The organism is Rhodococcus sp. IEGM 1408 (assembly GCF_033142235.1).
Lineage (GTDB): Bacteria > Actinomycetota > Actinomycetes > Mycobacteriales > Mycobacteriaceae > Dietzia.
The window spans coordinates 1-56,331 of record NZ_JAWLRW010000013.1 but is presented as its reverse complement, the minus strand read 5'-3'; the positions used below and the strand labels follow the sequence as shown (position 1 = coordinate 56,331).

The window sequence follows — 56,331 nt, the reverse complement described above, 5'->3', positions numbered from 1 at the left end:
GGATCACGGGCGGCGCGGCGTAGATCTTGCAGGAGTTCGACGGCTCTTGCCTCGTCCAGCTCGGCGACGGCTTGTCGGAAGGCACCGCGGGCGGCCCAGTCAGCCTCTGGGAGGCGGGCGACGACGCGGTGCCAGTGCAGAAGTTCGAGGAAGTCGTGCTCGCCGACTTGGTCGGCCGCTTGGCGGATAGCGTCTAGCAGCTCGTCCATGGTGGGCACCGTAGCGGTCGTCTCCGACAGTGGTTTTAGCGGAGGTCGCGGGCGGAGATGAGTCCGGTGATGAAGTCTGCGACTCGCTCGGCTTCGGCGTCGGTGAGGTCGTATTCGTAGCCTGCGACGAGGGTTCGTGCTGGGCCGAGTGGGTCGACTCCGTAGAGGACTCGGGTGGCAGCGGTTAGGGCCGCGCGGTCGAGGATTGCTGCGACCGTGCAGGCCAGGGTGTCGGCAATCGCTTCAAGTCGGTCTCGGGGGATGGTCGGGGGATGTGCAGGCCGGCCACGAGCGGCCGAGACGTTTCCGCGTTCCCAGATGCTCACTTGTCCGCCACTGACATCAATGGCGACGGCGAGTTTGAGTTGGGAGAGCCCTCGCTCGAGGCGGACCGCGCGGATCGCCCGGCCGAGTGAGCGTGCTTCGTCGGGGGTCACTGCCCCTCCCCTGCCGGGGTGATCTCAGCTATTACCGACCAGTGGCGACCATGGTTCGCCACACCCAGGATTCGCGTCCCGTGGCCTTGCCCGGGAGGATCGAGCGCTTGGAAACGGCGGTCGAGGTCGATGTGGGCGTGCAGCTCGCTAGGGCCGGTTCCGATGACGTACATGGTGGTTATGGTGCCCCGCCGGCGTCTCACATCGTTGCGGTTAGTCCGGGGTGCGCGGCGGTTTCGGTGCTACTGGTCGTCCGCGGCCCGGACGATGGACTCTACGACCGCGAACACCGTGGTGCGGTCGATCGCTTCTCGGTCGAGTACGCGAGTTTCTTCCCGCTCGATCCCTCCCAGGTACACGTCGACGGCGTCCGAGACCGTTTCCCAGTCGTTTGGGGAGTCGGTTCTGGCGATGAGCGCGTTTCGCACCTCTATCTCGACCTGTGACTGGGTCCATGTGTCGAATGTGGTCATCGCTGCCTCCTTCCTTCGTTGGGACGGTAGCGGCCGGGTCCGACGTCAGGCCTGGGTTGGGGCCTGGCCTGCGGTGAGTGATTCGCGGCGGTTGGTCTCGCGGCGCATGGCGCGGCCGTGGTCGAGCAGGATCTCGAACAGTGCGTCGGTCGGCGCTTCGGCACTGGCGCGGGTGAGTTCAGCGGCGGTGCGGGCGAAGCGACGGCGGTAGGCGGCGTCGAGGACGTCGGCAGCGAGGGTGCGCAGTCCGACGGCGGGGGTTCCGAGCAGGGTCACCACTTGGAGTGCGTCGGCCAGGAGCTGCCCGTGGTGGCCGGCCATGCGGCCGGCGCTGGTGAGCGCGGCGAGGACTCGCGGGGCGTGGTGGGGCTGGCTTGCGGCGATGAGGTCAGCGATGACCTGGAACAGGTCGCCGTAGCGGGGGCTGAGGAAGTCTGCTGCCTCGAGGTGGCCGGTGATGTGCCGGGTCTCGGCTGTGTCGCTGGTGTGCAGGAGTGCGCAGAGCAGGGCGGCTTCGGGGTCGAGTTCCGGGACGGTGGGGGCGGCGTCGGTGGCGGCGAGGTCGTCGACGTCGACCGGGTCGGCGGTGGCCTGCTGCTCGGCGGTCATGGTGCCCATTGTCTGTCCTGTCGTGGGTGCGCGGGTGGTCGGTCAGGCGAAGAGGTCGAGCTGCTGCGGTTCGCCGTCGATGGTGGTGGCGGGTTCCCAGATGGGTGCGGCTAAGAGCTTCAGGAGCGCTTCGAGGTCGGCGATGTGTGCGAGCTCGGCGTCGGTGTGGCGGCGGAATTGTCCGGCTTCGTAGGTGGCGGACTTTGCCTCGCACCATTTCTTGTCGGTCTCGCGGAAGGCGGCGATGAACTCTTCGGTGACGTACCGGGCGATGTGATGGCGGACCTTGGTCCAGGTGATGAGCAGGTCGGGGGCCGAGTTCCACGGGCGGTTCTTTCCCAGCCATACGGACAGTCCGTTGGCGCGGTACTCGTAGCTGTAGTCGTGGCAGTACCCGGCCGAGGAGCTGGCGGCGATGGCCTTGATCTGGGTGTCGGGTGTGGCGGCGAGGCGCCCGAGGCCGTGGAGCGACTGGGTCTTGGTCAGGTAGTGGAGTTCGGTGTGGTTGAGCATCGGGTGTCCTTTCGGGGTGCCCGTCTGCCTCGCGGCGATGGGCGGTGGTTCGAGGGAGGGTCAGCCGTAGGTGACGTCGCCGAAGATGCCCATTTGGAGTGCCATGTCGGCGTTGGCGGCGTCGATGTCGCCTCGGTCTCCGTTGGTGCGGTTGGCGTCGCGAAAGTCGTTGACCAGGCGGTTGTTGATGCCGCTGTCGGCGAGCAGGTTAGCTCCGCGTGCGATGGTGTTGAGGTTGACGTTGTGCTCGTTGCCGGTCTCGAAGTCGCGGACGGTGGCGGCGTAGCAGTCGCCCCCCGAGCCGAGCGGGTCGAGGTTGTCGCCCTCGGGCACGGTTCCGGTCTGGTCTTCGACGTGGATGGTCTCGGCCCAGTAGCTGACGCCGGTTTCGACGGCGGTGCTGAGTACGTCGACCAGGAACTGGGTGCGCTCGGGGCTGCGGGTGGCCTTGGTGGCGAGGGCCTTGATGCGGTCGGGGCGGTGGCCGGCCCAGTTGTCGTTGTCGGTGACGATTACGGGGGCCTGGCAGTGGCCGAGGGATCGCACGTAGTCGAGGGCGTCAGCGTCGGTGGTGAGGTCGACGGTCCTGTAGTCGAGGCCGGCCTTGTTGAGGGCCCGGATGGTGGCGTCGCACTGTACGCAGTCGGTCTTGGTGTAGACGGTGATGCTCATGGTGTTCCTCCTGGGGTTTCCGGGGGCTTGCTGCCCTCTCGGTATGCCTCAATAGTAGCACTAGTGGCACTAGTGCTGCAAGGTTTTTGCGCTCTTGACCTGGGTTTTCTTTGCGTCGGACGTGCTCCGTTGGGCTTCACGCATGGCTCCCCCTTTCCCTGATACCAGCCCGATTGGTGTGGAGCGGACGGGGTCAAGAGAGGGAACGGCGGCGGAGACAAGAAGGTCGGGGCGAAATAAGGGAGCGCAGCGACCGCGTCCCGGGCTTGTTGGCGTAGCCGGCGCACCCGAAGGGTGCCGACCTTGACCCCGGCAGCGGAACACCAAGACTGGCAGGGGCAGGGAAAGGGGCCCACCCACCTCCGCTCCCCCGCTCAGGTCTCTGGTCCGTAGTCCGGTTCGGGCTGGTTGCCGCTCCCGGTGCCGTGCCAGCCTGGGTCAGCGTCAGTGTCCTGTTCCTGCGACCGGTGCTCGAGGTATGAGGCTGTGAAGTCGTCGGTTGAGACGGTCTCCTTGCCGTCGTCGGCGACGTCCATGATCTGTCCGCGCACCTCGGCGAGGTCAACGGTTCCGCCAGGTTCGGCGACTGGTTGGGTTGAGCGGGGTTGGTCCGGCTGGGGAATTGGGGCGGTCGCTGCCCACGTTTCGAGTGCTTCTATCTCGCGGTGTCGCATCATTTCGCGGACTTCGTCCGCAGTCTCAAAGCCGAGGTCTTCCACCAGAGCCGGGGTGGGGTTGAGCATCAGCGACCATCCATCGGTGCGGCCCTTCATGAGCAGGCGGGCGTCGAGTTCGTCGCGTGCGTGTTTGGCTGCGTCGGAGTTCTCGTAGGCCGCGAGTTGATCGTTAATGCCCTCCAGCTCGGTCTTCATGGTCTGAAGCTTGGCGGCCTCTGGGAACGGCTCGTCCGGGGTGTTGTGCAGCTCGTCGAGACGTCGACGGTCAGTTTGTAGCTCGGAGCGGGCGGCCTCGACCTGGCCTGGGGCTCGTCCGATGGCGTTCTCGATGCGAGTCATGACGCCGTTGGCCATCGCAGCTCGGTTGGTCTTAGCCTCGTCGGCCGCCACGTCTAGGGTCTCGTCCTGGCCGGCGCCCCACCTGCCGAAATGGGCGTCGTCGCGTTGTGGCCAGAGCTGCTCCTGCGTGATGCTGATGCCGGCCATTGGTAGGTCACCGAACCGGAGGATCACCATGTCGTGCTCCATGACCCGGGTGATGTGTAGCGGTACGTCTGCGAATGTGGCGACGTGGGAGGACTCGTTGGGGCCGGCGCCCCGCAGCTGCACATAGGCCTCACGCAGGGTTTCAAGTAGCTGATCAGATGCGTCCTTGCGGACAGTGAACGTGGTTGGGCCGACCGTATAGGCCTTGGTCTCCTGCTCTGCCCAGGCCTGGAGGGTCGGGGCCGCGGTCTCGAGTTGTCGTAGCCGCTTCTCGTCGTTGGGGATCGACCGCGTCAGCGCGGCGATCTCGCTGCGTCGTGAGCGCATTTCCGAGACGTGACTTTCGCGGCGGGCGTCCAGTCCGGCCAGGTCTCGCTCGAGCTCCACCCGCCGGAGGTAGCGGTCATCGCCAGTGGCGATTGCCTTGACCAGGGCGGTGGACTCGGCGAGGTTGTCCGACGACAGGTCCTCGATGCTGCGGATCGAGCGGTCCGCTCGGTATAGCTGGTCGAGGAACGCTGCCTTGCGGTTGAGGGTCTGCCACATGGCCGTGTCATAGGTGGCAGTGGCGACGTAGTTGTAAACGGCGACCTCGGCGGTCTGGTTGCCCTGGCGGATGATCCGGCCCTCACGTTGTTCGAGGTCTGCGGGCCGCCAGGGAACATCGACGTGGTGGAGTGCGACCGCTCGGGTCTGCACGTTCGTCCCGGTGCCCATCTTCTCGGTCGAGCCAATGAGGACGCTGATCTGTCCGTTTCGGCACTGCTGGAAGAGTGCGGCTTTGTCGTCGGGCTTGGGGTAGTCGTGGACGAATGCGATCTGATCGGCGGGCAGCCCTCCGGCGACCAGCTCGCCCTTGATTCCTTCGTAGATGTTCCAGCGCCCATCCTTCTTGGGCACGGAGCGGTCACAGAACACGATCTGCAACCCTCCGCGGGTCTCGGATTCCTCGCCGATGTCGTCGAGGTAGACGTTGTCGCGGGTGGCGGCCCATTCGTGCAGGATGCGCCCGGCCACCTCGCGCGCCCGCCCGCCTTCGGCTGGGGCTGCCAGGTGGGCGCTCCGGGGGTCGAGGGAGACGTTGCGGCCGTCGTTGGCGATCTTCAACGAGTTGTCGAGGTCCATCCGCTTCGGGTCGACGGTGTCGGCCCGGTGTCCCAGGTCCTGGATGAAGTCTTTGACCTCCTGGCTGGGCTCGAAGTCCACGACGATGTTGGTGCCGGAGCGTTTGGCCGGCAGATTGACGGGGACCTGGTCGCGGGTCACGGCGTCGGTGAACTGACTGACCATCCCGACAAGGTCGCCGACGTTGGCGAACTGGCCGACGCGGGTGACTGAGCGGAGCTTGGTGCCCGAGGCGTTGAGTTCGACGGTCTCGGTGGTGTCGGTGAAGTTCTGTCCCCAGGCGTCGATGGACTCGACACCTGCATGGGCGAGCATGTCCGGACGCAGGTAGGTCTGCATTACCCAGAGCTCGGCTAGCGAGTTCGCGACGGGGGTGCCACTGGCAAAGCAAGCCACCCGTTCCACATATGCGTCGGCAGGAATGCCGGCTGAGGAGGCCTCTTGCCGTTTGCGATCGCGCAAGTAGTCGAGCTTCAGCTTGAGGTCCATCGCCTGTTCCGAGCCTGGGTGGCTCAGTTCCTGAACGCCGGAAGTTCGGCCTAGGTTTTTGTAGAGGTGCGCCTCGTCGATAAATAAGTAGTCCGCACCACTTTGTTCGAAGGTGATTCCGTCATCCTTCTTGGCGGAGTTCAGAGCCTTTTCGAAGTTGCCTTCCAGCCTCTTGATCGCCTTCTCGATCTGTTTGATGGTGATGGCGGTGCCGCCGTTGGTGCCTGCCTCCAGCAATGCGGTACGCATTGCGGTGAGCTGGCCGTCGATGAAGGTCGCTCGCGTTTGGCCCGAGGTATTCATCCGGGTGAAAGCGGAGAGCGGGACGATGACCATGTCCCAGTCCTGGGCGGCGGACTGGGCGAGGAGTTTTTGGCGGTCGTCGCGAGTGGTGCGGCCGGCACCGGAGAGCACGTTGGCAGCTGGGTACCACTGGGCTGCTTCGCGGGCGACCTGGTCCACGATGTGGTTGGGAACAACGATCCAGGGCTGACGCACCAGGCCGAGGCGCTTGAGCTCCATGGCGCCCATCAGCATGGTGCCGGTCTTCCCAGCGCCGACGACGTGGTTGAGCAGCACTGTCGGCTCGTTGACGAGCCTTTCCACGGCGTCCCGCTGGTACGGGTAGGGCGAGAATGTCTTGCCCAGGCCAGGAAATGTTCGACCTGAGCCGTCGTAGGCAGGAGCGACGGTGGCGTTGAACCGCCAGTTGTATTCCGTCAGCAACCGCTCGCGCCGCTCGGGATCACCGTGCAGCGCCCAGTCGGCGAATGCCTCTTGCAGTCGCTCTGCGCGCTGCTTGGCCGCTCTGGTAGCTCCAGCGTGGACGTCGCCGCCGTTCGGAACGGCCTCTTTGTATTCCTTGGATCGGTTGACTGCGATGGGCCGCGAGTTCATCAGGGACTCGAGGACCTGCCAGTGGTCGAAGGTGCCGGACCGGTCGCGGCCGAGAGAGACGCCCTGGTTGGAGAGGCGCTGTTCGCGGTCGGTGCCGACGAAGTTATAGCCGGAGCTGGAGTAGCTGCCTTTTTGTGGGACCAGGCCGTAGGCCAGGGCGTCGCCGGCATATCCGGCGTAGTAGGAATTGCCTTCGACCACCCACTCGTTGTTGACGTAGTCGACCGTGACGGCCGACTTGTCGATGCGGAAGGTGTCGGTGATGAACTGCTTGTAGTCGTCCGGGCTGACCCAGGTCACGCCGAGACGAGCGGTGATTCCATCCTCGATGCGGGCCGGGATGACGCCGCGGAGGGCCGTAGCGTTGGCGCGGTAGCGGTCGTCGTTGTTCGCCGCTGTTTCCGCCTCGGCGAGCTTCACTCGGACGTTGCCCGATAGGTAGCGGGTGCGCGGAATCCAGGTGGCGGGGTCTTCGGTCGAGCGGAAGGCCAGCGCCTCGGACTGGAGCTGCGCCTCGACGTTGTCGTTATCGGTCCCTAGGAGCTCCGCGATGCGATCGACGTTGACAGTCGCGCTCTCGTCCATGCACAGGGCCAGGGCGTCGTGGATGGTGTCGGCGTGCTCGATGGGGCGCGCGGGCTCTAGGACATCGGTGGTGAACACTGCCGCCTTGCGGCCGATCATGCGCTGCTCGTCGAACGACTCTAGGGAGAGGATCGACTGGAAGTGCGGGTCGTTGCGGATCGCGCCGACCAGGTGCGGAGCGCGCTTGGTGCGTGAGCTGGTGGGTATCCAGGCTTCGTCGTCCAGGCGCGAGTACACCTCGTCGGGGACGTCGTCTCGGCCCTCTGCGTCGAACGCTCGGCCTTCGTTCGTGATCCAGGAGTCCAGCGCCTCGACCAGACGCTTGTCGTGTAGGTCTTGGGTGACCGCTCTCGGTTCTGCCCAGGTGAAGCGGTTGATGAATCCGTAGCGCGTGACGTAGGCGTCGTAGCGGTCGTTCAGCGCTGCCCGCAGGGCATCTTTGTCCGCCGCGTCACCTCCGTCTCGCTGGATCTCGATCAGGGACAGGAAGGTGTCACGCAACTCCAGGAGGGAGCGCCATTCGGACGTGCGGCTCTGGGGGCATCCGCTGTCGGACCAGCCGGTTCCGTTGAATCGCTCGATCACATTGAGGTCTGCGTTGTGACGGAGCGCATCCACGGGGACCTCGCTCCACTGCTCGACCGGGGTAATCAGTCCCTTCTCGACGGCGAGTGAGGCGTCGTAGGTGACCGCGTTGCGCGAGGCGGTCATGCCGCGGCCGTCGAGGACCGCAGCGTCGATGACCGGGCCGAGGGCTGCGGCAATCTGCTGATCCAACGGGGTGTCGGTGTTGGGCAGAACTCGCTGCTCGTTGTTGCCGTACATACCGTGGCCGGCTGAAAGCGTCCCCAAGACCTGCTCGGGGTGATCGAGGAAGTAGTTGTTGACGCGGATCGGCACGGGCGGGGCTTGGCCGTCCGCTGTTTCCAGCTCGACGGGAACCTCAGAGGTGCCGATGAACTCTCGCGTGGTGGAGCTGGGTTCTTGACCCTCGTCACGGACCCGGAACACGAGCAGGTCGGTGACGACTTCGGTGCCTGCCACCCGGCGGAAGGCGCCGCTCGGCAGGCGTGCACCGCCGATGAGGTCGGCGCGGTCGGCCATTGCGCGGCGGGCGTCGGATTTGGCGGCGTCAGCGGTAAAGCGGCTGGTGAGCAAGGCGACGTAGCCGCCTGGGGCGGTTAGGTCCAGCGATTTGAGGATGAAATGGTTGTGGATCGAATGCTGCGCACGGTTGTGGGCGTCATCCCACAGCTTGATGTCACCAAAGGGCACGTTGCCAATGCTGGCGACGAAGGCGTTGTCCGGGACGGCGGTGTCGGCGAAGGACTCGTTACGGACCTGCGCGGAGGGGTAGAGCGAGGCTGCAACGCGGGCTGAGAGGGTGTCGAGTTCGACGCCGACCATCTGTGCGTCGGCGGGTGCGTGGCCGAGGAAGGTGCCCGATCCGCTGCCGGGTTCGAGCACCAGACCACCTTGGAAGCCAGCGCGGCGCAGCAGGTTCCACGTCTCCGCCACGACGGCAGGATCGGTGTAGTGCGCGTTGAGGATGGTGTGCCTGGCTCGGTTCCACTCGGTGGAACTGAGTAGCGATTCCAGCTCTGCACGCTCCGCTGCGAAATCGTCGCGGCGGGGGTCGAACACCTTCGGCACCGCTCCCCAACCGGACCACTGGGCGATCACGTCCTGTTCGTCAGGCGTGGCGTAGCGGTCCTCTAGCTCGATGACGCGGATCGTCTTGATCGCGGCGATGTTCGCGGCGGCACGGGCCTTCTTGCTCGAGGGCACGATGACCTCGCGGCTAGCCCGGTAGTCGACGGGGTCTGGCCGCAGTTCAGCCAGATCGTCCACTCCTCCCCCACCGCTGGCGCCGACCAGAACGAGATCCGCGGGCTCGGGTGCAGGTTCGCGCACCGCTGCCGGGTCAGGCAGCGGTGCCGCGTGGACGTTGAGCTTGGCTGGATCGACCGGCGCCGATCCGGCGTCGTCAAAGATGAGGTCTAGCTGCTCTGGCTCGTTCTTCTGAACTCGGACTGGACGCTTGCGCGTCGGTCCAGCTCCGTGGCGACGAGGTCCGTGAACTGTGCTTTGAGCGGGTCGTCCGGAGTCTCCGGGATCGGCTGCGAGTCCTCGTAGCGTGCCTGCATCAAAAAGGCCGCCATCACTCGGAAGCCGATCGTCTTCTCCGGCCAGACTTCCTCCGTCTGGGCGTCGATCTCCGGCGTCGGGTCGTCCATCAGATCCGTGTCGGTTCTCCACCGATCGGGGCTGGTCCGCCAGCTCTGGTCCGCGAACGTTTCCTTGTCTTCTTCCATCGCCGCGAGTTCCACCGCCTCGCCCAGCTCCTGGTGCAGGATCAGCTCCTCCGCCTGGGACCGTGCCCGGTTGCCGATCAGCACCGCCTCCAGAAACGGCGGGTGATGCCCCTGGTTGTCCGCCTGGAACTGCGCGATCCCCTGATCCCTGAGTCGTTGGGTCAGGTCCCCGATCAGCCCGTCCAGCCTCTCGGCCTCTACCTCGATCGCCTCCGTTAGTGCGTCCGGGTTGGGGTAACCCTGGTCTCGGCCGAGTTCCTCCCACGCCGCCTGTACGGCTCTGCGGGTCATCTCCGACATTGCTGTCTCCTTGGGTGGCGTCATCATCAAAGTCGAATAGCGAGTGTTGGTCTGACAACGGTGCCTCCACGATCGCGTCCGGTTTGGCCTCTCCATACGATCCCGGCCTGCCGTAACAGTACGACTAACAGTACGTAGTCGCCCTGCGATGCACGCTCCCTGCGCCAGTCTCTTGCTCTTCATCCCACCTCCCCCTCCTGCCAGTTTCCGCGTCGTTGCTCGACCTCTCGATGAACCTCTCCGGCGAGGTCCGCCCAGTCGAGTTCGGGCTCCACCGCATCGCCGATGAGGTGGCCGATCTGGCGCACAACAGTGGCTACGTCCACGTCGCCTTCTACGACAACGGTCGCAACAGCGACGGCAAAGCGCAGACAGTCCTCTCGACGGTGCCGCGCGGCAAGCACGGACAGAAGCTCGCGACACTCCCCCAGTGAGGAACCTGCTCTTCCCTGTTCGGCGAGCTCGTAGCCAAGCGCCCGTCCTGCCAGTGTTGCCATGGTGTGCAGTTGACGCTCGGGCAGTTCCGAAGAAACCGAGAGCAGAACAGCCTCCGGGCGCCTATGTGCTCCGACGACTACTCGCTGCCGCGGATCCTCGGACACCTGCTTGATATATGCAGCGAGATTGGACTTCATCTCGTTGGTGGCCAGGACGTTGGTTGTCATGCACTGAGTTATACGCGCAAAGTAGGCCTGAAACTAGGCCTACTTTCTCCAGTCGCCGAAATGCACTAGCGCCCCCTGTAACACAAGGGGCGCTAGTGCCGCTAGTGACTCTAGTGGTACTAGTGCTATTTCTCGAGCTGGTCCAGCTTCTCGTCGATCGCCTCGCGGATGAGGTCGGCAATGGCGTCGTAGGTGGTCGCATTGCTCTTCCACACATTCTTGAGGCGGGCGTGACGCTCGCTGCCGAGAACCACGGCGACCTGGCCGGAACGGTCCCACCCCTTCGCCTTGCCGACTGCACTCTTCTTGGCCAGCTTCTTTGCCGGCTTCTTGGCCGGCGCCTCCCCCGCCTGCGAGTCGGTCGGGCTGGCCACTTCGGACTCCTGCTCGACGGGTTCCTCCGCGACCACGGGACCCTGCGCGGCCCCGGACAAATCGCTGTACATGGAACGCGGCTCCCTCTTCTTACGTGCGGGGGCGGTCGGTCCCGGCGGCAGTTTGTCAGCCATCGTTCAGTCCTTTCCGGTGATCGTGGTGAGCATGTCGTCGAAGAATCGCGCTACTTCGACGGCGCGAATCTCGGTCAGCTCGTCGAAGCCGTACCCTGCGGCGTTTGCGCGTTGAATGAAGGCCAAAAGAGGTACCGGGCGCCCCAGGACGGGAATCTCCGCGTCGCGGGCGTAGTTCTCAATCTCGACAACGAAGGCCTCTTCGGTCTTGACGCCCGTCCGGTGACCGTTGATCACGATTCCGCCGATCTCGATCTCCCGCCCAATGACCTGACCCAGTTGATCGTTGGCGGTGTCGATGGTGTTGACGATGCGGCCCACCCCGACAAACCCAGCCGACGACGGATCGGTGACGATGATGACCGAATGCACGGCGGCAAACGCGTTGGTCAGCGTCAGTCCGAGTGCAGCCGGACAGTCGATCACCACGAGGTCGTACGCGTCGTCCGGGAGCTGGCTTAGAGCTTTGCGAAGGGTCAGCTCCCGCATCATCGCCCCGGTCAGTGACATCTCGACGGCGACGTAGTCGTCTAGCCCGGAGGGTACGAGGTCGATGTTGGCCCGCCTGGTGGACACGATCGCGCTGGCGATCGGGGTGCTCATCGACGGATCCATGACGTCTGCGATGGTTAGCTCGAACCAGTCGTCGGCGTTTCGGGCAGTGAGTTGCTGAGTGAGGTTACCCTGCGAATCCAGGTCGATGCCCAGTGCTTTCTGGCCACGAGCTGCCGCTGCGTGCAGCAGTGACTGCGCTACCGAGGTCTTGCCCACCCCGCCTTTGAGGTTCGCTACTGCGACGATCTTCATGTTGCCTCCCGCTAGTGACTCTAGTGACTCTAGTGCAACTAGTGGCGCTTGCGCCGCAAGCGCCACTAGTTACTTGAGTGTCGACCTAGGCGCGCCGGGCACTGTCGAGGACGAGCTGGCCGGGGATATGGATCGCGGCCCATTCCGCCATCTCACCGTCCAACTCGAGTCCGAGCTCCCGCATGGCGCTGCGTAGCCCGCCAGTCTCAAACTCGCGGACGTAGATGGGCGGTCCTCAATGCCACAGTCAGAGAACTGGTTGAAGTACTCGATCTTGACCGAGCCCGGTCCGATCGCCACGGGGGTCGCTACCGCTCGCACCTCTTCGTCGCCGTGGATGATGCCCTCCATGACCCACCGGTAGGCGTTGTCGTTCCCCGCGGCCTGGAACAGGCGGGCGATGATCATGACTTCACGGGCGGTCAGGTGGGAAGTCAGTGCGTGCAGAACTTCGGAGTCCGAGAGCAGTGCCGCAACATCCGACAGCGCCACTCCGAGGTCCGCAAGACTCTTGTACGAATCACTCATGGTGTTCCTCCTGGGGTTTCCGGGGGCTTGCTGCCCTCTCGGTATGCCTCAATAGTAGCACTAGTAGCACTAGTAGCACTAGTGGCACTAGTGGTGAAAGGTTTTTGCGCTCTTGACCTGGGTTTTCTTTGCGTCGGACGTGCTCCGTTGGGCTTCACGCATGGCTCCCCCTTTCCCTGATACCAGCCCGATTGGTGTGGAGCGGACGGGGTCAAGAGAGGGAACGGCGGCGGAGACAAGAAGGTCGGGGCGAAATAAGGGAGCGCAGCGACCGCGTCCCGGGCTTGTTGGCGTAGCCGGCGCACCCGAAGGGTGCCGACCTTGACCCCGGCAGCGGAACACCAAGACTGGCAGGGGCAGGGAAAGGGGCCCACCCACCTCAGTCCTGTCGCTGTGCCGCCGATTGTGAGGAGTGGCCGAGGTCGATGCCATGCACGATAAGGGTGACAGCGCCGTCGTCAGCGGTTCGGACGCGGATCTCGTCCTCGGCGTAGGCCAGGATTTCGTCGCCGTTGGAGAATGCCTTCTGGATAGCGGCGGACCATTGGAACAGCTTGCTGTCGACGAACTGTATTTCGTACCGGGTGGGGGAGGGCCTGGACCCGGGTTGCCCGCCGTGTTGAGCGCGGGAGTGATCGTCGATCACGCGGACTGCGGAGAGGGTAGTCGAACCTCGCTTGGTCGCCAGGGGAGTGACGTGCAGATGTGTGATGATGCCGCGAACGATCATGTTCCGACCCTACCGGGGCCGCCAGAGGCGGCGCTAGTGCCACTGGTGGCACTAGCGACGCTAGTGCCACCAGTGGCGCGATTTAGGCTCCTAGCTAGGCCGGTGGTCCGTACTGCGTGATGATCGTCTTGATGTGTTCAGGGCGGCATCCGCACCATTCCAGAGCAGGAGTGATCACCACAGGCAACGCGGTCACCCAGTCCAGTTCAGTCAGCCCGTCGAGGGCGGCCTGGTCCTGGTCAACGTCGATGTAGAGAAAGTCGAGGCTTGCCTGATCGAGCAGTTTCTTGGTTCTCATACAGGGAGGACAGGACGGTCGACCGTAGAGAGTGACGGTCGGTTCGATCATACGAGGCTCCCGCTTCAAGGCATGGCCTCGTTAAAGTAGTTGTCGTGCCTCGTCTTTCGCAGTTCCTCCGCCCAACCCGGTCTCCGGTTGATGCAGCGGTGGATCAGCTAATGGAGCGACTTTCCATCGCTAGCGTTCCAGCGAGCGATGCCGCCATCTTGGCGGCGACTTCGGACGTGTCGGGGGACTCGGTCACGCTCGAGGAGGTATCTCAGCCGCGCGGTCGGTACGGGATGGTGACTCGGACAACTCTGGGGCACGTCATCATGCTCGATCCGGCTCTGCCTGGTGATCTTCGCCTTCATACCCTGTTGCACGAAGTGGGACACATATTGTTGAGGCACCACGATGCTGGCGGCCCTGGCGCACCCGATCGGCTGGCCGCTCTGGTAACGGGACAGCCTGTCTCGGATGGGATCTCGTGCGCCGTTCCCGAGTTTCGCGAGTGGGCGGAGCGCGAGCGCGAGGCTGAGCAATTCGCTTCGACCGTCATTCGGAGACTTCGTCGCGGCCTGACTAGTCGTCATCTGTCCCGGCTCGACGAGGCGTTCGGGTGACGACGCTAGCGGTCCTTGTCGTCCTGGAGCTGCTGTTGCTGACGTACATCGTCACTCGCATCTTGCGAGCCCAGGTGGCGCCTAATCCGACCCTTCGAGCGGCGATTCTGACATCTATCGCTCTGTTTGTCGGGATGCTCTCGGTCACTGAGCCTGTCGAGGTCATTCTGCGAGGCCCCGGCGGTATGACGGTCGGCGCTCCAACGATGCTGAAGCACTTAGCCATCTTGGGGTGCGCGGCCGGCGTCCTGCTTATGGCGATGGCCCAACGGGCGCTATACCGACCTAAGGCCGAGCTCGCCGTTTGGGCCAGTTTCCTAGCGACAGCTGTTCCTATGCTCATTTTGCATGTCATTGCGGGCGGCGGCGGGCTTCTGAACAGCGTTGATTATGTGGAATGGTCTCACTCTCAACCGTTGCTATTGGCGGGCATGTTGATCGCCTACCTCGGCGGCCTCGTGGCGTGCTTCGGCTTCTTTGCCGTCATCTGGCCCCTCCGCCTGGGCACTGCCTCCGGTCGTGGATTGGCGATCATGGCCGTCGGTGCAGTGTTCCTGGCCGGTTGGTGCGTGTTCCGCCTCAATTATCTCTGGGAGGCTGCAACGGCAACGACGCCGCCAACCGACTCGCAGTTCCTGGTCACTCAGGTGCTGTCGGTGATGGGGATGTTGCTCTTGACGGTGGGCCTGCTCTGGTCGACGGCAGAGGCCGACCTTGCAGCGTTGAAATACTGGATGCGTTTTCGCGTGCTCAGTGCCCGGGTCCTCGAAGTTCTTCCCGAGGTGCGGCGCACATCAGATTGGCGGCTGGGTCTGGATACGTGGGTACTCGATCGAGCCGTCGAGGTTTTGGACGGCCTTCACCAGATCGACCGCGTCACGGTGGGACCGACCGGGTTCCCACAGCCTCCGGAGTGTGTCAGTGACGTCGAGATACCTGCCGTCGTAGCCAAACTCGGTCGCACTTACCAAGGAAAGGTCCGTGTATGACTCCGGAGAAGGTGCTCACCGAGGTTTTCGCTCCGTGGGTGGTGTTGGCGGTGGGGTCCACCCACTTGGGCCGCGCGGTGCGATCGCCCGGGTGGGGGATCGCCACCGCGGCCGGCCTTGGACTAGTGCCGCAAGCGGCGATCGCCTGGCGGGTTCGTCGCCAGGGACTCAGTGACCATCACGTCACCCGGCGCGAGGACCGCCCCTTGGTGATCGCCGGGATCGCGGTTTCCGTGAGCACCTTGATGGCAGCTCAGACTCGTCGTTCTGCTCCTCCGGAGCTGCGCCGAATGACTCGTGCTGCGCTGCTCACTCTCGGGGTTGCCGGTGCTGCAACTCTTCGAGTCAAAGTGTCGTTTCACACTGCTGTATTGGCCGGCGTCGTTGCAGTTCTTGCTCGCGAGGTCTCTCCGCGGTACTGGCTAGGGCTGGGACTAGTGCCGCCGGTTGCGTGGGCTCGGGTGCGGATCAGTCATCACACGCCGCTGGAAACGGCTCTGGGCTGCGGGCTCGGCGCGGCCGGGGGCTACTGGGGTGGCGGCCGCTAGTGGGCATCTCCGTTAGTTCGTCGGGGGTCGGTGATCCAGGCGGTGGGGTCGCCGAGATAGAGGCCGCAGGCGGTGTCGAGGGCTTCTGCGGGAGTGCCTGAGGGCCATCCGTTTGGCAGGGCGGCTTGCTGGTAGTCGTCATGGCTGGCGCGGTAGATCGCAAAACCCCACTGGCTGGCTGATCCGGCGTAGCGCAGTCGGCAGAGCTTGACTTCGTCCCCGTCGGTCAAGGTGGCATCGATGTAGGCGAATCCGGCCCGGTAGCGGGTGTGCAGGGCCTGGATCTGGGGCCACCGTTCGGCAGCGCGGGCCAGCAGTTTCTGTCGCAGTGAGGTCTGGGTCGACTCGGGGATCTTGGCCATGATCTCCATCATCGCCGCCGCCGGTTCTCGCCCTCGACTTTCGGCTTGTTCCGGCGTGGCGGCTTGGCGGGCACCGCTGGGTGCGTCAGAAATGAACATGCCCCCCACCAGCGCCGTTATCGTCATCCTCACCGACAAAGAACGCGACGTGCTGACCCGCCGCGCGCAAGCTGCCCGCTGTGCGCACCGCGATGTACTGCGAGCCCGGATCGTCCTGGCGGCCGCCGACGGTGACACCAACGCTGCGATCGCCCGCGAGGTCGGGGTGTGTCAGGACACGGTGCGCCAGTGGCGGCATCGGTTCTGCACCGAGCGCCTGGAGGGTCTCAAAGATCGGCCCCGCTCGGGACGACCGCGAGTGTTCACCCCCGTCGAGGTCGCCCAGGTCAAAGCGTTGGCGTGTACGCGCCCGGCTGACCACGGTCTGCCACTGACCAGATGGTCGGCCGCCGAGTTGAGAGCCCACGCCGTCGCCACAGGGCTGGTGCGCCCCGTGGCGTCGGCGACGATCGGGCGCTGGCTGGCCGCAGATGCGATCAAGCCGTGGCAGCACCGGTCGTGGATTTTTCCCCGCGACCCCGACTTCGCCGTCAAGGCCGCCCGGGTGCTGGACCTGTACCACCGGCGCTGGAACGGCGTTGCTCTCGGCGACGATGAGTACGTCATCAGTGCGGACGAAAAATCACAGCTCCAAGCCCTCAAACGCCGTCACGCCGAGACTCCCGCCAGGCTCGGTCAGCCGCGGCGCGTGGAGTTCGAGTACCGCCGCGGTGGGACGTTGGCCTACTTCGCCGCCTACGACGTCCACCAGGCCCGCGTGATGGGGATGACCGCACCCAAGACAGGGATCGCCCCGTTCACCGAACTGGTCGAGCAGGTGATGACCCAAGAGCCATACGCATCCGCGAAGCGAGTGTTCTGGGTCGTCGACAACGGCTCATCCCACGCAGGTCAGGCCTCGAAAGACCGGATGCGTCATGCGTTTCCCAACGCGGTCCTGGTGCACCTTCCGGTGCACGCCTCGTGGCTCAACCAGGTCGAAATCTACTTCTCGATCCTGCAGCGCAAAGCCATCGCCACCGGCGACTTCGCAGACCTCGACGATCTCGCCGCACGCATCCTCGCGTTCCAGGATCGCTACAACCGAAGCGCCGAGCCGTTCGGCTGGAAGTACACCCGCGATGACCTCAACCGCCACCTCGACCGCCTCAACAACGACGGCACCCTCCGCGCAGCATGACCCCCGACGAACTAACGGAGATGCCCACTAGTCCGCCAGGCCTGCGCGTCGTCGTTCTTCTTCCACTGCTCGACTAATCCGTTCGAGTGCATCTGCGGGCAGGTCAATTGCTCGAGCAGACACCGCGAGGACTTCGCTCTCGCTCACACGCCGGAGCAGAGTGATGTAGTCGTTGGTCCGTCGGTATTCGTCCTCATCTACGAAGTAGTCCTCGGTGACACCGAAGAATGCCGCCAGGTGACGCACGATCCGCTGGGAGGGGTCTGTCCGGACGCCCCGAAGGAGTTCCGAGAGGTACTGCTGGCTGAGGTCGCCGCCAAGATCCTTGACGCCAGCGACGATCTCCATCTGGGTGTATCGACTTCGACCCGGAGGGTGCACGGTGTCCACGAGCTTGTGCAGCTTCTCAGCGAACGTGCTTCGTGTGTCACCTGGCCTTTGCCCCATGAGAGCAATATTACGTGTTCGCTGTTAATGATGACGCGTCACGTGCAGCTTGGCGGAGGGCGAGTGTTCGACGGAACTCCGCCATTGCGCTTCTCACGTGGGTGGTCGAGGCCCGCTGTTGGCCCGCCTGTTCGTCACGCTCTGCTCGCTCTCGCTGCTGGTCACGTTCAAATTGATGGCGTTCTGCCTCGAGCTGACTGGGGGAGGGTTTGGCCAACCGATCGGCGATACGCCCCAATCGGTGTCGGAGAAATGCGGCGGGATTGGCGATGTGCTGTGGCCAATCGCGTGGATTCGTACGGGCGTCAATGTCGAGTACGGCAACGAGATCCCTGGCTGTCCAACGCTGGTAGTCGACCATTTCCGTGATGACATCGACCAGTGAACCCAGGTGGCGACCGTTGTCCAGGCCGTGAGTTCGTGAGATGAGTTCGGCGGTGACGAGTTGGGCCTCTAGAGGCCGGGGGACCCCTTTGTTTCGAGGAGAGCGCCCGGAGGGCGCCTGCGTGCGCGTGAGCGCGCGCTTGGGTGAGTTACTTCTACGGGGAGTTTTACTCCCCGTAGAACCCCTACGGGGTAGTAACGATTTCGTATGCCACCTGCGGATTGAGGTCAGCACCCAGGTGGAGGCCGCCCGCAGTTGCACGCAATCGTGGTGCACTGCTGCCGCTAGCCGTTCGTCTGCGGTCAGATAGCGGCCCCGGACGACCTCGACGGCCAGCCCCAGGAGCTCGAGGACGCGGCGGGTGTTGGCGACAACGTCGTGGCTCCACGGACGTGAACGGTTTGCCTTCTCCGCGGCGTACGCCGCGATGGTGGCGTTTGAGGCTGTGAGATGTCGTCCTGTCCCACTATCGGCGTAGTGGGCGCACCCGCGGGCGATGGCGCGTGCGGTAGCCGGAGATAGGTGCCGGGACCGACAAAGGCGCCGGCCTTCATCGGAGGCCAACGCGACGTCCACAGCGAGAAGCCAACGGGCCCGCCCGGGCCAGCACAGGGCGGGGAGTCGTCCCGGCAGTGCCCAGGAGCGACCACGTTGGCCGTGGGTACGGTTGGCCGCCTCGGCGTCAGCGATGCGGGCCTCGATCGTCTGGCCGATCGAGGGAGAAGAGTCAGAGATGGTGAGGGTGCGCGGTGCATTCTGACAATCCAGCGTGGCGATGCTGGACACGTCATTTGGGTATGCGCTACCCTCGGAACAGCTAGGCAAGCTGTTTCCGCCTTTCGGGTGGGCACCAAATACCGGATCACGAGTTGGCGCTCGTGCCGGTCACACTTTGAGCGATCGCCTTTCGGTTGGCCCCGGAGGGCGATCGCTTTTTTGTGCGGGTGCGCTATGCGGTTGTCAACGACGATGCTGTCGTGTTCGCGGTGCGCCTCCTGTCTGTAGGGGAGTAGGGCTCAGCCAGCGCGACCGATGAGGTCCAGAGTGCTGGGGGACGCGGCGTCGCGCCGCTTGTACTCGGCGAGCCCATAGGTGACGACGTCCTGCAACACTTCCCACCGCTTCCGTCCAGATCGACGCCAGGTGGCGTTGAAATCTGCGACGAGCGCTTTGTCGATCTCACCGTTGAGCTGAGTGCGATCATCGCGGGTGCGAGGGCGGCCGAAGGTCGTCATGGGAATATTAATAACACGTATGTGATTCGCAGTCGAGGATTTGCCACATCCTCGGCGTGTTGAGAATATAGCGCGTGCCTAAGGGAGTTTGCTACCGGCGTGTCGCCGACGATCTTCTCGCGAGCGATTCCACGCCGCCAGCACTCGGCCCGGTTCGACTTCATAGACCCTGGCCAGGGGCTCGCAAAGTTCTTCTCGGGGGACGGCGACACCCCGCTCCATCTTGGACAACTGAGGCTGTCGCAGGCCGGCAGCTGATGCCGCATCGGCCTGGAGAAGTCCGGCATGGACCCGCAGGTCATGCAGCCGCTCATCGTCCTCGCTCACGAGCGTGAGGTCCGCGGGGCGGAGCTTGAGGACCCGCGCCAGCTCCACGAGCAAGGGGGGTTCGGGAGTTCGCCGAGCAGACATCCAGCCCTCTACGGTGCTGGTAGAGACCGCGAGGACAACCGCAAGGTCCTCCACGGTGGCGCCACTCCTAGACATGGCCGAGCGAAGTGCGGTGGGGGAGACATATCCCGCGCGGCGCGACATGGACCCTCCCTCATCGGCATGACCTACCCGACAAGTGTTCCTAGGTTCGCGCTCGACAATCGCCACTAGCGGAATATAGCGCGGGGTTATAGGGTAGGGGAAGCCGAGGTGAAACGACGGCGACCGGCAGCGAGCAGGGTCCCTACGAAGGCGCTACAGTGCGTACCCTAACAGTACGGTTAGCAGTACGCCGGACTTGGAACGAGGAGACGAAGTGATCCAGAGGCAGAAGCGGCCCCTTTCGCGGCCGGCGATCAGGGGAGCGGTTGTCGGCACGTCGACCGCCCTCATCGCTTTCGGCAGCGTGTACGTGGCCTTGGCCGGGACCCAGGCTGGACTCAAAGAGGCCCAGTCGCCCGGAGTCTCGGCCACCTCAACCCAGCCCGGTGTGGCGGTAGCCCAGCAGAGATCAGTGGTCGCTGTCTCTGCCAAGCCGTCGCCCACACCGCGGGCTACGGCGAAGCCCACTCCAGCAATGCGGCAGGCAGGCATCGCAGAGGCAGCTAAGCCCACCACCTCCAAGGAGGTAGTGGCGGAGACCTCGGACGCCCCGGAAGTTCGCAAGCTCTCTGCGGACCTCCGGCAGGTTCCTGCGCCGGTCCGTCAGGCCCCGGTGCAGCAGGTTCCTGCGCCGGTCCGTCAGGCCCCGGTGCAGCAGGTTCCTGCGCCGGTCCGTCAGGCCCCGGCTCCGGCCCCGGCTCCGGCCCAGCAGGCGCCGGTGGCCCCGCCGGTAATCACGATCGACCTCGGAGGACGGGCGCCGGTGGTGCCTCAGGCTCCGATCGCCCCGAAGCAGCTCCACATCGGCTGACGGCCGCACGGTCGCCAGCGCTCACCCAAATCAGAAAGAGGAACACGCAATGCTTACAGCAGCTACCGCCATCTCCAGTGCAGTCATCGCCGCCCTGGTGGCTCTCGGCCCCATCGCGGCACCCGTGATTGGCGCCGCAGTCGCCGCTGGCCCCATCGCCACTGCAGGTACTGCGGTCGCTGGCCTGGCCGGCACCGGTTCGGCAGCAGGCGGATCCGCCGCGCTGGGCGCCGGCGCAGGAGCGATCGGTGCAAACCCGCACGCGACGCTTGGCGTTGAGAACGGGATCAACGACTCGATCAACCAGGCCAAGGATGCCGCCGCCGGGAGCATTAACAACCTGAACATCCCGAACGTCCCGCCGGTCTCTTTCAACTGACACCCCACTGACGAGCACTCATCAGAGAAGGGACGCTGCGCGTGAGCATCGACGACGATCAGCCCGAATGGTTCTCTGGAGAGGGCTCATCAAATCCTGTTGACCGTCCAAAGGGCTTCCGCTCCGACTACCGCTTGGAGGCCGTTCCGTCTACCACTTCCGAGGCCGATGCTTCGGACTGGTTTGACCAGAGTTCGGCTGAACCTGACTCTGCGGATGGCCCACTGCCAGACGCGGACCGCCCACGTGGGCGGTCCCGTGCGCTAGGTGCCAAGTCATTGTTTGCCGGGTCGGTAGCGGTAGTTCTGCTGGCCCTGGCGGGAGCGGCCTGGTTCCTGTCCTCGCTCCTGGGCGGATCGGATACATCAACGGCAGCGCCGCTGACTGTCCCGTCCACGCCCGCGGCTACAAGCTCTCCGGCGGAGGCGGCGACTCCGTCGGCTGCTGCGGTTTCTGCGCCGCGCTCGAAGTGCGAGGAGACCTCGTCTCCGACGGTCACCACCGGTGACGGCGCTGGCGACACCGATTCTGTCGCCGGCGTCGTTCTCGCGTTTCAGCACGCCTACTACGTCGCCCGGGACTCGAAGAAGATCGAACCCCTGCTGGCTAAGGACTCCACGATCACCGATCTGGGGGCACTCCAAGCGGGCATCGACTCGGTTGAGCGCGACACCACTCACTGCCTGTGCATCGTCTCTGACGGCGACGGTGCTGCCTCGGTCGAACTGACTGAGACAGCCCCCGATGACGCGCAGACCGTCTACAAGCAGCGCGTAACGACCACCCGCGAGAGCGGCAAGGTCCGAATCGTGTCGATCGAAGACAAGTCATGACGACTCCCGTCTCCCCTCAACGAAGGAACTCGGTGCCTCAGATGCGTGCTATCCAAATCGGAGCTGTGGTCACAGTGTCGGCCGTGGTCGCGGTGTCTCAAGCCGGATCGGTACAGGCGCAAGCGACGCCCAGTCTGGTTACCCCGACCGTGACGGCGACCAGCCCGCTGACCTCGACGGTGGAGGTGCCCACGTCCGCACCGCTGACCTCGCAGCAGCTCACGAGCGAGGTCGAGCTGCCGGATGCCGCCAACGGCGGGTGCCCCGCGGTGCAGCTGGTCGCCGTCAACGGCACCGGCCAGGCCTCGCGCAACGACTCCACCTCCTCGGATACCGGATGGATGGCCGGCATCGTCAGGCCAGCCACGCAGGCAGCGAACGCTGATGGTGAAGACCGCCTCGGCCGGGTCTACGTGCCGTACCCGGCCAGCTTTGGCGGGATGACTCCCGACGATGAGCGAGAGACCTACGCCGAGTCGATGACTGTCGGCGTCGAGAACGGCAAGAAGCTCATCAAGGAAACGCTGAAGCGCTGCCCCGACACGAAGATCTTCGTCTCGGGCTACAGCCAGGGTGCGCAGGTCGCCTCCGCCATTACCCGTGACATCGGTGCCGGTGATGGTCCCGCCACACCGGACCAGTTCGCTGGTGCCGCTCTCATGAGTGATCCCACTCGCGAGGCCGGATCTGCGGTTTTCCCAGACGATCCGGCACGAGTCTCCCCGGCACCGGTGCCGGGAACCGATGGGCAGGCCGTCGCGGCCGTGGACGCCGCGGGAGCGGCCCCTGTCGCGCCCGGAGGCGGTATCGCCCCGAACACCGCAGCGGCCGACTTCGGTGCGGTGGCTGACCGCGTTGCCAGCTTCTGTGTGCCGGGGGACTTGGCGTGCGACACCGAGGAAGACGCCGACTTGCTCAAGCTGGTCGCCAACGTGGCCGGCCAGTCCAAGGTCAATCCCGACGAGCTGGCCTCGGACCCCGTCCGAGCCCTGGCCGACGTCGCCACCGTCACCGGCCAGTCCGTTCTGTTCGCGGGCGTCGAGACGATCACCGACGACATCAACTTCTCTGCCGAGGACGGATTCACGATCGCTCCGGCCACGCGGGACACGACCACCCTTGCCCGTGTAGCCAAGTACAGCGACCCCGCGGCCCGACAGGGAACCGAGATTGACGCCGTTGTGCAGGCGGGCATGAAGTTGGCGGGAATGGCGCTGGCGGCAACGGTCACCGTTGCCCGTGACGTGCTGACCCCGACGAATATCGCCGAACTCATTGCTGCTGGCGTTGCCAGTCCTCCGGCCGCTGCGGCGCTCCTGGCGGGCAAGCTCGTGGTCTCCGCGACCAACCTCATCACCCCGGTAACGATCAACTCCGGGATGCAGCGGGTCGCCACCGAGATCGAGCAGACCATCAAGGGCAACGAGGACCTGGTCAAGGTCGCCACCGATGTGCAGAGCTGGGAGGCCATCGGCGGAGCGCACGGCGCCTACGACCGGACGGCGTTTAGCCGGTCGGGTGCAACCCCTGCCTCGATCGCCCAGCAGTGGACCGTCGCCGCCGCCAACGACGTTGCGGCCTCCCGCGGCCTGCCGGTGACGCAGGCCGGTGGCGGCATCGACGACCGCGATCGGATCGAGCAGATCCGCGCCGGCGTTCCGGCCACCTCGGCTCCGGTAGCTGCGGGAACCACCCTCGCGGACACCGCCGCCCTGCAAGCGGCGCTGGCGTCGATCACCTGACCTGGCAGGCAGGGCTTCGGCCCTACCGCTAAAGAGCGTGCTCAAACGATGACGACACGACAAGGAGGAGAACATGGGCACCGCTGATGCGACCCGGCCAGATGACTCCACCCCAGCCACTGCCATCCCGACCTGGATCACTGCTCCCTCGGAGTCCGAACGGGCTCCGGTATGGGAGTCGCGCCTTCTCCGCAAGGCGGGGGAGCCGGCACCAGTGATGTGGCTGCTCGGGGCTCACGGTGGGGCCGGGGTGACCACCCTGGAGTCGGTTTGGGCACCAGCTGCGGACAGCCGCCGAGGGTGGCCTGCTGCCGAGAAGGCCCCCTTTGTTGTGGTCGTTGCTCGGATGCACGCGACTGGCCTGGATGCCGCGCACCGGCTGGTGATGCAGCATCGCGCGGGCGCGGCCAGCTCCTGCTCCTTGCTGGGGCTGGTCACCGTGGCCGCAGCCCCCGGCAAACCCGACGTGTCGCTCGCTCGCCGCCGCGAGCTCGTCGCCGCTGCCGCCGGTGCCGACTGGCACATCGGATGGCTGCCGGAGCTGCTGTCGACCGATTCCGCCGCGCTGGCGACCTGGACTCCGGGCTACACCGCTCCATCCGCTCGCAAGTTGGCCCGTCCGCTCTCTGCGACTGAAGCCGTCCCGACCGCGTTCTCCAGCGTGGCCGACGAGCTGTTTTCCGCAGCTCGCGCCGCCTGGAACTCGGCGATGACCTCCTGACCACCCCCGCACACACTCAGTCCCGAAAGGACCAATCCCATGCTGGACATCCTGATCACCTCAGCGCCTGCCCTCTCCGAGCAGATCATCGCCGTCGGGGAGAACCTGTCTCCGCAAGCCCCTCCCGGCGCAGAAGAGAAGGTCAACACCGCACTGGCCTACTTCATGTGGGGCTGCATTGCGATCGGAATCATGGGCGTGATGGGCGCCGGCGCGTGGTTCATCATGGCCCGCCGCTCCGGCAACTCCGAAGAGGTGCAGAGCACGATCGCCCGGATTGTCGGCGGTTCGCTGCTCATCATCCTGGCCGGCCCGATCGTCAACGCCCTGGTCTCGTAGCCAGCCATGCTCGCCGCCCCCGTCATGGAGCTGGTCCTGGCCCAAGTACAGCCCCCGACCTCGCCGATGCCGATCGTCAACGACGCCTGGGCACCGATGGTCGCCGCTGTCCGCTACGTCAAGTGGGTCTGCATGGCGATCGCCGTGGCTGGAGTGATGGCGATCGGAGCCTTGCTCGTCGTGGACAACCGCCTGGTGGACCAGTACGGACCGTCTATCCAGGCAATCCTCATCAAGGTTGTCGTCGGCTTGCTGGTCATTGCGATCTCCGCGCAGGTCGCAGAACTGTTCGTCAACTAGAGAAGGAACCCTTTGCCGTGAAAGCTTCACTCGCCCTGGCCGCTACTGCTGCGGCGCTGCTCCTTGCAGCGACGGGTTGCTCCTCGTCGGACGAACCCGCGGACAGTGACGGTGACGCTGCCGCTGTCGACGTCGAGGCGGCGCCGACGGACCTGACCTGGCGAACGGTCGGCGGTCTCCGTGTCCCTGTCTCTCGAGCAGACGGGCCGGCAAAGACCACCCCACCCGAGGGATACAGCCACACCCCGCAGGGAGCTGCTCTTGCCGCCGCGAATGCGCAGGCAGTCCTGGCCACTGCCACCGATGACACCTGGGCCGAAACCGTGCGAACGGTCACCGCCCCCGGACCGGGACGTGACGAGTTCGCCTTTGCTCGCACGCTCATGAGCGTCACCGGGCCGGTGGCAGCGAAGGATGTGTCGACGTTTGTCGGCTTCAAGATCCCTGAGTACACCCCCGAGCGGGCGATCGTCTTGCTGGCCACACGCACCCCGGAGCGAAACGGGCAATCGCTACTGACCGCCTACCCGGTCCAGACGCAGTGGATGGCTGGGGACTGGAAAGTCGTGCTGCCGCAGCAGTCGGACGAAGTCGACGCGGCAGAGCTGGCGGACCTCGCACAGTTCACCGCCTGGGATGAGGAGACCAGCTGATGCAGAAGAAGAATCTCGGCGTCGTGCTGATCGTGTGCGCGGCCCTTGCCACGGTCATCGTGGTTGTGGTGATGCTGGTTCGCGGACCACAGGAGTCGGCGGAGACGACAAGTGCGCCGACTGCGGCCCAGCCGGAGCAGAACACTCAGACTGATCGGGGAGAGGACGCGGGCTCGATCACCACCGACCCGCTGGGCCGACAGGTGTTCGTCCCGTCCGCTGGCGGTGGTGACGTGCTTTCGAGCACCGCTGACGACGGTGGAACCTGCCAGGACATTCGCCGCCCGGAGGGGTTGCAGATCCAACGAATCAACGCCTACCCGGTGCTGTTCTCCACCGACACCGGCCCCACGGAGGTCGCTGGCTCCATTCCGTTCGGTTACTCCGAGGGCCCGCGGGGAGCGGTCCTGGCCGGCATCAACACCTACATGCTCATGATGTCCGGCGGGACGCCGAGCAAAGAGATCGCTCGGTCGCACATCCTGGCCGAGCAGAAGGTTCTCGACGGGCTGCGTGACGCGCCACCTGGGTTCAACCCGCCCGAGCTGCGCCAGCTCTCCACGGTGGCCTACCGGGTGCGCTCCTGCACCGACCGAGCAGTGGTCATCGAGTACGCCATGCCCCAGATGGGCGATGAGAGCGGGGTGTTCCCCGAGCCCAAGTGGCGCGTGATCTCGACGCTTGTCGTCAAGGACGAGGGGCGATGGAAGATCTCGGTCAGCAACGACGCCTTCCACGATCTGGGGTTCACCAATGACCGTGAGGGGTTCACCGAATGGAACCTCTGACCACTGCCCGCCGGACGGCCGCGCATGTGTTTGTGGCACTGATGCTGGTGGTCCTCGCGGTGATCGCCTCCGCTGGGGCTGCGGCAGCCCAGGATGCGTCCGAGGTGCTCAATTCCAACGGCACCGAGTTCTCCGACACCTTCGAGCAGTGCAAGCAGACCGGCACGGAGCGAAGCGGAGACGACAACTGGACCGACTCCCTGGACAAGGGCATCGAGGACGTTCTCCGCGGCACGGGGCTGGACACGGTTGCTACCGGTTTCGAGTCCACCCGGTGTGCGCTGTCAGGTTTCAGCGCCGATCCCGTCGGTGCGGCGTCGACGGCAGCGGGGAATGCCACCTCGGCGTTCTGGGGCGATCCCATCGGCGACTTCGTCAACTCACTGCTGGAAGGCAACTCCCAGGCGCTGCTGGTGATCATGTCGCTGTGGGAAAAGACCCCGTTCCAGGGATCGACCATGCAGTCGGCGGTGAGCGGCATCTTCAACATGACCTACCAACTGCAATTCCTACTGCTGGCAGTGAGTTTGATGATCGCCGGAACCCGGATGGCCGTGGCCCGGAACAAGGGCCTGGGGGAGGGGTTCGAGGATGTCGGCGGCGTCATGCTCAAGTTCATCCTCGCCGGGGTGGCGTTGCCGTTCGTCGTGATCTCGCTGCACATGGCCACCGACGCACTGTCGAGCCAGTGGCTTCAGAGCGGCATCACCGATCCCGAGGCACAGCTCGCGGCGGTCACGACCCTCAACGAAGAGTCCGGACTGGGACCTGCGCTGGTTCTCATCTTGGTCGTGTGGTCGCTGCTGGGCGCATTGGCGCAGTTCGTGGCGCTGATCCTGCGGGAAGGGCTGCTGATCGTCATCGTCGGCCTGCTGCCCCTGGCGGCGGCTGCCTCGGCCCTCCAGACGGGCAAACAGGCCTTCAAGCAAATGATCGGATTCCTCGTCGCGGCGTTGCTGTTCAAACCGTTGGCGACGTTGATGTACGTGGTGGTGTTCTGGCTGGCCTCGCAGGAAGGCGCGAGTTTCCTCGAGGCGATTGCGTCGATGATCCTGCTCGGTGCGGCCGGATTCACCCTTCCCGCTCTGATGAAAATCGTTGCCCCGGTCGCGGCAGCGGCAGTGCCTGGCGGCTCGGCGGCGGCGATGGGTGCAGCGATCGGCGGGGCCACCGGAGCTGTCGCCGGCGGTATTGCCTCAGGGGCCTCCAGCGCGGCCAGCTCGGTGGGCGGATCGGCGTCCGGCGGAGGCAGCTCCTCGGGTTACGGCGGACAGTACGGCGCCGCAAACGGTGCGGTTGGCCCTGGCGGCGGCGGTGGCGGTGGCGGAGCGAGTTCGTCGGGCGGCGCATCACCGTCGGGCGCCGGTGCTGGCACGTCCACTCAGCCCTCCGGGGCATCCGGGGCGGGGGCATCGGGTGGCGCGCAGCCCTCCGGGGCATCCGGTGGCGGGTCCCTGGCCTCAGCGGGCGCTGCCGCTCTCGGCGGGGTTGCTGCGGTGGCTGGCGGAACTGCGGCTCTGGCCTCGCACGGAGCGAAGGCGTCCACGTCGACAGAGTCAATGATTTCTGGCGCACTCGGCAGCTACCAGGGGCAGGTGCACTGATGACTACAGCAACCCAGGACGAAGTTCGACTCTACAGCCTCGGTCAGGAGTCCAAGCGGACCGGTCTTTTCGGTCTGCCGATGCGCGCGACGGTGATCGCCGGTGGCGCGCTGGCTCTGGCGATGATGGTGGCCATGACGGGCCGGCTGCTGACAGCAGGCCTGCTAGCGCTGGCGGCCACCCTCTATCTGATTCCGGCGATCGCACGTGACGGCAATCGAACCTGGTATGAGGTGTGGCAGATGTGGTTTCAGTTCAAACTCGCGAAGGCTCAAGGCCGGACGACGTATCGCTCGGGGCCGAACTCGAACATTCCCGGTGGTCGGTATCGGCTCCCCGGATTCCTGGCCCGCAGCGAGCTGCATGTGGGCACGGATATGTACAACAACGAGTTCGGGATGATCCGCGACCCCGCACTGAATCAATTCACGGTGCTGATCAGCGCCTCGCCCCGCGGCGGGGAGCCGTGGACGATCACCGACCGCAATCTGATGACCCGCGAGTGGGGCGCGTGGCTGGCGGACCTGTCACTGACCGGTGACGTGGTCGGGGCGTCGATGACGATCGAGACCGTGCCCGCCTCGGGGCAGGACTTGGTCGAGTCCGTACTGGGCGCGGTCGACGAATCCAGCCCCGAGCTCGCCCGGCGAATCCAGGCCGAGTCAGCGGTGCAGTTCACGCGCAATCAGCTCAGCCTGCGCGGCTGGGCCGCAGTGACGGTTCGCGCCGCCAACGCCATGCAGCGCAAGGACCCGGCGGCGATGGCCACCGAACTGGGCCAACGACTTCCGAATCTGTACCGACAGTTGCAGTACGCGGGAGTCTCGGCCAGGCCGATGACACCAACCGAGATTGTCGGGTTGACCATGTCGGCGTACCGGCCAGAGACCGGTGACGCGGTGGTGTCCGAACGGCTCAGCGGAAATGATCTGGGCATCGACTGGGAGGATGCCGGTCCGGCGACAGCCGTCACCGAGTGGGACCACTACCGACACTCCGAGTTCGTCTCGAAGTCCTTTGAAATGGCGCTACCACCGCAGTCGACCTTCCCTGACACGGTTCTGCGTCCCCTGCTGGAACCGCACATCGACCTGCCTAGAAAGCGCGTCACGCTTGTGTACAGGCCGTTCGCCGCCGGGGAGTCGGTCAAGCTCGTCGAGAACGAGCACAACGACGCCGTCAACGCCGTCAACGCTGGCCGCAACGGGCGCAAGCTCAATGGCGCCAAGGTCCACGTTCGCCTGGAGCAGACCGACAGTGCACGGCAGTCCCTGGCTCGTGGTGCGCAGCTGGGCCAGTGGTCGTTGCTATCTACGGTGTCGCTGGAATCGGGGGACAAGATCGCCCCGGCGACGGCGATCATGACTCAGCTCGGCAACCGGGCACAGATCGGCCTTCGTCCGATGAACGGCCAGCAGGACGCCGCATTTGCCGCTGCCCTGGGCGTCGGGGTGTACCTGCACCAGAAGTCCACCATCAGCGCGTTCGCCAAGGCCGGGTGAGCGGCATGACCACGAGCGAACCGACAGGGGTAGACGTCGAATCGGCTGTGTCCGACCCGGCGATGGAAGAGCTGCACGTGCGGATCGTGGCCGGAGACGCCACACCCCCGCGGTCCTGGACCAGCCGCGGACGCGCATACAAGAAGTGGGTGGCCGACCACCCGCAGCGAGCAGCAGCGAAAGCTCTCAATCGGGCTCCCGCCCTGGACTACCCGCGTGTCGAAACGACGTACCGCGCAGTCGACGCTCAGGGATTCCGGGGCCGGTGGTCTGGTCGGATGTCAGTGGCCTCGGCTCCGGTGGCCGCACAGACGTCCACCAACCTCGGGTGCGGGTTCAATCCGTGGGTGGTCGGTGCGACTGCCCCGGTCACCGGTGTCCCCTTGGGCGTGCACGTCTCCACCGGCCAGGATGTCTCGGCCGACGTGCTGTCGTGGTTCAAGGCCGGCATCATCGCCAACCCGTCGGCGTTCGTGCTGTCACTGCCTGGGCTGGGAAAGTCCACGCTCATCCGCAAGATGTTCATCGGCGCCGTAGCTCAGGGGCACGTGCCGATCGTGGCCGGAGACATCAAGCCGGAGTATGTCGACGTCACGGCGGCGATGGTCACCCCAGACGGGCGGCGCGGTCAGGTCATCACCCTCGGGCACGGCCGCGACCAGCTCAACCCGCTGGCTGCCGGCGCTTTGGGATCGGTGATCCCGCGACTGGAAGCCAACCGGGAGAAGCTGCGCGCAGCTGGCATCGAGGAGATCATCGAATCCACTCGGGAGGCTGTCCACTCACGCCAGGTGACCATGATCGTCGCCCTGGTCGAGCTGATCCGAGGTCAAGCGTTGGCCGACTGGGAAGCGATGGTGCTCTCCGTCGCGCTCCGCGAACTGCGCTCCAGCGAAGGATTCAGCTTCGACCATCCCCCGCTGATCACCGACCTTGTCGATCTGATCCGCCGAGGAAACGACTCATTGCGCGACAAGACCTCCAGCACCGATGCGGAGCACTACCGCAGTCAGGTACACGCTCTGGTGCTCTCACTCAATGCTCTGACCGACGGTTCCCTAGGTCAAATCTTCGCTGGGCACACCACCACCCCGATCGACGTGTCCGCCCCGGCGATCTGCATCGACGTCTCCGCGGTCGCCAGGGGCGACAAGAAGCTCAAAGCAGCGGTGCTGCTGGCGTGCTGGTCGGATGCGTACGGGGCGATGGAAGCCGCCCACGTACTGGCCGATTGTGGTCTGACGCCGCAGAAGTACTTCCTGGCGATCCTCGATGAGCTGTGGCAAGTCCTGGGCGCGGGAGCAGGAATGGTCCAGCGTGTGGACGAACTAACGAGGCTCAATAGAACCTCAGGAACGGGCCTGTTGATGATTACCCACACCGCCCGCGACCTGGAGGCGCTGCCTAACGAGGTCGACGTCAAAACGGCGATGGGTTTCATCGAGCGGGCCGGCATGGTCATCTGCGGGGGGCTGCCGCGCGGTGAGCTCGATCGCCTGTCCGGGGTATTGCAGTTCACCTCCGCCGAGTCGGAGCTGATCACCTCCTGGTCGCAAGGCGTGCCCCCGGACCGGACTTTGCCTCACGACGAGCTGCCGCCTCCGCTGGGGCGTGGCCGATTCATGATCAAGCCGTCCAAAGATGGTTCGGCGGGCATTCCGGTGCGCGTGGTGCTGACCCGTACCGAGATTGAGACCGGCATCCACGACACCAACTCGCGGTTCCGCCAAATGTTGGACCGCAACGACGCCGCACCGCCCAGTTCTCAGGACACCCCGGAACAGACGATGGTGATGTTCTGATGGCTAAGGCGATGTACTCCGAGGAGTTCCGCAGCTCGGTCGTCGCGGCGTTCTGCGAGGCCGATACCAAGTTCCCGTCAACGTCTTCGGCGGCGGAGTGGGTGGCCCGCGAGCACGGTATCAGCCGTGATTCGGTGCGTCGGTGGGCCACCGAGGCCGGTGTATGGGAGGCACATAACTCGGCGAAGCTGCGCTCTCTCTTGGCGGAGAACGCGCTGCTTCGGGAGCAGCTGGAGCGGCAGGTCCCCTGATGGGTAACTCCCGTGTGGCGCTGAGCGTGGTGCTCGTGACCGTGATGATCGCGGTGCTGTTCACCGTGGTCCTCGGCGAGCGTGAGGACGGCGTGTGCGAGCCGTACGGCGGTTCGTCCGCCGCCGGCGGCGGCGTTCCTGATGGCGAGTTGTCCAAGCCGCTTAAGACCGACGATTACCAAATCTCCTCGCGGTACAAGTCCGCTGAGCGTCCGGGTCACCGCGGGATCGACCTGGCCGCGTCCACGGGCACGCCCATGTACGCGATGGCTTCCGGGGTGGTCACGCAGGCCGGGCCCGCCTCCGGGTTTGGGAACTGGATCGTCATCGACCACCAGATCGACGGGCACTCGTACTCGACCGTCTACGGGCATATGTACGACGACGGTGTCGACGTCGCTGCGGGGGACACCGTCAAGGCTGGACAGCACATCGGCGAGGTCGGCAACAACGGCCAGTCCACCGGTGCGCACCTGCACTTCGAGGTGTGGGGGGGCTCGCGCCAGGCCGGTACAGAGACCGACCCCGAGCCGTGGATCGACCAGGCTGTTGATCCCGGGCAGGGCTCGTCCAACGAACCTGACGGTGACACTTCCGGCGAGGGCGACAAGGCGCCGAGCAAGCGCGTCAGCCGTGACCGCACTTCGAGCACCGGCGGGGAGCTCCAGCCCACCTCGAAGCTGACTCCTAGCGAGGACAACCTTCAGGTCGACACGATCCGGGGCGCCCGTGCTGTCGCCCTGCGGTTTCCCGAGCTGGTGGAGATCGGCAGCTGGAGGGCGTCGGATCCGTTTCCCGACCATCCTTCCGGGCGGGCCATCGACGTGATGATCCCCAACTACGAGTCCAGCGAGGGTGTCGAGCTGGGCAACCGGGTCATGAACTACTTCCAGGTCCACAAGGAGCACTTCAACGTCGAGTATCAAATCTGGCGGCAGGAGTACATCCCCGCGCAGGGCACCCCGAACATGATGGACGACCAGGGCGGACCCACCGCCAATCACTACGACCACGTCCACATCACCTTCGACGGAGGCGGGCGTCCCGGGCCGGGCCAGAAGTACGGCGAAGCTCCGACCGGGGGAGACAACGATTCCTCGTCGGTGACCGGGGCGGTCAGTGCCGACTGCGCCGACGTCGGGGACAAGGATCTGCACCTGGACGAGGCGGCCATTCCGCCCGAGCTGCGCAAATGGATCGTTCTGGCGGGCCGTGAGTGTGAAGCGGTCGACGCCCCGCTGATCGCCGGGTTGATTTACCACGAGTCGGCGGGTTTTCAGGCCCAGGCCCTCTCGCCTGCCGGCGCTCAGGGCTATGGGCAGTTCATGCCGGGTACGTGGGCCGGAGTGGGCGCCAAGGTTGGCGAGAACGGTCAGGTCGTCGGCGCCCCGGGTTCGGGCTCTCCGGCCGATCCAGCCGACGCGACGATGGCCGTGGGCCGGTATCTGTGCGAGCTCGCCGAGGGTCAGAAGGAGGGGATCGCTTCGGGCGCGCTGGCCGGGGATTCGAGAACGTTGATGTTGGCCGCGTACAACGCTGGCCCCGGAGCGGTCCAGCAGTTCAGTGGCGTTCCGCCATACGCCGAGACACAGAACTACGTGGTCATCGTGCCGCAGGAGGCGTCTCGTTTCGCCGCCGCCGTACAGGGAGAGTGAGGATCGGATGAAGAACCGGACCGCCGTGATCGGCTACGTGCTGGCGGCTCTAGTGGTGGTGACGGCGATGATCGTCACCGTCACTGTGGCGGGGGGCAGAGGCGAACAAGGCACCGACGAGCACGTGCATCTGGACCCGGTTGCCGACCCGCGCACCGCTGCGGTCGACATCATGGCCGGCATCCACACCTGGACCCCGGCTACGCAGGAGTCCCCCTGGGACGCCATGCACCTGCTGGCCGATCGGCTGACCGGGCGTATGGCCATCGCCGCCGCCAGTCGACCAGACCCCGATCCGATCCCACACCAGTGGGCAGCGTGGGCGCGCGGAGGCGACCGGATCGTCGGCACCGCCTCACTTTTGGCCGACCAGCCCACAGCCGGCGATGAGGACGACGAGGTTCAGGTGCGGGTGACGGTTCGTCAGGTCGTCATGCACTCCAGCGGAGACACCACACCGCGACCGGAAACTTCGATGCGGGTGCACATGGTGCGCACCGACGAGCACACCTGGAAAGCCGAGTACTTCCAGGCACTTCCGCTGATCCAGCACAGCCACTGAACAGCGCGAGACAAGGACAACGACAATGGGTAGAGACGTAGCACGCAACACCTCCGGGCAGGCCGGGGCCGGCTCCTGGTTTCCGTTGATCGGGCTGGGCGGACTCATTGCCCTGGCGGTCACGGTGTGGGCCTGCCTGACAGTTGGGGAGACACTCGCCGGCGGGGGACAGGACATCCCTGGAAACCCCGCTGTGGCGGTGATCGACTTGGCGCAAGGACAGCTCGCCTGGACGACCGGGGCAACGGTCGTCGCCGCCTCGCTCGGTGTGATCGCCCTGGTCATCGGTGCGGCGTCTGCCGTGTGGTCATCCAAGCGTCGCGGGACGAACTCCCGGGTCGATCACATCGCCCGCAATCTGGCCGGACGCAAAGACATCAAGAGCCTGTCGGCCGCATCGGTAAGCGGAGCTGACCGTCGCGGAGGTCGTGAGACCAGCGTCCCAGGCGTGTTCATCGGCAAGGAGGTCGCCACCGGCCAAGACCTCTGGGGAGGGTGGGAAGACCTGCACCTGGATCTTTGGGGGCCTCGGCAGGGCAAGACTTCTAGTCGGATCATTCCGATGATCCGGCGTGCTCCCGGCATCTGCATCTCGACCTCCTGCAAGCGCGACGTCGTCGAGGCCACGATCGACTACCGCGCCGCCAAGGGCCGGGTCTGGGTGCTCGACCCCCAGGACAAGGCCGTCGGCCTGGACACCTCGAAATGGTTTTTCGATCCTCTGGACTACGTGCGCCGAGACAAATGGTGGGACGGCAACGCCGAAGAGCTGGCCGAAATCTTCAACGCCGCCTCCTCTCGCGGGGAGGCCGGCAGTGACCCGAACGCCTACTTCTACTCCCAGGCCGTCGACTTGCTCGCCTCACTGTTCCTCGCCGCGGCGATGGAGCGTCGGCCCATCACCGACGTCTACGGGTGGGTGTCCAACCTCGAGGACTCGACCCCGGTCGACATCCTTTCGGGCAGCCAGTGGGGTCCGCAGGCTGCGGACCTGGCCAGCAAGTACGCGGCCGAACCTCGCACTCGTTCCAACGTCTTCTCCGCCGCCAAGAACATGATCTCCTGCCTGGGGCGGCGACAGATCGTGCGGTGGTTGACCCCGCAGGCCGGGGCCGAACGCTTCGACCCCGTCGCCTTCGCCAAGTCGTCCGGCGACACTCTGTACTTGGTCTCGGATGAGGAGAACCCGATCGCCAGGCCGTTGACGTCGATCCTGACGGTGGCAGTGTTTAAGGCGCTGGTGGACCGGGCCGACCAGTGCCCCGGTTCCCGGCTTCCGGTGCCGGTGACGGCGGCCTTGGATGAGATCGCCAACATCGTGCGCTGGCCGCGTCTGCCGGACTACTACTCCACGTTCGGCTCTCGCGGGATCATCTGCGACACCGTGCTCCAGTCCTACGCCCAGGGCGTCGAGCTGTGGGGCGAACAGGGCATGAAGAAGCTGTGGTCGGCGGCGGCGATCGTGGTCATCGGCCCCGGGCATAAGGACTATCGGTTCCTTGACGAGCTGGCGCACCTGATCGGGACGCACACCGAGCGGCAGCGGTCGATCTCTAACAGTGCCGGCGGGGGCGGGCGCTCGGTCTCCACGCAGACCGTCGAGAAGCAGACCATCACCGCCGCGGAGCTGGCGGCATTGCCGTTCGGCCGGATGGTCGTCCTGGCCACGGGGCGCCGCCCGATCCTCGCGCGGATGGTCCGCTGGGACCAGCAGGATCTTCCCTCCCTAGAGCAGATGAGGGCCGCTGCATGAGTCATCTATTCGACAAAGCGATCGTGGGCGCGTTCGGTGAAGCACTCAAAGATGCTGCCCAGACGGCCCTACCGGGGGCCGCGCAGGACGTGCTGGCCACTCCCGGCCTGCGCGACATCATCGCCCGCACCGTTGAGCGAGACGTCGAGCAATTCGCCCAAGCCGAGCTGGGTGTTCCGCCTGCTCTTCGTTTCCCCGACGAGTTCGCGTTCTTCGACGACTACCTTCGGCCGGCCTATGAGTCCGGTGGAGCCAGTCAGGCCCGGGGTTGGTGCGCCCGCTGGTGGGCGCACCGCTCAGTGCGTTTTCGGGTCCGCTCGATGTGGCAGGCCTACGAAGCCCTGGCCCGCAGAGAACCGGCCGCCTGCGACGAGGTGTTCCTGCGCACTGTCGGTGACCACCACATGCCGATGCTGATGGGGGAGCGCTCCCCGATGTACGCCTGCCAGACCAGCCACCAGCCGAGCAAACCTCTCAAGTCCGACCCGGTTGAAGGAGAGAACGCGTGAGCCGCCACCCCAGCGACCCCCTGGTCGCGAGTCTGATCCGGAACGCCCGACTGGCAGCTGCAACGAACCAGTACCCCGGACGCACCCGCACCGTCGGGGTGACCGGGGCACGGCAGTACTCGGCTGGGCAGCTCGTGCTGGAAACGGCTCGAGCAGATGTGGGGGTCAGTAGTGAGGTCGGGCAGTCTCGGCGTGAAGTTCTCGCCGCCGAGCTGGAGCGCCGGCGGATGGTCGAGGCTGCTGACGCAGCTCGTCGGGAGGCCGAACTTGACCGCCAGCAGGCCGAGCGTGAACGCGACGAAGCCTTAGCCCGAACTCGGCGTCAGGGCGGGCCTGATCCCGACTTCGCCACCTTGGCGATCGTCGCCGCGGCCTCGATGTCGCTGGCAGAAACCGACCTGCTCCGAGTCATCGACGCCGCGGTGGAGAACGACCCGGCGCTGAGCCCCGCCGACGCCGCAGACATCGCTGGCGAACGGCTAGTTGGCTTGACCCCGGACCAGCTTGCATCTGAACTGGCCACCGCCGGAGCACGGCCAGAGGTGGTCGATGGGCTCCCACATACCGGTGTAGACAATGTTCCGCCGGCAGAGCTGATCAGTCAGGGGCTTGATAGCGCGCCCCACGTGGAGACGACTTCCGGCCCCGGTGGTGAGATCGAGCAATCACCAGAGATCGGGTGAGGAGTCTGGCCCGGTAGCTGTCCAGTCCCATTGCGGTCCGGTCGCCGTTTCGGCGTCCGGACCGCTTTCTGTTGCCCGGTGCTCGAGGTAGGAGGCGGTGAAGTCGTCCACGTCCACCGTGGGCGCCTGGGCGGTGTCCTCGTCGGGCGAGGTCGTCAGTTCGTCATGGGTGGCGGTGAGCCAGGCCGCGAGTTCTGCATCTCCCGTGGCGGTTGCCGGTGGGGGAGTGGGCAGGGCGCTCCGGTTACTGCCTGCGGTGGTCACGTGACGCAAGCGGTGGGCGATGACGGCACCGGGGGAGTCCGCGGTCTCGAGGTTCGCTGTGGCCTGCGTCCAGTGTTCGCGCGGATCGTGACCGGCTTTTGCCGCGTCGGTCCAGGCTTGGGCGATCGCCGCGTATTGGTCGGGATCTGCCTCGAGCTGGCGACTGTAGAGGCGGGGGAGAGCGTCGGTGTATTCGGCCAAAGTGGCGCTGGTGAAGGCCTCGGCGGCCAGGTCGACGCCGTGCCGGTATAGCGACTCCAGACGCGCCGGGGCGGTGGCGTCGTCCATCTCTTCGCGCAAGGTAGCGGTGGCAGAGGCTTGGTGAGTGTCGCGCCGCAGAATCGTCGCCAGGACTTCCGTGGCGGTAGGTGCATCCCGGTCGCCGGCCGAGTGCATGTGGGCATCTTCCGCCGCGAAGTCCAGAGGCGGCTCGCAGACGGCGTAGGCGCGGTTCTCGTGCTTGCCTCGGGTCATGGCGACGTACAGTCCGGCCCGGTCAACGGAGGTGTCCACCACGGCGTGGGTGGTATCCACGGTGGCGCCTTGGGCGCGGTGGATGGTCGAGGCGTAGCCCAGGTGAATGCTGTCTGCGGCGTAGCTGCCGGGGACGAGCATTTCCTCGCCGGTGTTGATGTCGCGCACGGCCAACGCGCCATCATCGGCCAGGCCGGTAACGGTGAACAGTTGCCCGTTGATGACCCGTCCCAAGTACTTGCGGTCGTCCGAGTAGAGCGTGGAGTTCTTGCGGGCGATGACGGTGTCCCCGACGCCGACGGTGTCGCCTCGGGCGACTCGGGTTTCGCAGCTAGGGTCGACGATTCCGGCGGTGATGCGGTCGGTGCGGATGATCTCGTTGAGGGTGTCGACGTCGGTGTTCCTCGAGGCGATGATCAGCGATTTGCGGCCGTCATTGACGTCGTCGAGGTAGGCCTGCACTGCCTGGGTGAGCATCTGCTCGCGGGTGCCACCGGTGATCCATCCCCGCTGGGAGTACAGGGCCAGGGCGTCGGGGTTCCCCTCCCGTAGCTCGAGGGTGGCTTCGGCCTGTTCGGTGTCTGTGCCCATGCGCATGACCTCGCGCAGTTCGACTGTTCCTGGGGTGCGGGCGACCTCTCCGAACAGTCCGCCGGTCTCCACTGCTGCGAGCTGCTTGGGGTCACCGATGAGCCGGACGACGGCGCCGGATTCGGCGGCGATTTCGGTCAGTGCGGCCAGGTTTTCGGTGCTCGACATTCCGGCCTCATCGACCAGGAGCATGTCGCCGGGGGCGATCTTGATCGGCAACACCGACAGGGTCTTCTCCGGTTGGTTGGGGTGTAGTCCGCGCCAGGTGAAGGTCAGGGAGTCGATGGTGTGGGAGGTCGCACCGATCTCGTCGGAAAGGATGGATGCCGCCGCTGCCGAGGGCGCCAATCCGATGACGTTTCGCCCGCTGTCTTGCCAGGTGTGGGCGACGAGTTTCATGCTCGCGGTCTTGCCGGTTCCGGCAGGCCCGACTCCGGCGGCAACGAGCGTGCCGGAGGTGAGCAGGTGCCGCGCCATCGCGGTCTGGCCGGCGTTGAGTGCCCACCCGTTCTCGCGTTCGTGGCGGGCTAGGGCCTGCTCAATGTCGGCGTCGGCGACGAACACCGCAACCGGGGTGGTGGCTGCTTCCAGGGTCAGCGTCTCGGCTTCAAGGACAGCGGCGGTGGTGTACTTGCGGGAGTTGGCGTGACGGTCCACCCCGGCCCCGGACTCACCCGTTAGTGCCGCCGGTAGGTCGAGCATTTCCGGCGGTGTCAGGGCGACGACGTGCGCGGCCATAGCCTCTTCCATGACCTGCTGGTGGGCTTGTTCTAGGTCTCCGGCGGAGGCGAACCGGTATCCCTTGAGGATGGTCGACACGGCGGTATCCACGTGCGACTGGCGGAACTGCGCCCGCTGGGAGGTCACGGCGCGGATCGCCTTGGTAGCCACGTCGGTGGCGTGGTCCTGTGGTGAGTACAGGGGGCGGTCCTGCTCGGCGCCGGCTCCCCGGACGCCGGAGAGCATGGCCGAAAGGGCGTCCTGGCCGATGCGCTCCACGGCCATCTGGTGCCATGTCTGCCGGTGCTCATCGAGGGACTGTGCGGGCTTCTTTGCATCCCGGGTGTCGAGGATGGCTTTCTGCCACAGGGCGTAGGCGGCACGCTGACTGGGCTGGCGACCGTTGGCCCCTACGTACTGGGTGACAAGTCGGTCGTAGACCGGCCGGGCGAGGGTGCGGCGGGAGGAGAAGGCGTCGATGAGGCGGCGGTCAATGCCGGCTATTTCCCAGATAGGCGCTTTGTCTCGGTGCGGGTAGTGGGCCTGGAACCGCGCGCCCATTCGGCGGGTGATGAGGTCGTGCAGGACGGCGTCGTAGCGGGCGGAGATCGCCTGGTGCATCTGGTGGATTGCGCGTGAGTCCAGGGTGCGCCACCGCCCGTCGGGGCCTTGCACTTTGTTGGCGATCAACACGTGCGAGTGCAGGTCCGGGTCCCCGCCGCGGGTGTCGAAATGCGTGAACTCGCTGGCCACGATTCCGCCGGTTTGGACCTGCTCGATGCCGTTGGTTCCCACCCTGGTGTACACAGCGTTGTTCTCGGCCCAGGCCAGTGCTTCGGCGACTGCTTCGTGGTGCAGCGCCGCGATGTGTGAGGCGGTCTGCTCGTCGGCCATTGCCCACCAGACGCTGACACTTTTGACTGGGGAGAAGGTGAAGTCGAACCCGGCCACCGCCTGGCGAACCTTGTCTCGCTCGCGGTTCACCCAGGCGATGACGTCGCGCCCGGAGGCGTGGTCGTAGCCGAACTGCTCGGTGTAGAAACCGCGTCCGACACTCTCGGCGATCTGGCCCTTCTCGTCGGTGGTGGGGCGCCTGCCTTCGTCTTTGCCGAACGCCTTCTCAGCGGCGGCGATAGCTGCCAGGACCGGCACGCCGGAGGCGTACAGGGAGTAGGAGCGGCCCAGTTTGCAGGCCGACAGTGGCGTCCCTGATTCCATGAGGTCGTCGGTGTCCGGGTGCAGACCTTCGCCATACAGTGCGGCCATCTGCCCTTCGGTGACGACCGATCCCGAGACGGCGTTCTCGGATGCCAGCCCGGTCAGTCCCGAGCCGATCCAGCGGCCCGGTGGGGTGCCCTTGGCGGCGTAGTAGTCCGACAGGCTTTGCCCTTGCGGGTCGGCGTCGTGGGTGGCCACGGAGCGCAGCAAGTACTGGTATCCAGTCCCGGCGTGCACCGCCCGCAGGCTCATCATGAACGCCAGCCTAGGCGGGGGCGACTGGGCGCGTCTATCGGCGCGGATGGCCGGGTCGGTGACCAGCGGGTTTACCAACGTCATTAGTAATGCCTACTGTGTAGGGCCAGTGATAGGAGCGGGAGCGAGTTGGGTTTTGTGGCGGGCGCATGGAGGCGACTGGCCGGGGCGGTGCGGGGGATGTGACGGGCAGCCAGAGCGTGGGCGATTGCGGGGGACAGCGGCGACCAATAGGGTCGAGCGTATGGCCCTCGCGAAGACCGATTCCCGTTCACAGACCGCACGGGCTCGCGCCCGCCAGGCAATGGCCGTCGAGTTGGAGCGCGCGCGCAAGCGCGAGTCCAAACTGGTGGCCGTGTTCTCCGCCATCGATTCCCGCGAGGAAGAGAGGCGACACTGGGGACCGCGCTCATTGAGCTCCGGGACCTCGGCGTTGCCCAGGGTGATCTGGCCGAGATGACTGGACTATCGGCACGTGATATCGGCGCAGCGATCCGCACCGCCAAGACCCAGACCGACAGTGTCGACACGGAACCGGACAACGCAGATGAACAGGCGCCGGCCGAGGACTCGGACCACGCCGGTGCTCGGTCACACTGACCCTGTCGGCGAGCTCCACGGCAACGTGCCGCTGCCGGGACTAGACCTCATCTCGGCCCCGGGAGCATCGATCCGGGTGCGGCGGTCTCGCCCCTACAGTGCGACACTGCCGCCCACCCAGGCTGCCATCGACGCGTTCTGGTCGCGGGTCGTCAAAGCACCGGGGGAGGGCTGTTGGTTTCACCTCGCAGCGATCTCCGGAGTCGATGGCTATACGCGTCTGTCCTGGAGATCCGGCGGGATCAGTCGCACCGAGTCCGGGCACCGATTCGCCCTTCTTTTAGCCGGCGAGCTCGGTGACGGAGTCGTGGCTGAACATCGGTGCAACGAACCCCTGTGCGTACGCGTAGACCCGGGACACGTGATCGCCTCCACCCAAACCGCGAACCTGCGCTACGCCGTAGCGTGTGGCCGCACCGGCGCGATTAGAAACCCCGACCAACACACCGACCGACACGCCCGCTCCCTCGCCGTCCGCGCCGCCCTGGCCGGCGGCTGGAACCCCGAGGCGTACGCCCGCGCCTCGGGCCACCCCGAGCCCCTAGACACACCACCGCTGTTCTAAAGATTCGACGCGTAAACTCGCCCACAGCACAGGCCCCGCCGCAGCGGGGCCTTCCACATTTCCGGGCGGTGAGAAGTGTCAGCGGGCCGCGGCGTGCTGCGCTTTTGGTGCAGCTGCCAGTACCGCGGGATCGTCCACCGCAGCGCAGTCTTGTCGATCACCCACAGCGCTATCGGTCACCGGTAGTGCACGCCGCCCCGCACCGCGAACGACCAATGACCAATGACCGACGAACCACGCCAGCACACCCAGTGCTGCGACAGTCGGTGCCCACGTGCGACCTTGCATCACGCCGAGAAAGACGGCGGTGCCTGGATCCCACACGGGCCTTGCCCCCCTTCTAGAGCTGCGCTCGGATGCGCTCAAGCACCGCCGGGAACTGGGCAGAGGTGACGCCGAAGTCGAACCGGAGCCGCTCGATTGCCTCGGCCTCCGAGTAGTCCAGGGCCTCGAGCTGATCGAGGCGCTCAAAAACCAGAGCGTTGAGTAGCTTTTCGCCCATCGACCACGCAGCATCAGGCGCCCCGCCCTGCCTGTCTGCCTCGCGCGAGCGGTCTACCGCTCGGGAGATTGTCTGGTCCTGCTTGTCGCGCTGGGTGGCCATGACCGTCTCGTCGATCTCACTCATCATCCATCTCCAGTCGTGTCTGCTCGCTGACACCTGTGCCCCTAGTGTCCCCGGCGGGTCCGACACGCTCCAGCGAATAACGATGCGCTGACCCGATGATGGGCTCGCGCCTGAAACGGCCCGGCGCGTTCTCTCCGCAAGTGCAAGGTGTGTCTATTGGGCAGTGAGCTTGCAGGTATCCAGCGCCGCCGGGAGCGCAGCGTTACTAGCCGGCGGCGCGAGGGGCTGGCGCAGATGGTTGGCCACGTTGACGCTTTTCGGCGCGTTGTTGCCCGATTAGAGGAGTCGAGTGCCGAAGAAGATGGGATGCTGCCAGGGCCTGGTGATCTCGAGAGACGAAGGGGCCTATGAGCGGATTCCGAATACCTGTCTATCTCGACCTCGATGTGCTTGTGCCGCTCGCCAATTACCACGGCATCGAGGTGCTGGTTGACGTTGAGGTGTCAGAGCGCATGCTGCGATCCGGCGCCGCCAATGGCGGTGGCAAGCTCCGCACCGGATTGATCGACGCCGAGGCAGGCGGCGCCAGGACCACTGAGTCCGAACGCACTAGATCACGAGTAATCCGTGACGCTCCTGCCAGCGCCTTGAACCGACTTGTCGATGCTCTGTTCAAGAGTGGTGACGTTAGGACCGATACGAGTGACGTGGCGCGGCGCAATGTCGTAGAGATCGATGCGGATTGGGAGATTTCGCCTGCCACCGATGCTGGCGCGCTGCTGACGTCTCTATTCGGGATGGCGGCCCAGAACCCAGCCATGCTGCAGTTAGCCAGTCCCCCTCCCGAGTTACTCGCCGCGATCATGCGCCCTGCCGAGCAGGGGACGGTAATCCTGAGCCGCGATTCGAACAACGACGACGAAGCCGCAGTGATCGTGCTCGCCAACCGAGAGAACCTTGTGGGGACGAAGACTGCCGATGACCTCGAAGGGGATCGGACTGTGCTCGGAATCGTGGAGAGTTTTGTTCCCGAGGGTAAAGACTTCGAGTTTGCCAAGCATCTGCTGACCGGCATACCTCGTGCCTTCAGACGGCAGACGAATGCAGTAGACCTGCTGCGATCGGTGGTGACACAGGTGGGCTCCGACGTCGACGCTGACAGCTTAGTGATTCCGGGCCCTGTCGTACTGGTTCGAGCAGTTGCGGTGTACTGAGTAGGGATCGCCCTGCAACCGTCGAACATCCTGCCCCTCCCGGTTGCGCGAATATCCAGCCGCGGCTACGCGGGGCATCGCTCGCCAACTACTAGAAGTTCGCAAGCCATTCCACTATTCGGCTCCAGGCGACGGAGCCATTGACAGCAATCAGGGTTGTGACTGAGACAAACAGTGACGCCAGCGAGACGAAAAGAGCACGGCTTCCTAGTCGAGCGCTAGCCGCGCTGGCTCCCAGTGACGAAGTGGTGGCCAACACTTCGCGGTATGCGGCGTCGTCGGAGATCAGCGACTCAAACAGCTGCGTCCGTGACTGGCCAAGTTGTTCAATCAAGTCGAACTCTTCCGGGGGGCTGGGGATTCCTGGCGCTGGAACGCCCCTGACATCAAGACCTTCCCACCGTCGCCACGTAGGGCTCCAAAGCTGCCCCGTGTCCCGTGCAACAGCCGGCAAGTCGACGCTGAACGTCAGGAGCTCATGCTTGAGCGCATCCAGCCGCCTTGGACTGAAGCTACGATGCCTCGACCTCGCTGTGTCCCGCTGAGTTGCCGCCTGCTCGTCAAGTTGCCGGGCGTAATGCACCACGGCGTAGTGGAGTAAGAATGCGCGGACGGCATCGTCGACCATCGCGGCAAGGGTTCCGACCGAGTAGGGCTTGTCGCCGTATCCCGGTCTGTCGTTGGCGTCTGAGACAACTTTGTAAGACCCCACGACCCCCCAGCAGTTCTCCAGGGCTTCGCGCGGAGGTCGGAGGGCTTCGCCACGAACCAGGACCGCGCCAGGGATCTGCGGGGACACATAGTTGAAGAGGTAGTTCGTCTCCATTGCGAGAGCACGGAGCGGAGCGCCCATGTCCCTGCTCGCCACCGACGTCGTCGGATCGAACTGCTGAAACATGTTGAAGTCGATTACTGGCTGGCGTGCCTCTGTCTGGGCGAAGAATCCACCGCAACGCTCGGAAAGCCAAGACCGTGCGATGTCGTGAAGGCGCTGACGTTCACGCTGGGTTGCACGAATGGCGCTGAAGTATCGATCCTCGGTGCGCGGCCGACGAAGGCCGCGCCACTCGAAGACCGGCTCGTGGTCGGCCTTCCAAACTTCGTTCAGGGAACTTTGCCCCTGCTCGCTCAACTGGATGAACGCGATCACGGCAGTCATACTGCTGCCGATCTGCACCCCCGATAGCTCGATGAGGTCGAACTCCGCTGGCAGCACCTCGCGGTGGGTATCCATAGCTACATACCGCGCGGTCGGATTGGCTACCGTACCCAGGCGGCTCCAGCGCAAACTGCTCCTGCGGCGGGCTCGGGCTATCTGCTCTGCGTTGCTGCCGTCTATCGACCCGATGAAGTCGTTGTCCCCCCAGCCGTTTTTTCTCAGGGACCGAAAGAGGTCGTCGTAGAAACTCGGGGGAAAGAACTCCACAACCCAGATGGCACCCTGCGCGACCTCTTCGTCGACCGGAACCACCAGATTCCTCAGAGGGCTGGTGCGGAGCTCGACCTTCAGTCGCTCGTAGTGATTGAACACGTTGAAAAAATTGAGACCATTGTTCAACCGGAGCCGGAGTCGCCATGGAACGAGGCGCCGCCGCCAACCCGTTAACAACCAGCGAAGGACGCGGTAGGGGAAGTCATACCAGCGCCACCGTGTTCCGATTGCCGGGACCAAGTCGTACGCCCGCTGCACTTCCTGCGAGATGGCGTCGCCGTCGATCGCAGTATCCGCTGCCGCCTCAAGGTCGCGAACTTCCGGCGTCGAGTCATCGCCGTCATCTGAAACGCTCATAGCGGAGTTCGTACTGGTGTCCGCACCACTGGGACCCTCGACCTTCCGCCCGTCAGCCTCTATCTCGTTTTCCCTTGGCTCCACTGCGCTCATGCGGCCGGATGTGTCCCGAGGTACTCCTCGATGGCGGCTCGGATAACAGCACTCATCGGCTGCCTGGTCCGCTCGGCATAATCGGCGAGCCTGCGGCGGTCTGACTCAGTGAGCCGAACAGCCAGCGGACGAGTCTCTTCAGCAACGTCCCCTCCACGGGGCCGGCCGGGCCGATAATCCGGCCGTATCCCAACCGATCCGGCGACCACCTCGTACTCGCCGGACTCCACCGCGTCAGCAAGACGCGCATAGCGCGCTTCACGATCGCTGGCCTTGCTCATGGTTCCTCCTGTTGCGTTCTCTGGCGGCGGCTGACCTGATCGGTCAGATCGACCGTTCCTCCGGTGACCTGGAGCACCTCGCGAGCCACCGTCGTCGTGAGCAGCATCGCGTGGAACACATGCAGCTCACCCGAATCGACCTGGTCGGCGACCACCTCGATGAACGGCCCACCGTCCGAGTCGCCGACCATCCGGATCAACTGCGCCTCCGGATCTGCCCGCGGCGCCACCCTGTAGCGCACGACCGAATGCTCCAGCACCGCTCTGATCTCCGCATCCGTGATGCCATGCCGACGCGCCGACGCGCAGATCGTCACTTTCACATCTAAACTGTATCACGGTTTTGGGGGAGCCGGAAGGCCTCTGAGCTGCATTGTTACAGCGCCGATAAGCTCCGTTATGTAAAGTTAAACTTGTCAATAGCGTTAATTAGTACTTGACGTCACCTGCGATGCAGGCGGACACTCGGGGCCATGGAGACTCCTCGACTGGTCGAGCTCATCGACGCCCACAAGCGCGCCTACGGCGTCGGCGAGGCCGAGCTGGCCCGCCGAATCGGGGTCACCCGCCAGAATCTGCACCTGTGGCGCACCCGCGGACTGCGCGGCTTGCCGGCCCGAACGACGCTCGACGGCATGGCTGCTGAACTGCGCCTTCCGTATAGACGGGTTCTCGAGGCAGCGCTCCGCGATGCCGCCTACCTCGATGCCACCGACCATGTGGCCACCACAGCGAAAGACGCGTAGCTCTAGAAGGTGCGCCGGCAGAGGTGCGTCGTGTACCTGCGACCGGACTACGCGAGCAGCTGCCTGACCAACAACAAGCCACCGATAAGCGTCATTGTGACTCCAGATGCACGAGTGATGCCGGGGCCGAGAGCTGGGCGCGCCCTGAAAGCTGTGCGGGCGAGCAATGCGACAGCGAAGTAGACAACCGCGCAGCACGCGACGTGCATCCCCCCGAGGGTTAGCATCTGGACCGCGATCGGCCAAGCACCATCCGGGTCGACGAACTGTGGCAGCAGGGCGCCTAAGAGAAGGAGCACCTTCGGGTTGAGCAGGCTGATGCCGAGACCTTTGCCAAATTGGCCAACTACCGAGGACTCGACTGGCTCATCTTCGGTGTGGCTATCGCCAGGTTGCCGCGCCATCTCGACACCCAGCCAGATCAGGTAGAGCGCACCGATCACTGTGAGCACAGCCACCAGTGCGGGGTTGCGAGCGACAAGCGCACCGAGCCCGCCCGCTACGACTGCAGTGGCGACCAAGTGGCCGAGCAACAGTCCGCTGACTGCAGGAAACACGGAGCGATGTCGCACTCCGGACGTGATCGCGTATGCCCAGTCCGCCCCCGGAGTGATGATGAACAGCATTGCTACCGCCCAGAACGCCAGAACTGTCGCCCCTGACACAACCGAACCCCTTTCGCCGTACGGGCCGCCGCTGTCGACCTCTAGACGAAACGATATGGGCGTTGACGAGGGATATGGTCCCTACTTCTGGCCTATCAGCGAGACAAAGTGGAAAACTATTCGCCATGGATGCGATTGATCGGAAAATAGTTGCACAGCTTCAGGCCAACGGGCGCCTGACCATGTCAGACGTCGCCGCTCGCGTGCGGTTGAGTGTCTCGTCGTGCCACCGTCGCCTGCGAACCTTGGAGCGCGAGGGCGTGATTCTTGGCTATCGCGCGCAGGTGGATCCAAGCGCGGTTGGGCTAGAGTTCGAGGCTCTCGTTTTCGTGACGATGCAGACCGCACAACGCGGCCCCGTTGCCGCCTTTGAGACTGCTGTAGCGGACTTGCCCAACGTCATATCGGCCCAGCGCCTCTTCGGCGATCCCGACTACCTGTTGCGCGTGGTGGCCAGAGACCTCACAGCGTTTCAGGAGATTTATGACGGCCACCTCGCGGCCCTTCCGGGCGTCGAGAAACTTCGCTCCACGCTAGTTATGAAGAGTGTGGTCGATGACCGGGGCGTCCCTCTGTAGGGAGAACTCGACGGGAGTATTAGGCCCAGCGGTGTCAGATCCAGGTTACTTAGCCAGCTGCGACGGCAGCTGGCTAGTGACGATCTGCCGGGCCTCGGAGAGGATCGTGTCAACAACCTCGCGACAGCTCGCGATGTTGTGGATGAGCCCCTGGGCTTGGCTGGCCCACCACAGTCCGCCTTCGACGTCACCATTGCCGTACACCTGTTCGCGTCCTCGCTTGCCGCTGGCCAGATGGGCCACATCGTCGAAAGAGGCGCCCGGACGGCGGGAGATTTCGGCGATCTCCTGGGAGATCGAGTTGCGCGCGACTCGGGCGGTGTTGCGAAACTCCCGGAAGACCAGGACGGTGTCCCGTTCGGTGTTGTCCACGATCTGCTGTTTGACGTTCGGGTGGATCGGCGCTTCGTCGGTGGCCATGAACCGAGTACCCATGTTCACGGCTGAGGCCCCGAGCGCCAGCGCTGCCACCAGACCGGATCCCGTCGCCAGACCCCCACTGGCGATGATTGGAATCGACAACTTCCGCGCGGCGGCCGGGATGAGCACGAGGCCCGGAACGTCATCTTCGCCGGGGTGGCCTGCGCACTCGAATCCGTCGATACTCACGGCGTCCACGCCCACCTGTTCGGCCTTGACGGCGTGTCGGACCGTCACCGCCTTGTGGATGACCTTGACCCCGGCTTGCTTGAACGTCGGCAGGTGGGGGGCTGGATTACTACCGGCGGTCTCAACAATCTTGATTCCACTGTCGACGATGGCATCGCGGTATTCGTCGTATGGAGCGGGTTGCAGGGTGGGCAGGATTGTCAGGTTCACCCCGAAGGGTTTGTCGGTCATCTCCCGGCAGCGGGCGATTTCGGCGGCGAGCGCTTCTGGGGTGGGCTGCGTCAGAGCAGTGAGGAACCCGAGCGCTCCGGCATTAGCCACGGCGCTGATGAGGTCGGCGGTGCCCACGGCGGTCATACCGCCGCAGACCAAGGGATGGTCGACGCCGAAGAGTTCGGTGAAAGCGTTGGTGAACAAGTGATTTCCTCAGTTGAGCTAGGTATGGGCGATCTGTGGTCGTTCGGCTAGGGGTCGAGGCGGAATGCCCGGTGGGCGTTTCCATGAAGGAATGCATCGCGAGTGGGCTCGTCCAGCTCCAATTGATCCAGTCCGGTCAGACAATCGGACGCCGGCCAGGCCGGGTGGTTGGAGCCGAACAGAATCTTGTGCCTGCCGTGCCCACGGAGGTAGTCAACGATCTCCGTCGGGTAGCGCGTGACCTTATAAGCGGAGGTGTCGATGTACACGTTGGGGTACTTGGTGGCCAACGAGATCGCCTCGGCCGTCCAGGGAGCACCGGTGTGTCCGCCAACGATCCGTAGGTCCGGAAATTCCAGTGCGACGTGATCGAGGTACGGGATCGGGCGGCCCGGTTCCGACGGGGCTAACGGACCGGTGTGCCCGATCTGGGTGCAGAACGTGATGTCTAACTCGCAGCATGCCGCATAGAGCGGGTAGTACCGACGGTCGTCCGGGGGCAGGTTCCACAGCCAGGGGAGAATGCGCAGGGCTCGGGCGTCGTACTCCTCGACGCAGCGACGGAGCTCACGGACCGCCTCCATGGGGCGACTGAGATCCACCGAGGCGGTCATCGTGAAGCGGTCAGGGTGACGGGTGGCGATCTCGCCCACCTCGTCATTGCCGATGAGCTCACCGGTGGGGCCCCACCATGCGCAGAGCATCCCCCTGGCGACCCCGGCCTCGTCCATTCGCTCGAGCGTCCATGACACCGGGAGGTCCCCCTCGGGGATGGTGTCCTTGGACCAGCGTCGCAGCGAGTCAAGGAAAGGCATGGCGAGCCACCTCTCGGTGGGGTGCTGCATCCACGCGTCGATGATCTGAGACATGGTCTGGCTCCTTTCTCGGAGCGGCGCTGCTACAACGGGATCAGGCGGGCTCGGTGACGGGATGAGCTTCCGAGGCATCTTCGCCATCAGTGACACCGGCTTCCATCGCCCGGTGACGCGTCTCGGGCAGCGCGAGCACGCAGAGGAGGCTGAAGACGCCGTAGCCGGCCAGGAGCCATCCGATCGCTCCACCACCGAAGTTCTCTTTGAGCTGTGCGGCGAGCATCGGTGCGATGCCTCCACCCAGGACGCCGGCGATCGCGTAGGCCATCCCGGCCCCTGTGTAGCGGTACTCGGTCTTGAACATCTCGGGCAGCAGCGCCCCGGCCGGGCCGTAGGAGATACCCATGATCGCCAGGGTCATGGTCAGCCCGAGGAAGAACGCGGTCGCGGACCCGGTATCCAGCAGCGGAAAGAGCACCAGTCCACCGGGGATTGCCACGAGGCAGGATCCGATTACCATCGTTCGTCGTCCGAAGCGATCGGAGTAAGTCGCGGCGAGGGCGGTCACTGCGCAGAACACGAAGGCGGCGAGAACACCGAGCGAGAGTACGGTTCCGCGGCTCAGTCCCACCGTTGCGGTGCCGTACGCGGTCAGGTAAGCGGTGCCGATGTAGAAGAACGCGAACATCATGGACAGCGCCCCGGCGGCGAGGAACAGCTCACGGGGCTGGTTCTTGAATACGCCGATCAGCGGACCGACACCCGAGGCGCGCGGCGCAGCAGCCTGACGCGCGAACATCGGGGTCTCCTCGACCTTCAGCCTGACGTACAGGCCGATGAACACCAGGAGAGCGCTGGCGATGAAGGGGATACGCCAGCCATAGTCGAGGAATGCTTGAGAGGTTTCACCGACGAAGACGTTGACGATGAGGAATGTCCCACTGGACAACGCGAATGCGATCGACGGGCCGAGCTGCGGGAAAAGGGCATACATGCCGCGTTTGTGGGCAGGCGCGTATTCGGTGGCCAGGAGCGTGGCGCCGGCCCACTCCCCTCCTACGGCCAATCCCTGTGCGATTCGAAGGAGGACCAGGATGATTGGTGCCGCCACGCCAATGGTGGCGGCGGGCGGGACGAAACCGATCGCCACCGTGGCCACTCCCATGAGGAGCAGCGTGGTGATCAGGGTGTTCTTTCGACCGATGCGGTCTCCGAAATGACCGAAGATCGCCGCTCCCAGTGGCCGGGCGATGAAGGCCACGGCAAAGGTGGCGAACGAGGCTACGGTGCCGGCGGCGGTGCCCAGTGCCGGGAAGAACACTGTCGGGAACACCAGCGCAGCTGCGGTGCCGTAGATGAAGAAGTCGTAGAACTCGATCGTGGTACCGGTGCAACTGGCCAGGGCGACGCGGCGCATCGGCGTGTGCGGGCGCGTCACCGCGACCGGGTCGACGGAGTGGGTCATCAAATCTCCTACTGAGAGGGGGCCCGTCGTCGAATCGGACGGACCAGCGATGCCCAGTAGTGTGATGCGGGTTACAACTGGCGGGAACCTTCAAAAGTGGGACAGTGGCGCAGTTGGCTACTTTGGTGGGTGGATACCTGCAGCTACAGCAGGCCCTGGCTGTTCGCGGCGTTGATCGCCTGCACGCGGTTGGCCACGTGCAATTTGCGCATCGCCGACTTCATATACGACTTCACCGTATTGGGAAGTAATCCGAGCGATTCCGCGACCTCGTTGTTGCTCGCCCCTCGCGCGACCTCGCGGAGCACGTCGAGCTCGCGCGGGCGCAACGAGGTTGGTGGCGCGGAATCCGTACGCGGCCCGCGAGGTGAGAAGCGATGCCCGACAGCCTCAATCCGCTTGCGCACCTCTTCATCATCGATCAGCGTCGCGAGCTCGTTGAGTTCACGCGCGATGTCGACCAGTTCAGCACCGCTCATCCCGTCTGGATCTGCCGAACGGGCGGACTGCATCAGACCAAGTCGTCGACGGACTTCGTCTTCCACCGCGATGTCGCGTTCGAGCTTGCGAATTATCGGCGCGAGCGAGTCGAACCACCGGTCGCCGAGGTTGACCTGGGTTCGGGTGGCGATATACAGCAGCGCCCGAGGAGACCGATTGACCATGACCGGAACGGCCGCAAGCGTTTCAATGGCTTCTGGCCTGACCGCGTGGTCGTAGACGTGGGTGATGCCCTCGGAGGCGAAGTAGCTGGCCACCGATACCGGACGTCGCAGAGACAAGGCCTTTCCGCCGAGCCCGTGCCCATTGTGCACCACGAGGTTCCACGCCGACCGTGTCCGGGTGCCGTGTAGTTCGGTGATCTCCATCGCGCTGGCCCGATGCTTGACCGGACCACCGAACACCATGTCCATCCGCGCCTGGAGCCGAATCGGTTCGAGCGCCGCGGCGAGAATTCGCCCCTCCGTGATGTCGTCACCACTCAGCGAAGCGGTCATTGGTACTCCTTCGTGAGGTGTACCAGAAAGGCTAGTGAGCTCCATCACAGCGCACAATCTCGTACCTACCTTGGTGGGTACGTCGTGGCGCGGCCCACCTTGGGGGGTTCTCAAAAGTCGAGACGCTGGTCACAGTTCTAGTCCTGAGGAGAGGACCACGCATGAATCCGCGATTGAGCTACACAGTGGGCCAGAACGACACCCCATTGTTGGAGATGACCATCGGCCAGAACCTCGACAATGCAGTCGAGAAGTTCCCCGACCGGGAAGCTCTCGTCGACGTCCCGAGCGGCCGACGTTGGACGTACCGAGAGCTGGCCGCCGACGTCGAGGCGCTGGCACTCGCGCTCCTAGATGACGGTGTTCGACCCGGGGACCGCGTGGGCATCTGGGCGCCGAACTGCCCCGAATGGACCATGGTGCAGTTCGCTACAGCCAAGGTAGGCGCGATCCTGGTGACCCTCAATCCGGCCTACCGGACCCAGGAGTTGGAACACGCTCTCAATCTGGCCGGCATCCGATTGTTGTTCGCTATCCCCACCTTCAAGTCTGCTGACTACGCAGCGATGATCGAGGAGGTCGGGCCACGGTGCAAGACCCTGGGCCGCGTCATCTACCTGGCGGACCCGGAATGGGATGAAATGCTGCGCCGAGGAGTGTCGGTACCGCGAGAGCGCCTCGCCGACGTCGAGGCGGGCCTGCGACCTGACGACCCGATCAACATCCAATACACCTCGGGAACCACCGGCGCACCCAAGGGCGCCACGCTGTCCCATAGGAACATTCTCAACAACGGATTCTTCGTAGGTGAGCTGCTCGGATACACCGAACACGACCGCATCTGTGCCCCAGTGCCCTTCTACCACTGCTTTGGCATGGTCATGGCCACGCTGGGAGCCCTCACCCACGGGGCATGTGTGGTGATCCCTGCCGCGGCGTTCGACCCGGCATCGGCGCTGAAGTCCGCTGCCGAGGAGCACTGCACATCGATATACGGGGTGCCGACCATGTTCATCGCCATGCTGGCCCTTCCCGATTTCGACTCCTTCGATCTCTCCTCACTCCGGACCGGCGCGATGGCCGGCTCACCGTGCCCAGTAGAGGTCATGAAGAAAGTCACCGAATTCGCGCCCGAGATGGCGATCGCCTACGGCATGACCGAGACCTCTCCGGCGTCGACGCAGACTCGTCCCGGCGATTCCCTGGAACGCCGAGTGTCCACGGTCGGATACGCGCACCCGCACGTAGAAAACAAGATCATCCACCAGGTCACCGGAGAGACGGTCCCTCGCGGGGAAATCGGAGAACTGTGCGTACGGGGTTACTCGGTGATGCTCGGGTACTGGCACCAACCGGAGAAGACCATCGAGACCATCGATGAGGACAGGTGGCTTCACACCGGCGACCTCGCCGTCATGGACGACGACGGCTTCGTCAGCATCACTGGCCGGATCAAAGACATGATCCTGCGCGGCGGCGAATGCATCTACCCGCGTGAAATTGAGGAGTTCCTCTACACCCACCCCGATGTCCTCGATGCCCAGATCGTCGGCGTCCCCAGCAAAAAGTACGGCGAGGAGCTGATGGCCTGGCTCCGGCTACGGCCGGGAGCTGCGGAGCTGGACGCCGCCGCCGTGCGCGCGTTCTGCGACGGCAAACTCGCCCACTACAAGATCCCTCGACACGTCCTCTGCGTCGACGAATTTCCCATGACCGCCAGCGGGAAAATCCGCAAAGTGGAGATGCGAGAAAAGTCAGTCGAACTGCTCGGACTCACCGTCCACGTCTAAGCCCAACCGATCACGGCCTGAACCCACAAGAAGAAGGAGCAAGCACATGAGCTGGAACATCGAACGTCGCGGCCGCGTCGCCGTCGTGACCATGAACACCAACCCGGTCAACGCGCAGAACCGGGAGTTCTTCGGACACCTGCACGAGGCATTCGACGCGCTCGAGCGGGACCACCCCGACTCTCCGGTCGTGTTGACCGGCACTGGGGCTCGCTTCTCGGCGGGCCTGGACCTCGACGAACACTTCCGGCTCTTCGCCGGGGACACCGACGCTGTCGCCTCCTGGTTCAAGGATTACCGCGAGACGAACATGCGTCTGTTCACCTACCCTCGCCCCACTGTCGCTGCCGTTAACGGGCACGCTTTCGCAGGTGGGCTCATCACAGCGTCCGTGTGCGACCGCCGGGTGTGCGTGGACGACGGGGCCAAGTTCGGGATCAACGAGGTACCGATCGGAATTCCCATGCCGGCGGTGTACCTGCGGATGCTGCAGTACGCCTGGGGGGACGCCGTGGCTTCGCGGGTCTGCTTGCAAGGCCAGATCTTCTCCACCACCGATGTGTACGAGATGGGCATCATGCACGAACTCGTATCGGCCGACGAGGTCGTCAACCGGGCGGTCGAGATCGCAGAGATGACGCCCGAGGATTGCCTGGACAACTACACGTACACCAAGCGGGCCCTCCAGGCTCCCGCCCTGCAGGACATCGCCACCTTGTCCGACCCCCAAGACGAGCAGGGCCTGGCCGCCGGAATGACCAGCGAAAGCTCCCGCCAGGCCCATCGCCGCTACTGGAAGCAGCTCAAGGGCACAGACGCCACCTGGTAACCGGAAAAGGTCGGCGCAGAGCGCACTTCTCCGCGCCGACCCCCTCCCCCAGGCGTCGATCAGCACACCAGCCCCTTGCCACTAGGGCACGATTGGTCGGCCGTCGATCAGAGGCATAAAGGAGATCTGTGACTACAGAACCCAATCTGCCCAAGAGCATCATCTGGCGGGAACGGCCGTTTCCGAACTCGAACTTTCTACTCCTCCTCGGTGAGCAACCGAGTCTCATCGACAGCGGGTTCGTCGCCCATGCCGAGCACACCGCGTACCTCACCCGCGAGTTCACTACCCGACTCTCCTGGGTGGCCAACACACACTGGCACTCAGACCATGTGGGGGCCAACGCGATACTGCAGCAAGCTGGCGCCCAGATCGCCGGATCCCACTCGGACGCCGAATCGCTGTTCCGGACCGACCCGGGGTGCTGCGTGGCCGAATACTTGGATCAACCCGTACCCCGATACACCGTCGACAATCCGGTCGGCACGGGAGACCGGATACTGCTGGGAGATCTCCAGTGGGAGGTGCTATCCGTCCCCGGACACACCCCCGGCCACCTCGCATTCTGGAACGCCGAACACCGCCTGGCCGCAGTGGGCGACACCGTGACCGCTCACGATGTGGGATGGGTCAACGTCATGCGCGAAGGGACGCGGGCACTCGACGCCGCGCTGGACTCACTCGGCAGGCTCCAGGCTCTCGACGCGCAACTCCTGCTGCCCGGGCATGGCCCGCTCGTGACTGATCCGAGCTCGGCAATCGACAACGCCATCGGTCGTCTGGAGCGCCAACGCACCCGGATCGATCTGGCTGTCTCCCACGGTGCGAAGCGCATCCTCGCATTCGCGCTCATGATCCACGGCGGAATGGCAGCAAGTGCGCTCGATGACTACCTGACTCAGTGCGAGTGGGCTCAAGACGCAGCCGCGGTCGTTGACAAGACAGTCGCAGAGTTCTCACGAGACCTAGTCGATTCCATGTTGAGAGGCGGCGGGCTCACCCTCCGCGCGGGCACCTTATACGCCGCCGCCAGTTCTAGCCCTGTCGATCCCGAGGTCTTCGACCTCCCGTTCCCCCGGGCCTGGCCCCAGCATCCTGGTCAAGAAAATCGCACCGGCGACCGTCGACATGACACCAAGGACGACACGAATGAACGTTGATGACCTGCAACATCTCTACCTCGACCTCGCTACACCTCACGTGGCCGACGCGATCATGCGACTCGGGATTCCCGTACGCCAAGCCCCAGCCACAGTGCGACCCCTATGGGCCGGCACCCATCTCGTCGGACCGGCTCGACCCGCCCGCCATTCGGGCAGCGTCGACGTATTCCTAGAAGCCATCGACTGCGCGACCCCCGGCGACGTCCTCGTCGTAGACAATGCCGGTCGTGACGACGAAGCCTGCGTCGGCGACCTCGTCGCTCTGGAAGCTCACCACGCAATGATGGCCGGCCTCGTGATCTGGGGAATGCACCGAGACACCACCGAACTTCGCTCTATCGGCCTGCCCGTTTTCAGCCAAGGCGCCCTTCCGGCCGGTCCCCAGCGGCTGAACCCGCCCCCTGAGGACGCATTAGCCACCGCATATCTTGGCTCACACGCAGTCACACTCGAGGACTTCGTGTTCGGCGACGACGACGGTGTCCTCTTTCTCCCGCTAGACCGCGCAAGGGACATCGTCGAGCTCGCGACCCAGATCCGTAACACCGAACGTCACCAAGCAGCACACATGCGACGAGGAACAAGTTTGCGGGAGCAAGTGTATTTCACAGAGTTCCTCGATTCCCGGCAACAACGAGGAACCACCTTCCGAGAACACCTACGCCGCACTGGAGGAGAAATCGAGGAGTAAAGCATCCGTCGCTCCCACGGCGGGCTGCCCCCAATCATGGCCCACGCTCCCACGCCGATATCCAGACGTTATGACAAGCTGGCGGTGTCGAGTTATATCTCGCGCGGACTCGACCCTTCGGGCCGTGATTCCTGTCGTGGGCCATGAGCGATGCAGGCTCGTTCGGCGGGGCATGGACACTCCCGATACTTGAACTGGCCTCAGGGTGCGCCCTCAACTTGGACCGTGCTGCCGAATAATCACCGCTCGTCTATCGGAGGGGCCACCTCACTAGCGAATTCCAGTTTCGCCGAGGCATTTAGGATTAGCCCTCTCGCTTCATCGTGAAATTGCTCCACGGTCCACATATCCTTCATCGCAGTAACCCATCTGAGGTA

Annotated in this window: 57 protein-coding genes and 1 pseudogene (1 of these 58 only partly in view); 30 read left to right on the top strand and 28 right to left on the bottom strand. The window is 65.0% G+C overall.

Annotated elements, in window-relative coordinates; genetic code table 11:
• The 14 genes and pseudogenes from R4P08_RS16675 to R4P08_RS16610 all read right to left on the bottom strand — a co-directional run.
• Positions 1–209, bottom strand: the 5' portion of a protein-coding gene (locus R4P08_RS16675) for a hypothetical protein (RefSeq protein WP_317815047.1). The gene continues 61 nt to the left of window position 1, outside the view; 209 of the gene's 270 nt are visible here — the first part of the coding sequence; its start codon is at positions 207–209; its stop codon lies off the left edge, out of view.
• 35 nt (positions 210–244) lie between these two features.
• The gene (locus tag R4P08_RS16670; protein WP_317815045.1) at positions 245–646 is read right to left on the bottom strand and encodes a helix-turn-helix transcriptional regulator; all 402 of its coding nucleotides are present in this window, start codon (positions 644–646) and stop codon (positions 245–247) included.
• Positions 647–888: 242 nt separating this feature from the next.
• Positions 889–1,119 (bottom strand): hypothetical protein, encoded by a 231-nt coding sequence (locus R4P08_RS16665; RefSeq protein WP_317815043.1) that lies wholly within the window; start codon positions 1,117–1,119, stop codon positions 889–891.
• A 45-nt stretch (positions 1,120–1,164) separates the two neighbouring features.
• Positions 1,165–1,728, bottom strand: coding sequence for a DnaB-like helicase N-terminal domain-containing protein (locus R4P08_RS16660; RefSeq protein ID WP_317815042.1), 564 nt, complete (start codon positions 1,726–1,728; stop codon positions 1,165–1,167).
• A gap of 42 nt (positions 1,729–1,770) precedes the next feature.
• Positions 1,771–2,241, bottom strand: a complete 471-nt coding sequence (locus R4P08_RS16655; RefSeq protein WP_317815041.1) for a hypothetical protein — start codon at positions 2,239–2,241, stop codon at positions 1,771–1,773.
• Positions 2,242–2,685: 444 nt separating this feature from the next.
• Positions 2,686–2,913 (bottom strand): annotated as a pseudogene (gene nrdH, locus R4P08_RS16650) (glutaredoxin-like protein NrdH); the annotation flags it as partial.
• Between the two features lie 374 nt (positions 2,914–3,287).
• A complete protein-coding gene (locus R4P08_RS16645; protein ID WP_317815039.1) occupies positions 3,288–9,023 on the bottom strand; it encodes a DEAD/DEAH box helicase family protein in 5,736 nt (1,911 codons plus the stop codon).
• Between the two features lie 149 nt (positions 9,024–9,172).
• The gene (locus R4P08_RS16640) at positions 9,173–9,787 is read right to left on the bottom strand and encodes a hypothetical protein (RefSeq protein ID WP_317815037.1); all 615 of its coding nucleotides are present in this window, start codon (positions 9,785–9,787) and stop codon (positions 9,173–9,175) included.
• 179 nt (positions 9,788–9,966) lie between these two features.
• Positions 9,967–10,452, bottom strand: coding sequence for a hypothetical protein (locus tag R4P08_RS16635; RefSeq protein WP_317815036.1), 486 nt, complete (start codon positions 10,450–10,452; stop codon positions 9,967–9,969).
• 125 nt (positions 10,453–10,577) lie between these two features.
• Entirely contained in the window at positions 10,578–10,961 is a 384-nt protein-coding gene (locus R4P08_RS16630; protein ID WP_317815035.1) for a hypothetical protein, read from the bottom strand.
• 3 nt (positions 10,962–10,964) lie between these two features.
• Complete coding sequence (locus R4P08_RS16625; RefSeq protein ID WP_317815034.1) at positions 10,965–11,768, bottom strand: ParA family protein; 804 nt, start codon at positions 11,766–11,768, stop codon at positions 10,965–10,967.
• A gap of 69 nt (positions 11,769–11,837) precedes the next feature.
• Entirely contained in the window at positions 11,838–12,296 is a 459-nt protein-coding gene (locus tag R4P08_RS16620; RefSeq protein WP_317815033.1) for a hypothetical protein, read from the bottom strand.
• 379 nt (positions 12,297–12,675) lie between these two features.
• Positions 12,676–13,026 carry a hypothetical protein gene (locus tag R4P08_RS16615; protein WP_317815032.1) on the bottom strand — a complete coding sequence of 117 codons (351 nt, stop codon included), beginning with the start codon at positions 13,024–13,026 and terminating at the stop codon, positions 12,676–12,678.
• A gap of 94 nt (positions 13,027–13,120) precedes the next feature.
• Positions 13,121–13,375: a glutaredoxin family protein gene (locus R4P08_RS16610; protein ID WP_317815031.1), complete on the bottom strand. Its 255-nt coding sequence runs from the start codon at positions 13,373–13,375 to the stop codon at positions 13,121–13,123.
• Positions 13,376–13,928: 553 nt separating this feature from the next.
• Between R4P08_RS16610 and R4P08_RS16605 the strand changes: the two genes are divergently transcribed.
• On the top strand, positions 13,929–14,921 hold the full coding sequence (locus R4P08_RS16605; RefSeq protein ID WP_317815030.1) for a hypothetical protein: 993 nt from the start codon (positions 13,929–13,931) through the stop codon (positions 14,919–14,921).
• 544 nt (positions 14,922–15,465) lie between these two features.
• Here R4P08_RS16605 and R4P08_RS16600 read toward each other — a convergent pair.
• Complete coding sequence (locus R4P08_RS16600) at positions 15,466–15,930, bottom strand: hypothetical protein (RefSeq protein WP_317815029.1); 465 nt, start codon at positions 15,928–15,930, stop codon at positions 15,466–15,468.
• Here R4P08_RS16600 and R4P08_RS16595 point away from each other — a divergent pair.
• Entirely contained in the window at positions 15,929–17,071 is a 1,143-nt protein-coding gene (locus tag R4P08_RS16595; RefSeq protein ID WP_317815028.1) for an IS630 family transposase, read from the top strand. The genes R4P08_RS16600 and R4P08_RS16595 overlap by 2 nt on opposite strands.
• 27 nt (positions 17,072–17,098) lie before the next feature.
• On the opposite strand, the gene R4P08_RS16590 is transcribed toward R4P08_RS16595, so the two are convergent.
• Positions 17,099–17,419, bottom strand: a complete 321-nt coding sequence (locus R4P08_RS16590) for a helix-turn-helix domain-containing protein (RefSeq protein ID WP_317815027.1) — start codon at positions 17,417–17,419, stop codon at positions 17,099–17,101.
• 217 nt (positions 17,420–17,636) lie between these two features.
• Here R4P08_RS16590 and R4P08_RS16585 point away from each other — a divergent pair, with 217 nt between their 5' ends.
• Positions 17,637–17,903 carry a hypothetical protein gene (locus R4P08_RS16585; protein WP_317815026.1) on the top strand — a complete coding sequence of 89 codons (267 nt, stop codon included), beginning with the start codon at positions 17,637–17,639 and terminating at the stop codon, positions 17,901–17,903.
• A 1,016-nt stretch (positions 17,904–18,919) separates the two neighbouring features.
• Here R4P08_RS16585 and R4P08_RS16580 read toward each other — a convergent pair.
• Complete coding sequence (locus tag R4P08_RS16580; RefSeq protein WP_317815025.1) at positions 18,920–19,138, bottom strand: hypothetical protein; 219 nt, start codon at positions 19,136–19,138, stop codon at positions 18,920–18,922.
• Between the two features lie 78 nt (positions 19,139–19,216).
• Positions 19,217–19,624: a helix-turn-helix domain-containing protein gene (locus tag R4P08_RS18565; RefSeq protein WP_411741232.1), complete on the bottom strand. Its 408-nt coding sequence runs from the start codon at positions 19,622–19,624 to the stop codon at positions 19,217–19,219.
• A 523-nt stretch (positions 19,625–20,147) separates the two neighbouring features.
• On the opposite strand from R4P08_RS18565, the gene R4P08_RS16575 reads away from it, so the two are divergent.
• The 18 genes from R4P08_RS16575 (at position 20,148) to R4P08_RS16490 (ending at position 36,559) form a co-directional block, all read left to right on the top strand.
• Complete coding sequence (locus tag R4P08_RS16575) at positions 20,148–20,483, top strand: hypothetical protein (protein ID WP_317815024.1); 336 nt, start codon at positions 20,148–20,150, stop codon at positions 20,481–20,483.
• 49 nt (positions 20,484–20,532) lie between these two features.
• Complete coding sequence (locus R4P08_RS16570; protein WP_317815023.1) at positions 20,533–20,862, top strand: hypothetical protein; 330 nt, start codon at positions 20,533–20,535, stop codon at positions 20,860–20,862.
• A gap of 41 nt (positions 20,863–20,903) precedes the next feature.
• On the top strand, positions 20,904–21,695 hold the full coding sequence (locus R4P08_RS16565) for a hypothetical protein (RefSeq protein ID WP_317815022.1): 792 nt from the start codon (positions 20,904–20,906) through the stop codon (positions 21,693–21,695).
• Positions 21,696–21,844: 149 nt separating this feature from the next.
• A complete protein-coding gene (locus R4P08_RS16560; RefSeq protein ID WP_317815021.1) occupies positions 21,845–23,437 on the top strand; it encodes a cutinase family protein in 1,593 nt (530 codons plus the stop codon).
• A gap of 73 nt (positions 23,438–23,510) precedes the next feature.
• Positions 23,511–24,158, top strand: a complete 648-nt coding sequence (locus R4P08_RS16555; RefSeq protein ID WP_317815020.1) for a DUF6668 family protein — start codon at positions 23,511–23,513, stop codon at positions 24,156–24,158.
• A 39-nt stretch (positions 24,159–24,197) separates the two neighbouring features.
• Positions 24,198–24,497, top strand: coding sequence for a hypothetical protein (locus R4P08_RS16550; protein ID WP_317815019.1), 300 nt, complete (start codon positions 24,198–24,200; stop codon positions 24,495–24,497).
• A 6-nt stretch (positions 24,498–24,503) separates the two neighbouring features.
• Positions 24,504–24,797 carry a hypothetical protein gene (locus tag R4P08_RS16545; RefSeq protein ID WP_317815018.1) on the top strand — a complete coding sequence of 98 codons (294 nt, stop codon included), beginning with the start codon at positions 24,504–24,506 and terminating at the stop codon, positions 24,795–24,797.
• Positions 24,798–24,814: 17 nt separating this feature from the next.
• A complete protein-coding gene (locus tag R4P08_RS16540; protein ID WP_317815017.1) occupies positions 24,815–25,450 on the top strand; it encodes a hypothetical protein in 636 nt (211 codons plus the stop codon).
• The gene (locus R4P08_RS16535; RefSeq protein WP_317815016.1) at positions 25,450–26,238 is read left to right on the top strand and encodes a hypothetical protein; all 789 of its coding nucleotides are present in this window, start codon (positions 25,450–25,452) and stop codon (positions 26,236–26,238) included. The genes R4P08_RS16540 and R4P08_RS16535 overlap by 1 nt, the downstream gene beginning before the upstream one ends.
• Positions 26,239–26,285: 47 nt before the next feature.
• Positions 26,286–27,842, top strand: coding sequence for a hypothetical protein (locus R4P08_RS16530; protein ID WP_317815015.1), 1,557 nt, complete (start codon positions 26,286–26,288; stop codon positions 27,840–27,842).
• The gene (locus tag R4P08_RS16525) at positions 27,842–29,344 is read left to right on the top strand and encodes an SCO6880 family protein (RefSeq protein WP_317815014.1); all 1,503 of its coding nucleotides are present in this window, start codon (positions 27,842–27,844) and stop codon (positions 29,342–29,344) included. The genes R4P08_RS16530 and R4P08_RS16525 overlap by 1 nt, the downstream gene beginning before the upstream one ends.
• Positions 29,345–29,643: 299 nt before the next feature.
• Positions 29,644–31,146, top strand: a complete 1,503-nt coding sequence (locus tag R4P08_RS16520) for an ATP/GTP-binding protein (RefSeq protein WP_317815013.1) — start codon at positions 29,644–29,646, stop codon at positions 31,144–31,146.
• Entirely contained in the window at positions 31,146–31,397 is a 252-nt protein-coding gene (locus tag R4P08_RS16515; RefSeq protein WP_317815011.1) for a transposase, read from the top strand. Before R4P08_RS16520 ends, R4P08_RS16515 begins: the two co-directional genes overlap by 1 nt.
• Positions 31,397–33,052, top strand: coding sequence for a peptidoglycan DD-metalloendopeptidase family protein (locus R4P08_RS16510; protein ID WP_317815010.1), 1,656 nt, complete (start codon positions 31,397–31,399; stop codon positions 33,050–33,052). Before R4P08_RS16515 ends, R4P08_RS16510 begins: the two co-directional genes overlap by 1 nt.
• Positions 33,053–33,059: 7 nt before the next feature.
• Positions 33,060–33,614 (top strand): hypothetical protein, encoded by a 555-nt coding sequence (locus tag R4P08_RS16505; protein WP_317815009.1) that lies wholly within the window; start codon positions 33,060–33,062, stop codon positions 33,612–33,614.
• A 25-nt stretch (positions 33,615–33,639) separates the two neighbouring features.
• Positions 33,640–35,367 (top strand): type IV secretory system conjugative DNA transfer family protein, encoded by a 1,728-nt coding sequence (locus R4P08_RS16500; protein WP_317815008.1) that lies wholly within the window; start codon positions 33,640–33,642, stop codon positions 35,365–35,367.
• Positions 35,364–35,876, top strand: coding sequence for a DUF4913 domain-containing protein (locus tag R4P08_RS16495; RefSeq protein WP_317815007.1), 513 nt, complete (start codon positions 35,364–35,366; stop codon positions 35,874–35,876). The genes R4P08_RS16500 and R4P08_RS16495 overlap by 4 nt, the downstream gene beginning before the upstream one ends.
• A complete protein-coding gene (locus R4P08_RS16490) occupies positions 35,873–36,559 on the top strand; it encodes a hypothetical protein (RefSeq protein ID WP_317815006.1) in 687 nt (228 codons plus the stop codon). Before R4P08_RS16495 ends, R4P08_RS16490 begins: the two co-directional genes overlap by 4 nt.
• On the opposite strand, the gene mobF is transcribed toward R4P08_RS16490, so the two are convergent.
• Complete coding sequence (mobF, locus tag R4P08_RS16485; RefSeq protein WP_317815005.1) at positions 36,542–40,165, bottom strand: MobF family relaxase; 3,624 nt, start codon at positions 40,163–40,165, stop codon at positions 36,542–36,544. The two genes, R4P08_RS16490 and mobF, sit on opposite strands and share 18 nt — an antisense overlap.
• Positions 40,166–40,325: 160 nt before the next feature.
• On the opposite strand from mobF, the gene R4P08_RS16480 reads away from it, so the two are divergent.
• Positions 40,326–40,541, top strand: a complete 216-nt coding sequence (locus R4P08_RS16480) for a hypothetical protein (protein ID WP_317815004.1) — start codon at positions 40,326–40,328, stop codon at positions 40,539–40,541.
• A 501-nt stretch (positions 40,542–41,042) separates the two neighbouring features.
• Positions 41,043–41,246, top strand: coding sequence for a hypothetical protein (locus R4P08_RS16475; protein ID WP_317815003.1), 204 nt, complete (start codon positions 41,043–41,045; stop codon positions 41,244–41,246).
• A gap of 340 nt (positions 41,247–41,586) precedes the next feature.
• Here the strand turns inward: R4P08_RS16475 and R4P08_RS16470 are convergent, their stop codons facing one another.
• Positions 41,587–41,874: a hypothetical protein gene (locus R4P08_RS16470; protein ID WP_317815002.1), complete on the bottom strand. Its 288-nt coding sequence runs from the start codon at positions 41,872–41,874 to the stop codon at positions 41,587–41,589.
• Between the two features lie 347 nt (positions 41,875–42,221).
• On the opposite strand from R4P08_RS16470, the gene R4P08_RS16465 reads away from it, so the two are divergent.
• Positions 42,222–43,028 carry a hypothetical protein gene (locus R4P08_RS16465; protein WP_317815000.1) on the top strand — a complete coding sequence of 269 codons (807 nt, stop codon included), beginning with the start codon at positions 42,222–42,224 and terminating at the stop codon, positions 43,026–43,028.
• A gap of 91 nt (positions 43,029–43,119) precedes the next feature.
• On the opposite strand, the gene R4P08_RS16460 is transcribed toward R4P08_RS16465, so the two are convergent.
• Genes R4P08_RS16460 through R4P08_RS16450 form a run of 3 tightly spaced genes read right to left on the bottom strand, consistent with a single transcriptional unit; the run spans position 43,120 to position 45,514 of the window.
• Complete coding sequence (locus R4P08_RS16460; RefSeq protein WP_317814999.1) at positions 43,120–44,910, bottom strand: hypothetical protein; 1,791 nt, start codon at positions 44,908–44,910, stop codon at positions 43,120–43,122.
• A complete protein-coding gene (locus tag R4P08_RS16455) occupies positions 44,907–45,191 on the bottom strand; it encodes a ribbon-helix-helix protein, CopG family (protein ID WP_317814998.1) in 285 nt (94 codons plus the stop codon). The genes R4P08_RS16460 and R4P08_RS16455 overlap by 4 nt, the downstream gene beginning before the upstream one ends.
• Positions 45,188–45,514 carry a hypothetical protein gene (locus tag R4P08_RS16450; RefSeq protein WP_317814997.1) on the bottom strand — a complete coding sequence of 109 codons (327 nt, stop codon included), beginning with the start codon at positions 45,512–45,514 and terminating at the stop codon, positions 45,188–45,190. Before R4P08_RS16450 ends, R4P08_RS16455 begins: the two co-directional genes overlap by 4 nt.
• A 150-nt stretch (positions 45,515–45,664) precedes the next feature.
• Between R4P08_RS16450 and R4P08_RS16445 the strand changes: the two genes are divergently transcribed.
• Positions 45,665–45,937, top strand: a complete 273-nt coding sequence (locus tag R4P08_RS16445; protein WP_317814996.1) for an XRE family transcriptional regulator — start codon at positions 45,665–45,667, stop codon at positions 45,935–45,937.
• Positions 45,938–45,984: 47 nt separating this feature from the next.
• Here the strand turns inward: R4P08_RS16445 and R4P08_RS16440 are convergent, their stop codons facing one another.
• The gene (locus R4P08_RS16440; RefSeq protein ID WP_317814995.1) at positions 45,985–46,563 is read right to left on the bottom strand and encodes a LysE family translocator; all 579 of its coding nucleotides are present in this window, start codon (positions 46,561–46,563) and stop codon (positions 45,985–45,987) included.
• A 164-nt stretch (positions 46,564–46,727) separates the two neighbouring features.
• On the opposite strand from R4P08_RS16440, the gene R4P08_RS16435 reads away from it, so the two are divergent.
• Entirely contained in the window at positions 46,728–47,180 is a 453-nt protein-coding gene (locus R4P08_RS16435) for an Lrp/AsnC family transcriptional regulator (protein WP_317814994.1), read from the top strand.
• Between the two features lie 45 nt (positions 47,181–47,225).
• Here R4P08_RS16435 and R4P08_RS16430 read toward each other — a convergent pair whose 3' ends face one another.
• The 4 genes from R4P08_RS16430 to R4P08_RS16415 form a co-directional block, all read right to left on the bottom strand.
• A complete protein-coding gene (locus R4P08_RS16430) occupies positions 47,226–48,206 on the bottom strand; it encodes a nitronate monooxygenase (protein WP_317814993.1) in 981 nt (326 codons plus the stop codon).
• Between the two features lie 47 nt (positions 48,207–48,253).
• Positions 48,254–49,075, bottom strand: a complete 822-nt coding sequence (locus R4P08_RS16425) for an amidohydrolase family protein (RefSeq protein ID WP_317814992.1) — start codon at positions 49,073–49,075, stop codon at positions 48,254–48,256.
• Positions 49,076–49,115: 40 nt separating this feature from the next.
• Positions 49,116–50,483 (bottom strand): MFS transporter, encoded by a 1,368-nt coding sequence (locus tag R4P08_RS16420; protein ID WP_411741231.1) that lies wholly within the window; start codon positions 50,481–50,483, stop codon positions 49,116–49,118.
• A gap of 143 nt (positions 50,484–50,626) precedes the next feature.
• A complete protein-coding gene (locus R4P08_RS16415) occupies positions 50,627–51,481 on the bottom strand; it encodes a helix-turn-helix transcriptional regulator (RefSeq protein ID WP_317814990.1) in 855 nt (284 codons plus the stop codon).
• Positions 51,482–51,642: 161 nt separating this feature from the next.
• On the opposite strand from R4P08_RS16415, the gene R4P08_RS16410 reads away from it, so the two are divergent.
• From R4P08_RS16410 to R4P08_RS16395, 4 genes are all read left to right on the top strand, one after another.
• Positions 51,643–53,271: an AMP-binding protein gene (locus tag R4P08_RS16410; protein ID WP_317814989.1), complete on the top strand. Its 1,629-nt coding sequence runs from the start codon at positions 51,643–51,645 to the stop codon at positions 53,269–53,271.
• 46 nt (positions 53,272–53,317) lie between these two features.
• Positions 53,318–54,100 (top strand): enoyl-CoA hydratase/isomerase family protein, encoded by a 783-nt coding sequence (locus R4P08_RS16405; RefSeq protein ID WP_317814988.1) that lies wholly within the window; start codon positions 53,318–53,320, stop codon positions 54,098–54,100.
• A 128-nt stretch (positions 54,101–54,228) separates the two neighbouring features.
• A complete protein-coding gene (locus tag R4P08_RS16400) occupies positions 54,229–55,260 on the top strand; it encodes an MBL fold metallo-hydrolase (protein WP_317814987.1) in 1,032 nt (343 codons plus the stop codon).
• Positions 55,250–55,954, top strand: coding sequence for an RraA family protein (locus tag R4P08_RS16395; protein WP_317814986.1), 705 nt, complete (start codon positions 55,250–55,252; stop codon positions 55,952–55,954). The genes R4P08_RS16400 and R4P08_RS16395 overlap by 11 nt, the downstream gene beginning before the upstream one ends.
• Positions 55,955–56,331: the final 377 nt, after the last annotated feature.

Coding starts and splice junctions, on each gene's coding strand:
- R4P08_RS16640 (WP_317815037.1), bottom strand. CDS start 9,787: ATGTCGGAGATGACCCGCAGAGCCGTACAGGCGGCGTGGGAGGAACTC.
- R4P08_RS16425 (WP_317814992.1), bottom strand. CDS start 49,075: ATGTCTCAGATCATCGACGCGTGGATGCAGCACCCCACCGAGAGGTGG.
- R4P08_RS16455 (WP_317814998.1), bottom strand. CDS start 45,191: ATGAGCAAGGCCAGCGATCGTGAAGCGCGCTATGCGCGTCTTGCTGAC.
- R4P08_RS16635 (WP_317815036.1), bottom strand. CDS start 10,452: ATGACAACCAACGTCCTGGCCACCAACGAGATGAAGTCCAATCTCGCT.
- R4P08_RS16515 (WP_317815011.1), top strand. CDS start 31,146: ATGGCTAAGGCGATGTACTCCGAGGAGTTCCGCAGCTCGGTCGTCGCG.
- R4P08_RS16665 (WP_317815043.1), bottom strand. CDS start 1,119: ATGACCACATTCGACACATGGACCCAGTCACAGGTCGAGATAGAGGTG.
- R4P08_RS16545 (WP_317815018.1), top strand. CDS start 24,504: ATGCTCGCCGCCCCCGTCATGGAGCTGGTCCTGGCCCAAGTACAGCCC.
- R4P08_RS18565 (WP_411741232.1), bottom strand. CDS start 19,624: ATGTCTAGGAGTGGCGCCACCGTGGAGGACCTTGCGGTTGTCCTCGCG.
- R4P08_RS16595 (WP_317815028.1), top strand. CDS start 15,929: ATGCCCCCCACCAGCGCCGTTATCGTCATCCTCACCGACAAAGAACGC.
- mobF (WP_317815005.1), bottom strand. CDS start 40,165: ATGACGTTGGTAAACCCGCTGGTCACCGACCCGGCCATCCGCGCCGAT.
- R4P08_RS16505 (WP_317815009.1), top strand. CDS start 33,060: ATGAAGAACCGGACCGCCGTGATCGGCTACGTGCTGGCGGCTCTAGTG.
- R4P08_RS16625 (WP_317815034.1), bottom strand. CDS start 11,768: ATGAAGATCGTCGCAGTAGCGAACCTCAAAGGCGGGGTGGGCAAGACC.
- R4P08_RS16620 (WP_317815033.1), bottom strand. CDS start 12,296: ATGAGTGATTCGTACAAGAGTCTTGCGGACCTCGGAGTGGCGCTGTCG.
- R4P08_RS16460 (WP_317814999.1), bottom strand. CDS start 44,910: ATGAGCGCAGTGGAGCCAAGGGAAAACGAGATAGAGGCTGACGGGCGG.
- R4P08_RS16575 (WP_317815024.1), top strand. CDS start 20,148: ATGCGGCAGGCAGGCATCGCAGAGGCAGCTAAGCCCACCACCTCCAAG.
- R4P08_RS16415 (WP_317814990.1), bottom strand. CDS start 51,481: ATGACCGCTTCGCTGAGTGGTGACGACATCACGGAGGGGCGAATTCTC.
- R4P08_RS16655 (WP_317815041.1), bottom strand. CDS start 2,241: ATGCTCAACCACACCGAACTCCACTACCTGACCAAGACCCAGTCGCTC.
- R4P08_RS16555 (WP_317815020.1), top strand. CDS start 23,511: ATGGGCACCGCTGATGCGACCCGGCCAGATGACTCCACCCCAGCCACT.
- R4P08_RS16630 (WP_317815035.1), bottom strand. CDS start 10,961: ATGGCTGACAAACTGCCGCCGGGACCGACCGCCCCCGCACGTAAGAAG.
- R4P08_RS16500 (WP_317815008.1), top strand. CDS start 33,640: ATGGGTAGAGACGTAGCACGCAACACCTCCGGGCAGGCCGGGGCCGGC.
- R4P08_RS16610 (WP_317815031.1), bottom strand. CDS start 13,375: ATGATCGAACCGACCGTCACTCTCTACGGTCGACCGTCCTGTCCTCCC.
- R4P08_RS16410 (WP_317814989.1), top strand. CDS start 51,643: ATGAATCCGCGATTGAGCTACACAGTGGGCCAGAACGACACCCCATTG.
- R4P08_RS16535 (WP_317815016.1), top strand. CDS start 25,450: ATGCAGAAGAAGAATCTCGGCGTCGTGCTGATCGTGTGCGCGGCCCTT.
- R4P08_RS16580 (WP_317815025.1), bottom strand. CDS start 19,138: ATGACGACCTTCGGCCGCCCTCGCACCCGCGATGATCGCACTCAGCTC.
- R4P08_RS16445 (WP_317814996.1), top strand. CDS start 45,665: ATGGAGACTCCTCGACTGGTCGAGCTCATCGACGCCCACAAGCGCGCC.
- R4P08_RS16615 (WP_317815032.1), bottom strand. CDS start 13,026: ATGATCGTTCGCGGCATCATCACACATCTGCACGTCACTCCCCTGGCG.
- R4P08_RS16405 (WP_317814988.1), top strand. CDS start 53,318: ATGAGCTGGAACATCGAACGTCGCGGCCGCGTCGCCGTCGTGACCATG.
- R4P08_RS16660 (WP_317815042.1), bottom strand. CDS start 1,728: ATGACCGCCGAGCAGCAGGCCACCGCCGACCCGGTCGACGTCGACGAC.
- R4P08_RS16440 (WP_317814995.1), bottom strand. CDS start 46,563: ATGCTGTTCATCATCACTCCGGGGGCGGACTGGGCATACGCGATCACG.
- R4P08_RS16465 (WP_317815000.1), top strand. CDS start 42,222: ATGAGCGGATTCCGAATACCTGTCTATCTCGACCTCGATGTGCTTGTG.
- R4P08_RS16525 (WP_317815014.1), top strand. CDS start 27,842: ATGACTACAGCAACCCAGGACGAAGTTCGACTCTACAGCCTCGGTCAG.
- R4P08_RS16550 (WP_317815019.1), top strand. CDS start 24,198: ATGCTGGACATCCTGATCACCTCAGCGCCTGCCCTCTCCGAGCAGATC.
- R4P08_RS16480 (WP_317815004.1), top strand. CDS start 40,326: ATGGCCCTCGCGAAGACCGATTCCCGTTCACAGACCGCACGGGCTCGC.
- R4P08_RS16600 (WP_317815029.1), bottom strand. CDS start 15,930: ATGTTCATTTCTGACGCACCCAGCGGTGCCCGCCAAGCCGCCACGCCG.
- R4P08_RS16435 (WP_317814994.1), top strand. CDS start 46,728: ATGGATGCGATTGATCGGAAAATAGTTGCACAGCTTCAGGCCAACGGG.
- R4P08_RS16570 (WP_317815023.1), top strand. CDS start 20,533: ATGCTTACAGCAGCTACCGCCATCTCCAGTGCAGTCATCGCCGCCCTG.
- R4P08_RS16495 (WP_317815007.1), top strand. CDS start 35,364: ATGAGTCATCTATTCGACAAAGCGATCGTGGGCGCGTTCGGTGAAGCA.
- R4P08_RS16510 (WP_317815010.1), top strand. CDS start 31,397: ATGGGTAACTCCCGTGTGGCGCTGAGCGTGGTGCTCGTGACCGTGATG.
- R4P08_RS16590 (WP_317815027.1), bottom strand. CDS start 17,419: ATGGAGATCGTCGCTGGCGTCAAGGATCTTGGCGGCGACCTCAGCCAG.
- R4P08_RS16470 (WP_317815002.1), bottom strand. CDS start 41,874: ATGAGTGAGATCGACGAGACGGTCATGGCCACCCAGCGCGACAAGCAG.
- R4P08_RS16420 (WP_411741231.1), bottom strand. CDS start 50,483: ATGACCCACTCCGTCGACCCGGTCGCGGTGACGCGCCCGCACACGCCG.
- R4P08_RS16395 (WP_317814986.1), top strand. CDS start 55,250: ATGAACGTTGATGACCTGCAACATCTCTACCTCGACCTCGCTACACCT.